Consider the following 57,671-nt stretch of genomic DNA (forward strand, 5'->3'; position numbering starts at 1 on the left):
CCTTGCTGCAATTCGAAGAGGCTGCTTTGGGGGCGCTGGTGAACATATGCAGCCACCTGATGATCGATGAGGCTCACCATGTCGTGGCAGCCAGTTGGAACCGAATCAAAACCGCCTTCAGGGGCAAACCTTGTATTCAGTTCACAGCGACGCCATTCCGGGAGGATGGTCTGGCTCTGGCCGGCAAGATCATCTACAACTATCCGCTCCGAGATGCGCAGCTTGATGGCTATTTCAAAGGCATCGAGTTCCATCCGGTACGAGAATACAACCTCAAGCTTTCTGATCAGGCCATCGCGGACAAGGCTGTTGAGCTGCTCAGGGCTGACCTCAAGGCTGGGTACAACCACTTGATGATGGTGCGGGCCAAGTCGCACAAGCGGGCGATAGACCTGTTTGAGATTTACAAGCAGCACCCCGACCTCACGCCAGTCCTGATTCACAGTAAGGTGCCGAACCAAGCCGGGGTGATGTCTGAAATCGTCAAAAAGAAACACCGGATCATCGTCTGCGTCGACATGCTTGGCGAAGGCTTCGATCTGCCCGAGCTCAAAATCGCCGCTATTCATGATCAACACCAAAGCCCTGCAGTGACGCTCCAATTCATTGGCCGGTTGACGAGGGTTGATGCCGCTCTTGGTGATGCCAAGTTCGTGGCGAACATCGCCAACCAGAAGACCGACCACCAGATGGCCGACCTCTATAAGGAGAGTGCTGACTGGGGTGCAGTCATTCGCAACGTGAGCGAGCAAAAGATCGACCGGGAGATTGAGAAAGCGGACTTCAACGAGCAGTTTGCTGACGGTGACGATGCCCGGGTGATTTTTGGGCTGAACCCGAACCCCAAAATCAGTGCCGTGGCGTACCACGTCTCTCCCAAAGACTGGACACCGCAGCGAGCGCAGGGTCTGGATGGGCGCAGAGAGACACTTCAGTACATCTCGATCAATGATCAGGCGGATACCATTATTGTCGTGACTCGGCGAGAGACGCTGGTTGGTTGGGCTCAGACCGAAGAAATCGTCGATACCAACTGGAATCTATACATCGCTTTCTATAATAAGGCGCAGAAAACCCTGTTCATTCACACCTCTGGTGACGACACTCAGGCAGCTCGCTTTCTTAATCTGGTAACCAAAGACTCTCGTCGCATCAATGGTGAGCCGACCTTCCGTACGCTCCACGACATTAAGCTGATGAAGCTGCAGAACGTTGGCCTGTCCCGCGCCCGGAAAGACCTTCGGTTTACGATGCACGTGGGGCGCGATATCAACCAGGTAATTAGCGACATTGAGAAGGGCAATGCGACAAAATCCAACATCTTCGCCACCGGTTTTGAGGATGGCGAACGAACTACGGTTGGGTGTTCGCACAAAGGCAAGATCTGGGAGATGAACTCCTCTCCGATTAACTACTGGGTCGAGTGGTGCAAGCGTATGTCTGTCAAACTCAACGACAACACCATCGACCCTGGTGCCGTACTCAAAAATGTCATGCGCGCTGACCAAATCAAGGACAGATGGCCAGAAGGCCTGTTCTACGCCGACTGGCCTGTGTCGATCGCGATCGAAAACGAGCAAAGGATATCGCTGTATTTTCAGGGAGAGACTTTCAACCTTCTCGACGTTGAGCTTGGTAAGCCTGAGTACCGTAGTGCGCGGACGCTGGAGATCCCGGTTTTGGTCGAGGGTAACGATGGCGAGGAGCGTCGCCTCACTACCATAGCAATCAAGTTGTTGGAGGACGGATACAAGACCTCCTGTCCAGGTGTGAAGATACTTTACCCCCACGAGATGCCACTGGACTCGTACCTGGATGCAGAGCCGCTTGTATTGCTCAAGGTCGACGGCTCCATGGTGCAAGGTAACTACCGTCAGTACTCGCTCAACAGCATGGATGTAAAACTGCCTACCGGTTTGCTCGAAACCTGGGATTGGGGAACAACGAAAATCCATCAAGAGTCCATGCGTGCAGAGCGACGTAATGACTCAGTACAAGGCTTTACCTTTGACAGGATCGCTGATGACTACTCCATTGTCTTCAACGATGATGGCAAAGGCGAAATCGCTGATCTGGTGGCAATTAGGGAAAACAAGGGCGCCATCTACGTCGACCTTTACCATTGCAAATTCTGCCCTATGACGAATGGCGTGGCCGCGCCCGGGGCGCGCGTCGCCGACGTCTATGAGGTATGCGGTCAGGCGTCGAGATCAGTGAAATGGCTGTACACGGGCGATAAGTTCTTCAACCGACTGATGGATCGTTACCAGCAATCACTGCTGAAGGACTTTGATAGAATCCTGAAAGGCACGCCTCAACAGTTGGAAATATTGCGCAACAAATGCCACGACCATGAGCTGATCTTCAAATTTGTGATCGTCCAACCCGCGATATCGGCGAAGAGGGTGTCGAAGGAGCAGTTGACCGTCTTGGGAACGAGCTACTCATATATCAAGAGCATCTCGGGCTCGGACGTCAAGGTTATTGTCAGCCCTTGATTGACTTGCACCTGCGGAATTGCAGCTGACATCCGCTGATGTCATGCTGTGATCCGCACCTCCGATACTGACTTCGTGTTTGCCATCACAAGCTTGTGGCAGCCTAAGCGTCCTGAATTCCCAAGGTGCTCAAAACCGGACTGGAAATCGCGTTTCTACGCGAAATCCACATCTGCAGACGTGCCGATAAATTTCAGATTTCACGTAGACGCGGACACTTCAATTTTGGCGAAGCGTTTTTACACACTCTGGGCCGGTTACCGACGGCCTGACTTCAACCGTCGCTATGCATGGTCTGAATCGCCCCTGGTTCCGTAGTTAGTTGTGACCTTAGACTCTTGGCTATTTATTGGCAGCTTTTGGCTGGAAGCAGGCCTGGCCCGAACGCCCTCTTCTGGCCGGTAGCTACCTGTCTTCATAGGCAGGATGCGACGCTTAACCGATACCCATCCTTGGGCATTGGGCTATGTCGGAAGTATCAGCTTCTACCTAGTAACAGACATTACCTCACAAAGTATCAGCCACACTAGGCTTCCAAACCCTTGATCGCTCGGGCTATGGCCCGCAGGGTGATGTGGATGCGTTCTCGTGGGACATTTAGTTTGAGGTCTTCCTTTTGCACGTCAAACTTGAAGGTCTCGGACAGCAGTTTTTCTAGAGCAGGTATGGGCTTGAGTTGTTTTCTAAGCGCTTGAATCGTGAAGTGCCCAGAGTCTGAATAGATCCAGAAGTACAGGTCGCAGCTCCGAAATGTGAGGGCAAGACACACAGTAGGCTCGAATTCTGAGCCACTGACAGGCTGGTAACTAATTTTCCGCAGCGGCAAGAGCCCTTTTTTGAATGGCTCTGCATCAAGCTCCACTGACAGGTGAAAGCTAAACAGCTCCGCATGCATCCCGCTCATGCGGCTTTTCTTGAGCAGGTAGATGCAGCCGTCCTCCCAGCGCAATGCATGCTCACCGCAATAGTGGAATACAGCTGGTGTATTCACCATTATCTGGCGCCACTGCTCAAGGCCTTCGGCATTGGCAATCAGCTCATCTAGTTGATCCTCAAGAGGTCCGTCAGGATTGATCCGCTCTAATAGCAACTGCAAAAGGGCGCGCGCCTCCTGTACATTTCCTCCAGCCCCGCCGCGTAACAGCCGCTTCCAACTAGCCTGCTCCGACGTGGGGTTGACCAGGAACGAGTAGTTATAGCCGCTGCGCAGTAGGTAATCGCCCAATGAAAGCAAGGCACGTTCCCAGCGGAAGTCCGGCAGACTGTTCAGGCCACGCGCACTGAACATCTTTTCCGCTTTGTTCAGGTAGCTCGAAAAGCTTTGTTGAAGCGCAAGATGTTCGCTTGGCTTCCACTGCGCCCGCTCGGTGTTACGTCGCTTGGCCATCGCGCCACTGAACTCCAGTAGAAATTCGATCTGGCCTTTAAAGTAACCGTGTTTTTCCGCTCGTTCGATCTCCTTGCGCCAGCCAATATGGGCTAGCAACAGTTCGGCCTTGAACTGCTCTTCGCTGATTTGTTGTAGGGAGAAACCGGTTGTTGGTTTTTCGGTGCTCGCAAAGTAGCCGAGGATATTGTCAGCATGGGGCAGCAGGGCCCGGACAGCCAGAAGGCTGCGTTGCATGTCTGCGGGGCGGTCATAGCTTGTGTTGGTCGACAGGTTGAAAATTACCCGCATCCACTCCAGCAGCGCCTGAGGTTCGAGCTTGTCACCTGCCGCTCTAATGAAGGCGACGTAGGCGAACAACTGAACAAGGTCGGTATAGGCTAAGACTGCGGGGTCACTAACCAGATGTTGGAACAGGACCTCCTCATTGAAATATGGGTTTTCTGGCAATAGTGGCGTGAACTGATTCTCCTGAGCGCTCCATGTCTCGAGAAGCAACATAAGGGTGGTAGAGAAGTCGCGCTCCAGCCATCCAGCCTTGTGATACAGGGGGTAAGCCGACTTCAGTGGCTTGCTTCTGAAGGTACTAATTTCCTCCAGATAGCTCGAAGATTCCGGGTCGCGGCAGATAAACGCTACGGCATGAAAGAAGTTCATGATTGCATCGTCGTAAAGGTGGGTTTCCTGGTCGCGATACGCCCAAAAGAAATCGGCCCAGCGGGTATCCATACGTCGTGCAAAGTAATCAGCGACGGTGAATACATGGTCGCCGATGTACTTGGTCTCGTCGGCGAATTGGCTCTTGAGTTCGTGCTCGTATCGGGCTTTGAATGTCTCGAAAGCCGTCAGCGGTTTGCCCCGGGCGTTCATCTTGATGTACAGATCATCGGATAGCCCGAAATGGTCTAGATCAAGCAACTGAAAGGTGATCACCGGTTGCTTTACGTCCATCAACCGTGTGTAGGCTCCTTTGATGTTGGCAAAGTGCTGGTGGATAGCGTCGAGCATAGTCAGGCAAGACTGGATCGTCGGGTCCAGGCGCCAATATCGGAAAAACCAGGCCTGATTGGTGATCAGACTGGACAATGAATGCCCGACAGCGGCCTCGTGCGCAGGCCAGAACTTCACTAAAGCATCGAAAAACTCGGCGCTGCTCGGGCGTACTTTGTAGGAGAAACGTGAGTCTTCGCCTTCGCAAAATGCTTGGTGAAACTCGTCCTGACTGCCATCTCGCCAAGCCAAATACCAGTGCAATAGAAACAGTGTGGTCAGCCGCTGTTGGCCATCAAGTGGTAAAAAGCGGTTCGACTCTCCGTCTCTCTCTACGCTCCCATAGATGAAGTCTAGGTTCAGCGGAAGGGCAGGGTCATTCGGCACTAGCGCAAATGCCTGTTTCAGCGTACCTAGAAACTCTTCACGTATTTCTTCGGCTGCCGGGCGGCCCTGAGCATAGTCGCGTTGGATCATCGGGATCTGAATGCGCTGATGGCGGCTCAGCAGCTGTTTCAGGGTAATCTGACTGCTGGAGTCGCTCATTGTGTAATCTCCTTGGGTGCACTAAAGAAGCGTACGAGTGCTTGGGTGATTTCGGCCTGGTAGGCTTCTCGGTCTTCCTTGCTCCAAAACATCACGTTGTCAGCTTGCGGGCTGTAGCATTTGAGGAACACATTGCGGGTGCACAGCGGTACAAAGATCCCTGATTGGTCTAGGGCCAGCAGCGCTTTGCGCTTGACGGCGAACACAGCGTTCTTGTAGCCACGGTTCGTGCCTTTATCCAGCAGGGCCAAGTTGGAAATACCATGGTCGGTCGGCGCTTCGTCGTTTTCCTGGAAGAAGGCCAACAGCTTTTTGTACAAAACTTCGAATGCTTCGTCCGAGTGGGCTTTCTTCGATTGTTTAATAAACGCATGAATGCTGTTCAGCAGTTGCTTCACCTGCGCCACTTGGTCATCGATATTTTGGGCTTCCAAGTAGCCCGCACACAGATTTAGCCAGTTCACCTGGTCATGCGGACGTATAGGGCGGCTAGAGGCAATCGAGCGTACGTGCTCGATGTCCCACTCGCCGTTTTTGAAACTGTCGAACTGGAAGCGCAAGTTGGAGCGTGGGCTGTCCAGGAGGGTCGCCACGTTGAATAACAATAGTAGCGAGCGAATACTCGACGAATGACGGCCGTACTCCAGCTCTTCGAGACGTTCGCTGATACACGTGTTCAGCGATCCGGGCGTCAGGATGTCTAGGTCTTCGTCACCGATGGTGCGAGCAAACACGGCTTTGCGCAGCTTACGTTCGAATGCGCTTTTTGTGGTCTGTAGTGACAGTTCGCAGATGCGCGTGACATCCATACCCTGATGAATCAGAAACCCGACAATGTGGTATAGCGTGCGGTCTTCAAACCATTCCTCCAGCATCATGAAAGTCTGCTTGATGCGCAGCCATTCTTTCGACGTAGCACCGGATATCTTTAGCTTCTTGCTGTAGGCATGAAAGATGCTGTGCTCGTCATGGTCCGTACCATTGCCAAAGCCATCAGACTTGGCTACTAACTCGAAGAGTAGGCCGATGCGATTGTGAGATCGGCTCTGCTGGTTACTAAGGAAGTACCAGAAATCATCGGCCTGTAAGGCTTTTTCCAACTGATCCCATTCGTGAGCGATCCTCATTTGCCGGCCAGCGGCATCTGGATCGTTATCATCACCACGCTTGAGGAAAAGGGCGCGGATCAGTTCGTCGTCGGTCAGGGCAATCTTGCCCACGTTCAAGCGAGTGAAGGCATCTACAGCATTGTCCTGAGCCGCTAGTTCAAACCAGATTACCCGGGTTTTGTTAAGCAGCGCAGACTTGATCTCGTCTACTTCGTGGGCTCGAGTGCTGAACCACGCCTCAATGGTGCTGATGGCATTGAACAGGTAGAAGTAATCGACGTTTGTGTTTGCGTCGGTCTCATTGGGCTCATCAAGGAACGCCAACAGGTGAGGTCGTGTTTCGTAGTTGAGGGTGAATAGCTTCTGTCGGTACTTTTCCGTCTGTCTTTCATTGAAGTGACGCAGAATTAATAGAAGCGTGGTCAGCCGCTGCTGACCATCGACTACCTCGAATGGGCCTTGCTCAGTGGATTTGATAACCAGTGGCTGCAGGCAATAAAAATCTTCTGGCTGGGGGTTACGGCGCTGGCTGAACTCGCGGATATCTTCCAGTAACTGGGTAACCTGCAGAGGCTTCCATCGGTAACCTCGCTGGTAGGCAGGAATCCAGAATTGTGTCGACTTGCCATCTTCGTCGGCGAGTAGTTCATGTATCGGTTTGAGGCGCAAATCGGAATGGTTCATTCGAATCCTTTCGGGGCGGCACAACGCGGTGCGGCAAAACTATAAAGGCGGTATGCCATCATTATGCATGCCCTATGCTGGCGAAGCAGCAGAAGGGTCGATATTCATAACGCTGCATTGCATGGGTAGGCGGCATCTCGATGCGCGTACCATTCCTCTGTGATGCCACCAGTGGAAGCCTCCAGACTTCGGCTCAATCCAGGCTTTTGTCTTATCGTCGGCCTGAATTACTCCGGCCGGTGTGCTGCTGCTTGGACTACATGCGGTACAAGGGCAGCACCCGCAATGGCGAGCGTGATGGGCCGAAATTGTACATTTCATTAGTCTTTTTATATGAATGGCCTACACAGGATAAAGTCAGGCCCTAGCCGATAGCTGCCGTTCGCGACCGGCGGCTTTCGGCCAGAAGCCGCTGCTGGAGCTTAATTCGAGTTCAAAGGGGCGCGAGACACCAGGTTGACCAGGCCGGGCTCAATCATGCCTTGCCTATCAGCGATACGAACCCTGTAAAGCTATCTGCAATCCTTTCCACGGACTCTTCTGGAGCGATCCCATCGAAACAAACGATAGGCCAAGGTGGAGAGTTTCCTCTGAGATCGAAAGCTACAAGCTCACCGGCACCGTTACTACCGAACACAAACAAATCTGGAGCTATTTGCTCATAGAACAAAACCTGCTTGGGGTCGGCCGTAACCTCCGCAGAATCGAGAACGAAGTTAAATGGACCAACAGGTAACGGCCCCTCGCCACCATTGCTGAAGGTCAGCAACTGGTAGTACTCATCAGGGAGCACATGCGGTACAACCGCTCGCAACGCGGCCAACGCATCATAAGAAGCCCCTGGTGATCTATGCCACCCTCCATCAATTTTCAATTCTTCAGCTCTCAGTTGATTTATCGCCAGTCGTGACGCAGGCAGCCGAAGGCTGCCTAAAACTCATATCTTTACACTATTACCGTTGCTGCTCATAAGCGGATGGCTTTACTTCCGACAAGCATACGCATGTCGAAGTAACGTCCAAGGCACCTTGGGGTGAAATTCAGGATCACTGGCCACAATCTCGATGATCGCATTGGGTCGATGTTTGCCAGTCACGACTGGCAAACATCGACCCAAACAGGCCTGTCGTGCGACCGGCAGAAAACGGCCAGAGCCAGTCATTCGGTCTCTACGAAGTTAGGAGCGATTTAAAGTGCGTGGGGGGAAAAGCGATTCACTACATATTCCAGCGGAATTTTATTAAAGATTATGTAGTTACAGATTTCAAGGCTATTCATTTTTCCTTCCTACGCTTCCTAGATTGCCGTTCTGGCGCTTAGTAGGATGGCCAATATGGCCATTTAATGCTACGTATGCTTCTGTCGGATTCGAACACTCGGCACCCAGATTGCTCTGGGCGCTCGCACCCTAACGCATGACAGGAGTTGCTAGGCATGAGGGATACCCTTCCAGTAGAACACGGTCTGTCCACATCTGTGGTTGATGGATTGGTCTACCGATCCGAGGGGGCGATTTCCCTCACTGATGTTCAGTACGTCGCGCTGGAGTCTGGGGTGGCGCATGGACAAAGCATGCTGGTGGTTTCCCCTACCTCTACAGGAAAAACTCAAATTGGGCTTTGGGCTATTGCTGAAGGACTGCTCGCTGGGAATAACGCAGTTTATTTGGTAACACATCGCGCATTGGCCAAGCAGAAATTTGAAGACTTCAAAACGTTGTTGCTGGACAGGTATTTGGAGGGTGATGGTGCCTCTATAGTTATTGCCACAGGAGACTACGTGGAGGATGCCACGGGGCAGTATTCTGCGGCACCTCTAAGTGCTCCTCTGGTGATTGCTACATATGAAAAATATTTAGCACTACTGTCGGCATCTGGCGTTCCGAAAAGCATGCAAAATACAGTTGTCGTGTGCGATGAAATTCAGCTCATGGGAGATGAAAATCGCGGGCAGAATGTTGAAGTGCTTTTAACGCTCATGAGGAACGCGGGTTGGAGGCAGTTTGTAGGGTTGTCAGCAGTTTTGAAAAATAAAGATGCTCAGGACTTGGCGAACTGGCTGAGGGTGAATCTTATTTTCGAGCAAAAACGCGAGAAACATTTACGATATGAGTGCTGGATTGGTGATCAAATCTATTCAGTAAGCAGCGCTAAGCCCGATGTTATGGAGTCAGACAAGCGAATTCCTGCGGGAGTTAAAGCGGAAACAATTTCAGCTTTGACGTATCTGCTTAAGCAAGATAATCCCCCGCTTCCAATAATAGTTTTTTGCATGAAAAAACAAGATACTTATGATCTTGCTGAAGCTTTTGTAGCTTCTTACCATAAGGGTAGGCAAGGACAGTTGTCATTAGAGTTTGATACCCTGCCTGAAACTTCAGCTAACACAATGCTGGCGAAGATATTGGATCTTCGAGTCGCTAGCCATAACGCGGATCTGACTGACGAAGAACGAGGAGTGGTGGAACGTTACCTGTCAGAAAATAAGTTGGATGTTGTATTCGCCACAAGTACTTTAGCGGCAGGTGTGAATTTCCCTTTGGGGGCAGCAGTATTTGCTGAGTGGGTACGTTGGGACAGCGAACAAAGGCAACGTGTCGCAATAGATAGCGCAGTGTTCCATAACATGTCCGGGCGGGTCGGGCGTATGGGATTCGATCATGAAGAAGGGCGTGTCATATATTTTGGTACAGGACAGCAACGCGCACTAGCTACAAGCTACCTATCTATAGACCAGTTACCCGAAATCAAAGCACGAATCGCACCTGCTAGGTTTGGTCAACTTTCACTGCAGCTGATATCGTCGGGATTATGCAATAGTAGAGCCGAGCTTGAAGAGCTTGTTTGCACTACGTTCAGTGCTTTAAGAGAAGAAGATAATAACTTAACTGCTTTCAAGATGTGGCCGACTAAAGTGGGTGCTGCTCTGAACGGCTTGATTGAAGCTGGCTTCGTCGTTGAAACATCTGGTGGTGAGCTTAGCCCCACCCCGGTAGGGCGTGCTGTAGGGTTCAGTGGGTTGCTGCCTGAGACTGGGGTGTTTTTAATAAACTTCCTGTCTAAGAAGTCACTTTATTTGGCAGAGCTCATTGGGCAGCTTGAACTGCCGGTTTTAAAGTCACGGCTAGAAATGCTTATTTTTTCTGGATGTTTGTCCAGTCCTGAGTTTCGCCCGAGAAATGGAGTTAAACCTACTAGGCTCCTGCCTTACCAGTTGAAGGATCCAATTTATGATGCGCAGCACCTTGCTGACGATTTAATGGAGTCAATTTGGCAAGTTGATCCAGTACCCACTAATGCGGCATGGTTGTGTCAGAGGTGGACTAGTGGAGTTGAAATTAGCGCTATTGAGCGCGAAGTTAAAACTCTGAGTGCCGGCGCTGTCACAGAAATGAATAGGAATCTTTCTTGGGTGCTGCAGGGCTTAGCTGGCATAGCTATGTCTGCCGCCGATAACCGCGTCCCGCTAGTTCTCCGTCCGCCACAATTAAGGGTGGATGATACTTTGTTGCGTGCAATATCTAAGTTGACGCGTTACATTCGAAGATTAGCATACAGAGTCCAAGAAGGGTTGCCAGACGACATTCTCTGGATGACAGGTGTATCTGCTGCGGGTAGCGCTTTAAAACTTTATAGACATGAAATATTGCTCTTGAAGAAGCATGGGGTAACAACGCCGCAATTACTTATGCTTGGTAATTCTGAGGCGAATGCGCTAAGAGTTTTAGCTTTCGTAAAGTCTAAGCCTAATGCGCAAGCTAAAGCAAACTGGGTGCGAGACGCTTGTCGTGATTGGAAGGTAGACCAGCGAAAGCGAATGGCTGTAAGGCATTTGAAGCGAGCTGAAAGGTGTGATAGTAAGATTCTAATTGAAAACTATTATGAAGCGAAAGGTGATGCTTTTGAAGTGGCATTCGAACAGGTGCTTGTTCAGCTAGGTGTAGTGTTTGAAAAGCTAGATGACAAGACAAAAACTGGAGCGCCCGACTATCTAGTTACGTTCTTTGATTCGACTTCGATTGTAGTCGAATTGAAATCCAAGGAAGGGGATAAACTAGTCGATTACAATAAAGCTGTAGAGGTTTTAGCGGCCTCCGAAATCCATGGCTTTAGAGATTGTTTTTGCGTGACTCTTTGTCATCCCGGAGTAGATCCGAGCGTGCCGCAGCAAATTGCATCCTGTGGCCGGTTAAGCGTAGTTGAAAGCGGGGATTTAGGTGAGGCACTATTGCGATTATGCGAGGGAAGCCTAACACAACAACAAGTGTGGCAGTGGCTCTGCACTCCTGGGCAAGCCGTCGCAGAAGACCTGCCATTTCGATTGTATAATTGATTAACTACTGGGAGAGTTTGTGAGACCTATAGCCCTGCTATTTCTAGAATGGCTGATTGGTCTATCAATTGCTTGGTCGATCTTGGTGACGTTCAAAGTTATCGTGATCGCCCATGGTTTTTTGGATATCTGCGACTGACTGCTCATGGTCGATCACTGCCAATTGTCCCTTGCTGCACTGGGTCGTTTTCAGGCTTTCGCGAAAGGTAGCAATCGACCATCACCGTGATGTAATTCTATTTGCTGCTTTTTTTTCGGCTTGTTCGAATTTCACTCGGATTTATCTCTTTTGGCTGCCGAGGTTTAAAATTCAATACAACTTCATCGCCGAGTGAATTTAATTTATCTACCACTGCGATTTCTGCGGCGCGTTTTTTTTCCACCACTAGCCAAATCATCTTATCAATCAGCGTCAGCAATGCAAATCCATTGCCATTATTTAATATTACGCGACTTGATCCCGGTAGTAATCCGTATATTTTTTCGAGCGAGCCATCGTTGATATGGAGGTCGACATTTGCGTAGCAGTCTTCATAATGATTGACTGAGTGAGCAAGATGTTTATCGCGAAAGTCTTTCAGAAAGTTATGAGCTTCGGCGATCTCGGCTCCGAGTTTTTCCAAATCTTCCGATTTGAGAGAGCTGCGCACCCCAGATGAAAAACAACGCATGTATCGGATTAACGCAGCGCTCAACAGTCCGTCGACAGCGATTCCCTGATTGGCATCATCATTGCCTAAATCTCTGGCTATTAGACACAATTCCCGAGCCATTTCCAAATCTCTAGAAACTCCATGAAGGTCCTCAAACTCACTAGCGATATTAGACGGTACCTGTACTTTTTTTACTATAATAGACATGAAATACTTTCCTGCGGTTGCGTTATCGTTCGGCGAGGTGGCACATTGACACAACGTAAAAAACGTAGGCAACAGTAATTTTTATCTTCGCTGAGGGCCGGTCGCGAAGCGTCTCAGCGGAGTAGCCATTTCTTTCTACCAAACGCAGGCGGCCGGAGATGAAATAGGCATTCACAATCGGCCACTATTGGACGGTAGCTGTCGGATAGGGATGTCTACTTCTGGCCGATAGCTGCCTTAGGTTAAGCGTATCGAAACGACTTTTTAATCTCGTTGTTCTCTGATAGCTGACACAGAAAGGTTGCCGGTAGCAGCTTCCTGAATGTGGTCGCTCCACCAGGCCATCATCGGACGTCTACGCTCGATGTAGTCCGCTCGGTTATAGGCGCTACGTACCTCGTCTTTATCGACATGGGCAAGTGCGACTTCTATCAATTCAGGATCCCAGCCCTGCTCGTTGAGGATGGTGCTCGCCATTGAGCGCATTCCATGACTTACGAGGCGCCCCTCGAAGCCCATCCGCTTCAGCGCCATATTAGCCGTCTGACTGTTGCAGTGAGTGCGTGGGTCTCTGTCAGCAGGGAATACAAACTCTCGATGGCTGCTATAGGGTTTGATCGTCTCAAGCAGAGCAACTGCGTGCTCAGTCAGCGGTATAGCGTGTGGGCGTCGCTTTTTCATGCGTTCGGCAGGGATCGTCCAGATCTTCCTTTCGAGGTCGATGTCAGCCCAGGAAGTTGTAGCGGCTTCCGCGGGGCGCGTCATGGTGTGAAGCTGCCACTCGATCAAGCAGCGTGTTGTTCTTTTGATGCTGGCATTGGCGATTGCAATCATTAGTTCTGGCAGTTCTTCTGGTCGAAGAGCCGCCATGTTCTGCTTTTTCGGTTTCTTGAAAACGCCCCGGATGCCGCTGAGAGGATTAGCGAAGATCATCCCCGAGTTCACGCCATAGATCATGATTTCATTGAGCCTTTGAGTCAGTCGCTTCACTGTCTCCAAGCTGCCTTTCGCTTCCAAGGGGCGGAGCAATTCGATGACCATCGGCGCAGTGATTTGCGAGAGGGGCGTAGTTCCGAGCTTTGGAAATACGTGCAGGATGAGAGAGCGCCATATGTCTTCGGCATAGGCCGGTGTAACGACATCCTGCTTTAGCTCAAACCAAGTAGCAGCTACGTTCTCGAACGTGTGCTCAGTTGCTGCTTTTTTTGTTTGCGTCAACGCATTGCGTTGCTCTTTGGGGTCGATGGCCTGTGCAAGCAGCTCTCTGGCTTCGACCGTTTTCTTTCTTGCTTGCGCGAGAGAGAGCTCTGGGTAGGTGCCGAGTCCCATGTTGATACGATTCTTCGTTACCGGATGACGGTAGTTGAAGTTCCATAGCGTAGAACCATTGATTCTCACTCGCAATTGAAGACCGTCGCCATCGCTGAGGACGTAATCTTTATCTTTCGGCTTGATAGCTTTGAGCTGACGATCAGAGAGGCGAGTGGCTTGGGCGCACATGAGGTATTCCACGACATCGTTCGGTATTCCAAAAATTACCACTGAAGGGCTTGGAATACCATGTGGAATACCAATGGTTGTAGATTATATCGGACGTCTTTGGACGCTGATGGCCATGAACCCCCCGTATTTACTGGATTTCAGGCACAAAAAAAGACGTCCGTGGACGTCTTTAGATGATGAAGTGGTGGAGCCGGGGGGATTTGAACCCCCGTCCGCCAGTACTCCGCTGTCGGTACTACATGCGTAGCCGTGTCTATTAAGTTAACCCTCAGCGACCCGACGGGCAGGGTGCTTTGGGCGAGTTGTGTAAGTTTTAGCCGCTTCGTCCACAACGTACTGCACGGCGATTCTGTTCTATATGACAATCATTTCGGGTTTACAGACATCCCCTGATGATTGCTGGACCCGAAGGTACCAGGAGCATTGTCAGCTGCAATTAAGCAGCGAGAGCAACACCGTATTGGTCGTCATTGGCAACTATAAGTAGTTGCAACAGTGGATTTACGACTTCTGTTACCAAGTCGGCATGCACCTAGAGTTTCGCAACCGGCGTCGAATCCTAAACGGCCCCGAACTCATTGCTCAGTACATCTGTTTGAGCAACAAGCCTGCACAGTGTACGCCAATCGGCCCGCGAGGCCAACCCGAAGGTTGGCCGGGAGGCTGATCAGTTGTTGGTGCCGGTGGATTTGCGCAGTTCGACGATGGTTTGCGAGGTTTCCGCAACGCAATCATCGATCTTGCCCTCGGCCTTCAGTGACTGAGCTCTGGTTACACTGGCGTTAGCACGCTGACTCAGTTCCGGGTTCGCTGACAGCTGGCCCTTGGCATTGTTGATGGTCTGAATATTGGCATCACACAGGTCAGCAGGCTTGTCAGCGGCGAACGAAGTGGACGCCATCATCGATGCAGTAACGAACAGACCTAACAGTACAGAACGTTTCATGTGTATCTCCTTGAACCGAGTGGGGTCCAGACTTCGCTGGCCGTCAGGACGGGCAACCGTATGGAAGAAAAACCCCGATCAGTCGGGGTTATTCTGTGGACTACAGTCGAACTCAAGGGTTCTATTTTTCTTCAGCAGGACTTCGCCCGGGTCACGCGATCCACCAGATAGACCAGCCCGTGGTAGTCGATTCCGCCATGTTGGGTCAGACCGATTTCACATGTGCGACTGGTGGAAATCCCCTCGCTGCAATGCTGCACCGCATCCTTGAGCGTGCGCAGCGAGTGGCTGTTCAGCTCCGGCGTGGTGAAGCCCTTGTCGCCGGCAAACCCACAGCAGTGAATGCCTTCCGGGATCACCACGTTATTGCTGCACTTGCGCGCCAGATCGATCAACGCCTGGCTTTCTCCCAAGTGCTGAGTGCTGCAGGTCACGTGTAGCGCGATCGGTGCATCTTGCGCGGTGAAGTCCAGTCGTTCGAGAAGATGCGTACGAATGAATCGCACCGGATCGTACAGATCCAGCCGAACATCGCCGACATCCTGCACCAGCCGTAACGTACACGGACTGGTGTCGCAATAAATCGGATCGAGCCCGCCGCGACTGGCGTGCAACAGGGCGCTGATCAACTCCTGGCGTTTGTGTTCGGCCTGTTCTGCATAGCCCTTAGAGGCGAAGGGCTGACCGCAGCAGAGGTTGTCCAGATTATCCGGGAAGACCACTTGGTAACCGGCCTTTTCCAGCAACCCACGGGTTTTGTCGTACAGCGACATCTGCTCTTTATCGCCCGCCGCCGGGCCCATGACTCGCGACACACACGCCGCCAGATAGACCACACGCGGACGCTCGTCCGACACGCTCGGGCTGAAGCGAATGGCTTTCTCCGGTTGTGGCATGGCATTCGTCCACAACGGCACTTGGCCTTTGGACAGGCGCGTAATGGTTGCCGAAAGCTTCGCCAGACGCGGTGCGCCAAGCATCATTCGCGCACCGTTGGCAACGTGCAGGGTGAAGCGTGCGCCTTGCAGGGTTGTGGCGAAATTTCCTTCGATCCAGTCAGCGGTTTTCTGATGCGTCGCGTGTCGGCCACGGAGCTTTTTCACCAGCTCGCCGGTATTGATGCCTACGGGACAGCGTTGCGCACATAGCCCGGTCGCGGCGCAGGTGTCGATGCCTTGGTACTCGTAGGCTTTTTCCAGTTCGGTGGTGTCGACGCCAGCGCGTTTTTTCGCCTGAATATCGCGCCAGATCACGATGCGCTGGCGTGGGCTCAGGGTCAGGCCTTTCGACGGGCAGACCGGTTCGCAGAAGCCGCACTCGATGCACTTATCCACAATCTCGTCAGCCGCTGGCAGCGGCTTCAGATGTTTGAGGTGGATTTGCGGATCTTCGCTGAGCACTACGTCCGGGTTGAGAATGCCGTTAGGGTCGAGCAGACGTTTGAGCTGCCACATCAGTTGATAGGCGTCGCTGCCCCATTCCAGTTCTACGAACGGCGCCATGTTGCGTCCGGTGCCGTGTTCGGCTTTCAGCGAGCCACCGAATTCCACCGCGACCAGTTGCGCGACGTCGTCCATGAACGCTTGATAGCGTGCGACTTCTTCCGGATTGTTGAAGCCTTGGGTGAAGACAAAGTGCAGATTGCCTTCCAGCGCGTGTCCGAAAAGGATCGCTTCGTCGTAAGCATGTTTGTCGAACAGCTCGATCAAGCGATTGACGCCGATGGCCAGTTGTTCGACCGGAAAGGTCACGTCTTCGATGATCACCGTGGTGCCGGTTTTGCGTACGGCGCCGACGGCGGGGAAGGTGTCCTTGCGGATCGCCCAGAGCTTGGCGTTCTCGGCAGGGTCTTCGGTGAAGTCGACCTGCTTTTCCACCGGGAAATCAGTGAGCGACGCCATGATCTGAGCCAGTTGTTCCTGCAACAAAGTGGAAGACGCGGCGCGGGATTCGATGAGCAGCGCGCAGGCATTGTTCGACAGCTGTTGTACGAAAGTCGGCATGCCCGGTTTGTTCTGCACTGAACGCAGGCTGCGTCGATCGAGCAATTCCACGGCGGACACCGGTTGGCTTTTCAACACGGTGACCGCGGTGCAGCAGGTCTCCACATCCGGGAACACGATCAGCGCCGAGGCCTTGTTCGGGTGATCGATTACCGTGTCGTAAGTCACCGCGCTGATAAAGCCGAGGGTACCTTCGGAGCCGACCAGCAAGTGGCTCAAGATATCCACAGGCTCATCGAAATCCACCAAGGCATTGAGCGACAGGCCAGTGGTATTTTTCAGACGGTATTTGTGGCGGATTCGTGCAGCGAGTTCGGCGTTGGCGCGGGTCTCGCGCCCCAGCGTCGCCAAGCGCTCCAGCAACTCGCCGTGACTGTTGCGGAACGCTGCAACACTGGCAGCGTCTTCGGTGTCGAGACGCGTGCCATCGGCCAGTACCAGACGAATGCCGGCCAGCGTGTGGTAGGTATTTTGTGCCGTGCCGCAGCACATGCCGCTGGCGTTATTGGCGACGATGCCGCCGATCTTGCAGGCGTTGATCGACGCTGGATCTGGGCCGATCTTGCGCCCGAACGGTGCGAGCCATGCGTTGGCCTGCGCGCCGATCACTCCCGGTTGCAGACGGATTTGCGTACCTTGACCACGAATCTCGCGAGCGTTCCAGTTATCCCCAAGCACGATCAAAACGGAATCGCTGATCGCCTGACCGGAGAGGCTGGTGCCCGCCGCACGGAAGGTCACCGGAACATGGTCGCGCTGAGCCAGTTTCAACAGCGCGACGACTTCATCTTCGGACTCGACGCGGATCACCAGTTGCGGGATCAATCGATAAAAACTGGCATCCGTACCGAAGGCAAGAGTGGATAGCGGATCATCAAAACGGCGCTCGGCCGGAATCAGTTGTTGCGCATCACGCAGGAAATTCACCGGAAGCGTCATTGGTCCTCCAGGATCAGCACCACCAGGTCTTTCGGGCCATGGGCGCCGTACGCCAGCACTTGCTCGATGTCAGCGGTTTTCGACGGGCCGGATACCAGCAACGCGTTGGTCGGCATGCCTTGTGCCCATTCGAACTCCTCTTGCACTTGATAGAAGTTGTCGCGGATTTCACTGGCCTTGAGCAGGGCGAAATGCACCGGTGGCACCAGGCTCATCAGCCGTGGTTCTTCACGGGTTGGCCAGAGAATCAGGCTGCCGGTCGCGGCAATTGCACCGAGGGTGCCGGTGAGGCTGGCCGGGGTGTCGTTGAACAACTCGGCTTTCCACTCTTCCATCGGGCGGTCGTAGGATTTCAGGGTTGGCAGACCAGGATTGTTCACCCAGTGCTGTGTGATTTTCCGCCCGTGCGCTGTCGTCGGCGCGATTAACAGACTCGGCAACTGGCGGTCGCGCAGTAACTGTGCGAGCAACGCCGGCCATTCTTCGCCCGTGGTCAGGTGGATTTCGGTGTGCACCGCTTCCATCAATTTGCGCAGTTGCGGGATGCGTTGTTCGGCGCTGTAGGTGTAAGGCTGCGTCACCAGATCGACATCGAACTCGTCGGCAATCGGCGTTGTGCCGGTCAGACTTTTCCGCAGCTTGCCTAGGATATTTTGCTTGGCGCTCATCAGCGGTCTCCCTGTTTGGCCAAATGCTCGCGGGCCATATCGTGCAGCGAGCGGGCGGCGGGTTTCGGCGCGCTGTGGTTTTGCGTCCACGGGCCAACGTTGCTCGGGGTCAGCGCACGCAGACGCGTGGCGAAGAAACCGAACAAGCGATACAAGGTCGGCGAGCTGTTGAGTTTCGCCCAGGCATTCCAGATAAAGCGTTCCTTGCGCGAATACTTGCTGCCCTGACCGCGCATCACTTGATGTGGCGAGTCCGGGGCTTTGACGTTCTCTTCGCGTAGACGCCGCAAAATGGCCGGGATAGGAATTTTCACCGGGCAAACTTCACCGCAGGCACCGCACAGCGACGAAGCACTCGGATGATCCGGAACCTTGGCCAGACCGACCATGTGCGGGGTGATGATTTTGCCGATCGGCCCCGGATACACCTCGCCATAGGTGTGACCGCCGACGCGGGTATAGACCGGGCAATGATTCATGCAGGCGCCGCAACGAATGCAATTCAAGGTCTGACGTAGTTCACTGTCGGCGAAGGCCTGGCTGCGACCGTTGTCGAGCAATACCAGGTGCACTTCCTGCGGGCCGTCGAGTTCGTGTGCCTTGCGCGGGCCGGAGATCATGTTGACGTAAGTGGTGATCGGAATGCCCAGCGCCGAGCGCGTCAGCAGTGACAGCAACGGCACCACGTCACGCAGGTTTTCCACGACTTTTTCGATGCCGGTAACGGCGATATGCACCGGTGGCACGGTGGTGGTCATGCGCCCGTTGCCTTCGTTTTCCACCAGCAGCAGGGTGCCGGTTTCGGCCACGGCGAAGTTGACACCGGAGACGCCGATGTCCGCTTCGAAGAATTTCTGCCGAAGGACTCTGCGACCGATCTGAATGAGTTGGTCAACGTCCTTGGTGTATTCCACGCCAAGTTTGTCGTGGAACAAGGACGCGACCTGACCGGCATTCTTGTGGATCGCCGGCATAATGATGTGTGAAGGCTTCTCGTGGTCGAGCTGGACGATGTATTCCCCCATGTCGGACTCCAGACATTCAATGTCTTGAGCCTCGAGGAAATGGTTCATCTCCATCTCTTCGCTGACCATCGATTTGCCCTTGATCACTTGCCGCGCCTCGTGAGCGCGGATGATCGATAAGACGATGCCATTGGCCTCGTCCACCGTTTCCGCCCAGTGCACTGTCACACCGTTGCGGGTCAGGTTCTGTTCCAGTTGCTCGAGCAGGTCGGGCAACTTGGAGAGCGCGCGGGCTTTGATCGAATTGCCCAGTGCGCGCAAGTGTTCTCTTTCGTGGGCATCGCTGAAAGCGGCTGCCCGCTTGACCATCAGTGAGTCCATGGCAGTGCGGAAGTTGTTCCGCAGCTGCTGATCACCCAAGGCGTTGTGTGCCCGGGTGCGGAAATCTTCTTCTACGGCGACCGTAGGAATAATCGCGGAAGTGCTCATTGCGCACCTCCGGTTCGTTGCCAAAGAAAGCTGGCGAGATGTTGCCCGCGTAGCGCTTCTTTTTGTTTCTCCAATGCGCCGTTGATGTTCATCAAACAGCCACAGTCGGCGCTCAACACCTTGTGCGCGCCGGAATCCTTCAACGCTTTGGTCTTGTCAGCCACCATCGCGCCGGAAATGTCTGGCATACGGACGCTGAATGTTCCGCCGAAGCCACAGCATTCGCTTTCGTGGTCATGGTTGACCCGTTCCACGTTGCTCAACTGCGCCAACAACTCACGGCCGTGCAGGTGGGTGTTCATTTCGCGGCGTGCTGAACACGACGTGTGCAGCGCGACTTTGACCGGCTCACCGCTGTCCTTGAGCTGCACCTTGCAGACGAACAGCAGAAACTCGGCCAGTTCATAGGTGCGGGCCGCGAGGGCCTGCACCTGTTTCAGCGTTTCCGGCTCGTCCTTGAACAAGTCGGCGTAATGCTCGCGCAGCATGCCGGCGCAGGAACCCGACGGCACCACCACCGGATAATCCTCGGCAAACAACGCCAGTTGCGAGCGCGCTACCGTCCGCGCCTGCTCGGTGTAACCCGAGGTGTAGGCCGGTTGGCCGCAGCAACTCTGCCCTTGCGGATACTCGACACGGATCCCTTCGCGCTCCAGCAAGTGGATCGCGTCCATCCCGGCTTCGGGGTAGAACAGGTCGACCACGCACGTGCCGAACAGGTAGACCCGCGACGGTTTTTCGCTGGGGTATTGCCGAGGTTCGGGCAGTGGCGGTGCCACACGGGTCGCGTTCGGCACAGCGTTGTAAAAAAGCTCGCTCATCAGGCGTGTCTCCGGGTGGTCCCGGTTATCCGTCCGCTGAGGCTGCTGAATATAGAGCGCATTGCTTTCAGCAGCCTTACAGACCGGGTTGTGAATTGCTGACGCCGAAATCACGGATCGGCGTCGGTTATTTCCATTTCGCTTGTAGGTTTAGTGCACCAGCATGCCGGTGAACCAGTAGGCCTGAGCCAGTGTGATCAGGCCGACAATCGTTGCAAAGAATAGGCTGTGCTTGAGGGTGAAGCGGAACAGATCCGATTCCTTGCCCACCAGCCCGGTCGCGGCGCAGGCCACGGCGATCGATTGTGGCGAGATCATTTTGCCGGTCACGCCGCCACTGGTGTTGGCCGCCACGAGCAGGGTGTCGTTGACGCCGATCTGGTGCGCGGTGGTCGCTTGCAGCGAGCTGAACAGGGCGTTGGATGAAGTATCCGAACCGGTGAGGAACACGCCCAGCCAGCCAAGGAATGGCGAGAAGAACGGAAATGCCGCGCCCGTACCGGCCAGCACCAGCGCCATGGTCGAAGACATGCCGGAATAGTTGGTGACGAAAGCGAACGCCAGCACCATACCGATCGACAGGATTGGCCAGCGCAGTTCGTAGAAGGTTTCTATCAAAGTGGTCAGACCAATTCTGAAATTGATCTTCAAGACCAGCATAGAGATCAGCGCGGAGAAGAAAATCGCCGTACCGGTCGCGGAAATCGGGTCAAGTTTGAACACCGCTGGAATAGCCGTGGGGTTGGCCACAATCGGCGCAGTTTTGATCACCAGTTGATCAAGGTGCGGAATCGCGAAGTTGAACACCCAGCTGTACATCGAGCCGCCAGCGGCAAACATCGCTTTGAAAGGCTTCAGCGTCCAGATGGTCACCAGCACGGTGAGAATCAGGAACGGCGACCAGGCTTTGAAAATTTCCCCGAGGCTGTAAGGCGAAGCCACGGTGCTGCGCTTCTGGCCGAAACCGCCGACGCTGGCAGTCACCACCGAAGCGGAGACGGCGCCGACGATGTGTTGGCCGGCGGCGCGTTTTGGCTGCCAGACTTTCAGGAACAGGGTCAGGGAAATCAGGCTGGCCAGGGCCGAGGTGATGTCCGGCAGTTCCGGGCCGATGAAGTTCGAGGTGAAGTATTGAGTGACAGCAAAGCTCAGACCCGCCACTAATGCAGCCGGCCAGGTTTCACGCACGCCACGCAGGCCGTCCATCATGAACACCAGCCAGAACGGCACGAACAGCGACAGCAGCGGCAGTTGTCGGCCAGTCATGGCGCCGATCTTGAACGCGTCGATGCCGGTGACCTGGCCGGCAACAATGATCGGAATCCCCAGGGCGCCGAACGCCACCGGCGCAGTGTTGGCGATCAGGCACAAGCCGGCGGCGTACAGCGGGTTGAAACCCAGCCCGACCAGCAACGCGGCAGTAATCGCCACGGGCGCGCCGAAACCGGCGGCACCTTCCAGAAACGCACCGAAGCAGAAACCGATCAGCAGCACTTGCAGGCGCTGGTCGTCAGTAATCGATAGAACCGAACTGCGAATAACCTCGAACTGACCACTTTTGACCGTCAGTTTGTAGAGGAATACCGCTGCGACAATGATCCAGGCAATCGGCCACAGACCATAAGCGAAGCCATACCCGGCTGCGGCGAAGGCCATGTCGACCGGCATCTGGAACGCGAAGATCGCCACGGCAATCGACAAGGCGAGGGTGATGCTCCCGGCCACGTGGCCCTTGAGGCGGAACACCGCCAGCGCGAGAAAAAAGAACACGATGGGGATGACGGCCGCGAGTGCGGACACGCCGAGACTGCCGAGCGGGCTATAGAGCTGTTGCCAGGTTTGCATATGGGGTGGCCCCTAATTGTTGTTGGTCAGGCACTGTCAGCGTTCTTGGATAATTGGTAAGACCAATTTACAATCGCTGTTGGCTAGGGTAAAAGCCTTGATGGCGGTGTGTCAATTTGCCGCCCTACAACTTTTGTCGAACAAGCGGTGCAGATCGCATCTGATCCGGTTTCGGCAACTGGCGTCTGGTAGGTGTCGGCAAGGCGCCGATAGGCCAGAATAGAGAGCCCGGCGAGCGGTCGGGATCGTGGAGAAATGAGTTATGGGGTTTGATCAGATACGTCAGCGCCGTTTGTCTGACGATATTGTCGAGCGACTCGAGGGGATGATCCTCGAGGGCACGCTGAAGTCCGGTGAACGGCTGCCGGCGGAGCGCACGCTGGCCGAACAATTTGGCGTATCACGCCCGTCATTGCGCGAGGCGATTCAGAAACTCGCGGCCAAAGGGCTGCTAGTCAGTCGGCAGGGCGGCGGCAACTATGTGGTGGAAAGCCTGGGATCGACATTCAGTGACCCGCTGCTGCAACTGCTCGAAAGCAATCCCGAGGCACAGCGCGATCTACTGGAATTTCGGCACACTCTGGAGGCATCGTGCGCCTATTACGCCGCATTGCGCGCCACCGATGTGGATCGGGAGCGGCTGACTGCGGCATTCGAAGACCTGCAGGACTGCTATTCGCGCCATGATGAAGTCAGTCGGGTGGAAGAGGGCGCGGCGGATGCAAAATTCCACCTGGCGATTGCCGAGGCCAGCCACAACGCTGTGTTGCTGCACACCATTCGTGGGCTGTTCGATCTGCTCAAGCGCAACGTGGTCACCAACATTGGCGGCATGTACAAGCAGCGCACGGAAACCCGCGACATGCTGATCACCCAGCATCGGGAATTGTATCTGGCGATTATCGAAGGTCGTGCGGAGCAGGCGCGGGAAGTCTCCAGCCGACATATTTTGTATGTGCAGGAAGTGCTGGAAGAGGTGCGGCAGGAAGTTCAGCGCATGGCTCGGGCGGAGCGGCGCAAGGGGATGTGATCAGTTGTTTCTGTGTTGATTCGGCAATGGTTTTCGCGAGCAAGCTCGCTCCCACATTGAAATGCATTCCAATTGTGGGGACGAACAGGCTCGCGAATACGCGCTAAAGGCAGAAGAAATCAGTCTTCCTTGCCCTTGTTGCGCACCGCACGCTGCAGTTCACGACCGGCATCGCGTTCACGCTCGGTGTCACGCTTGTCGTATTCCTTCTTGCCCTTGCCCAGAGCAATCTCGCACTTGACCATGTGCTTGCTCCAGTACCAGGACAGGCAGACGCAGGCGTAGCCCTTTTGCTGCACGGCGGCGGCGAGCTTGTCCAGCTCGCGGCGGTTGAGCAGCAATTTGCGGGTGCGCACCGGGTCAGCGATGACGTGGGTACTTGCGGTCATCAGAGGCGTGATATGGCTGCCGAGCAACCATGCTTCGCCATCCTTGAGCAGGACATAGCTGTCGACCAGCTGTAGCTTGCTTGCCCGCAGACTTTTTACTTCCCAGCCGGCCAGGACCAGACCAGCCTCGAACTTGTGCTCGATGAAGTAATCGTGTCGCGCCTTTTTGTTCTGCGCGATGGTCCCTGTTGGGTGTTTCTTCTGTTTAGCCATAGGGGCGGCATTATATGGAGATAAACCGCCGTCGGCTACGGTGTTGCTGCGTGCTTGAGCAGGTTGAGTGAATCCCGGACAATGCGGCCTCTTTTTCTAACGCTTGGGCGTGATAAACGATGTCGACAGACAAGGTTTCTGTCCACGGCAGTTGGGCTAGCCGCTGGGTATTCATACTCGCCGCGACCGGTTCGGCCGTTGGCTTGGGTAGTATCTGGAAGTTCCCCTACATGGTCGGGGTCTACGGCGGCGGTGCGTTTGTACTGATGTTTCTGGCGTGCATCGCGCTGATCGGCATCCCGGTCATGCTCGCGGAAACCCTGATCGGCCGGCGCGCCCGGCAAAGTCCGGCCAATGCGTTGAAGGTGCTGGCACTGGAAGCCGGGCACTCGGGCAAGTGGTCATGGGGCGCGTTTGCCGGGATGATCACGGCCTTGCTGATCCTGTCTTTCTACAGTGTGGTCGGCGGCTGGTCGCTGGATTACATCGTCGACATGGGTCGTGGGGATTTCCAGGGCGCCACGGCTGATCAGGTCGGCGCTTATTTCGGCAACGTCATCTCCGATCCCTGGCGTCTGACACTTTGGCATACGATTTTCATGCTGCTGTCGGCCGTCGTCATCGCCAAAGGCGTGGTCGCCGGGCTTGAGCGCAGCCTGCGCATCATGATGCCGCTGCTGTTCGTGATGATTCTGGTGCTGCTGGGTTACAGCATGACCACCGGGCATTTCATGGAGGGCGTGCACTTCATGTTCGACTTCCATCCGGAAAAGGTGCTCGACGGCTTGTTGCCAGCGATGGGGCACGCATTTTTCTCGCTGAGCGTCGGTGTCGGTTCGATCATGATCTACGGCGCTTACATGCCGAAGACTTCGTCGTTGTCCGGTACGGTTGTCGGTGTGGCGCTGCTCGACACGTTTGTGTCTCTGGTTGCCGGTCTTGCCCTGTTCCCGATTGTGTTCGCCGGAGGCCTGAATCCAAGCGAAGGGCCGGGCCTGATGTTCGTCAGCCTGCCGTTTGCGTTTGGTAACGTGGCGTTCGGGCAACTGATGGGCGTAGTGTTCTTTGTGTTGGTGGCGATTGCTGCCTGGAGTTCGGCGATTTCTCTGCTGGAGCCGATGGTGGCCTATCTGGTTGAACGCACGAAAGTCAGCCGTGCGTGGGTGACTTTCTGGCTGGCGTTCATCTGCTGGTTCGTCGGTCTGGGCACGGTGTTCTCCTTCAATATCTGGAAGGAAGCCAAATTTTTCGTGAACGAAGGCGGGCTGTTCCATCTCTACCAATGGGGTGCGCAGGGCGGTCTGGACTTCTTTGGCGTGATCGATTTCTTCACCTCGCGGATCATGTTGCCGCTCGGTGGTCTGTGTTTTGTGCTGTTCGCCGGATGGGTGATGGGGCGTGAAGCGGTACGCGACGAGTTGTCGATCCGCAATCCGCTACTGTTCGCCCTGTCTTTGTTTTTGATGCGCTACGTGGCGCCCATCGGCATTCTTGTAGTGTTTGCCGCTCAGCTCTGGAAGTAACGCTCACATGACGACACATATTCAACGATCGGCGTTGCTGCCGTACCCCGCGCAATTTCTCTATGACCTGGTTAACGACGTCGCGCGTTACCCGGAATTTTTGCCGTGGTGTTCTTCGGCCGAGGTGCTGGAAAGCACGCCGGAACATATGCGCGCCAGTGTCGGCGTGGCCAAGGGCGGGCTCAGTCAGCATTTCGTGACGCGCAATACGCTGGTGCCGGGGCAGTCGATCGAGATGAATCTGGAAGAAGGTCCGTTCAATCAACTGCACGGCGTCTGGGTGTTCAAGGCGCTGAACGAGAAGGCCTGCAAGATCAGTCTGGATCTGTCCTTCGATTACGCCGGGCCGCTGGTGCGCGCGACGTTAGGGCCGCTGTTCAATCAGGCCGCGAATACGTTGGTGGATGCGTTCTGCCAGCGCGCCAAGCAGATGCATGGTTAAGTCGGTGATCGAGATAGAGGTGGTGTACGCGGCCGTGGATCGTCAGGTATTGCGCTCATTCAGCGTCAATGAGGGCGCGACGGTGCGGGCTGCAGTGCTTGCGTCGGGTATCGGTAGCGAGTTTCCCGAGTTGAATCTGGCGGAGTGCCCGCTTGGCATCTTTGGCAGAGTGGTTGCTGACCCGGATTCGCGGGTAATTCAGGCGGGGGAGCGTATCGAGGTTTATCGTCCGTTACTGGCCGATCCGAAAGAGGTACGACGCTTGCGCGCGGCCAAGGCTGCCGAAGCCAAGGCTCGAAACGCGTAAAACACCAGATCGCAGGCAATAAAAAACCCGGAATCTCCGGGTTTTTTATTGCCTCGCCAATTACTGCGGCGAGGTGTCCAGCGGCTCTGGTGTCGGAACCGGAACGGTTTCTACACCATCGACGTCCTTCTGGATCTGATCCAGCAAGGAGCCAGGCTTGGCCGGTTTTTCCGGTGTTGGCTTCTCGGCGTTTTCCGCAGGAGCGGTCACTGTCGTGCCACTGTCCTTGCCGAGAATGGCTTCGTCACGGCTTACGCCCGGCATAAAGTCACCGGACAGGCTGACAAGCTGGTCGTTTGAGTTGAAAATAACGCTGATGCGTTCCTGTTGGCGTTCACCGCCACCCGGTTGCAGGCTGTACAGATAATCCCAGCGATCGGCATGGAACGTGTCGACAAGCAGAGGGTTGCCCATGATAAACCGTACTTGCGGCCGGGTCATTCCCGGGCGTAACTGGTCTATCATGTCCTGCGTGACGACATTGCCCTGCTGGATGTCGATTTTGTAAACCCCGGGGAATGAACAACCGGCGAGTGCGAGCAGTCCCACAAAGGTGAAACTGGTTAGCAAGAGCTTGGTGTTTTGCATCGGTGGGCGACTTCCACTATCTTGGCTGGGACAACGTAAACGCCGATCATACCCGCATTAAGAGAAGCTGCGAAGCAGCATCGCGAGAAAGCTGACCATGGTTGAAAATAGCGAACTACGCAAAGCCGGCCTTAAAGTGACCCTGCCACGGGTCAAGATCCTGCAAATGCTCGACTCCACCGAGCAGCGTCACATGAGTGCCGAGGACGTCTACAAGGCGTTGATGGAAGCTGGCGAGGACGTCGGTCTGGCCACGGTTTACCGTGTTCTGACCCAGTTCGAAGCGGCTGGCCTCGTGGTCCGTCACAACTTCGACGGTGGCCATGCGGTATTCGAATTGGCCGACGGTGGCCACCACGACCATATGGTCAACGTGGAAACCGGTGAAGTCGTCGAATTCGTCAGCCCGGAAATCGAAAAGCTCCAGAAGGCAATCGCCGAGGAGCACGGTGTGGATCTGGTCGATCACAATCTGGTGCTGTACGTGCGCAAGAAAAAGTAAGCATGTCGCGCGAATTTCACATTCGCGAAACGAACGAAGGCGACCCAAGGGTCGCCTTCGTGCTTTCTGTTATTCCTAAACCTTGGCGGTAACCACCATTTTTTTCGCGTGGGCCAGGGATTCCTTGGTCAGGTCAATACCGCCGAGCATCCGCGCCACTTCTTCTATACGGTCGTTCTTGCTCAGTTTGGAAACGGCGGTGTGTGTTGCCTCTTCACCACGCACTTTGTGCACGAACAGATGCTGATGGCCTTGCGCGGCCACTTGCGGCAAGTGCGTGACGGTCAGTACCTGGCCGCGATCCCCGAGACGACGCAACAGTTGGCCGACAATCTCCGCGGTCGGGCCGCCGATGCCAACGTCCACTTCGTCGAATACCAGCGTCGGAACACGAGATGTCTGGGCGGTGATCACCTGAATGGCCAGGCTGATTCGTGACAGCTCACCACCCGAAGCGACTTTTGCCAATGCCTTCAGCGGCTGGCCCGGGTTGGCGCTGACCAGCAATTCGACCTGTTCCAGCCCGTTGGGCAATAACTCGTCGCTGCTGTTGGCCTTCAATTCGATGGTGAAGCGCCCCCCTGGCATGCCCAGTCGCTGAATCTCCTGCTCAACCGCACTGGCGAGACTGCCAGCGGCCTGATGACGCAAATCGCTCAGTTCCCGCGCCTTCTCTTGATAATGGCGGGCGTAGGAGGCCAGCTCTTCACCCAGGCGCTCGATGGATTCGTCGTTGGCATTGAGGGTTTCGATCTCATCCAGCAGCTTCTGCTGCATTTCGCCGACTTCGGTGGGTTGAATCCGGTGCTTGCGCGCCAAGGTATAGATGGCGTCGAGGCGCTCTTCCAGATATTGCAGGCGCGCCGGATCGGCATCGAAGTTGTCGAGGAAGCGATTGAGTTCGCCAACGGCCTCTTCGACCTGGATCTGCGCACTGGTCAGCAAGCTGCTGGCTTCGCCCAGTGCGCCAACGGAATTGTTCACGCTCGACAGGCGATTGAGGCTGGCGGTCAGTGCATTCAATACATTGCCGGAATCGCTTTCGCTGCATTGCTCGACCACTTGCCGACAAATGCCCAGCAAGGTTTCGGCATTGGTCAGGTTTTTGTGTTCCTGCTCCAGTTGCTCCAGCTCGTTTTCACCGAGGCCGAGGTTTTCCAGCTCTTCAAGCTGATAGCTCAGCAATTGATGACGGGCGCGTTGTTCGTCGCCGGAATTGGAGAGACGCTCCAGCTCCTGACGAGTCTGGCGCCAGCGCTGGGCGGCGAGCTGAACCTGGCGGGCCAGGTCGGTAGCGCCGGCGTACTCATCCAGCAGGCGGCGATGGGTATCGGTTTTCAGCAGGGATTGGTGTTCATGCTGGCTGTGGATATCGATCAGCAACTCGCCCAATGACTTGAGGTCGCCGAGCGGGCAGGGCGTGCCGTTGATGTAGCCGCGCGAACGACCTTCAGAGGTGATCACCCGGCGCAGAATGCACGGGCCATCGGTCTCCAGGTCACGCTCGGCCAGCCACGCGCTGGCTTCGGGAATATCAGCCAGATCGAAAGTCGCGAGGATGTCGGCCTTGTCGGCGCCGGGACGCACCACGCCGCTGTCGGCACGATCACCGAGGGTCAGGCCCAGCGCGTCGAGCATGATCGATTTGCCGGCGCCGGTTTCACCCGTGATCACGCTCATCCCGCGATCAAGTTCGAGATCGAGATGTTCAACGATGGCGTAGTTATGTACGGACAGGTGCACCAGCATAAAAGCCGCTCCCAAGCTTGAGGTCTGGTTATTTATACAGTGTTTTGTTTCGGGCTGACAATGCCTTGCCTTAGCTCGATTCGCTTGAATCAAAAATCTTCTTAGCGCATTGAGGAATGAGAAAGCGGCACTTTTTTGTAGGGTTAATTTTTGCAGGCCCTTGAAGCCTGATTTTGCGGCCCCATATATCGGCACAGAAGCGCGAGTCAGGCTCGCGGACGAAATTGAAAGGAGAATTCTATGGCTGACGAACAGACAGTAGATACGCAAAACCCAGATGCCCCTCAGGCGCCGGAAGGTTCGAGTGATGACCTGGCGACCCGTGTGCAAGTGCTCGAAGAGCAATTGGCCGCAGCGCAAGATCAATCTCTGCGCGTAGCTGCCGATCTGCAGAACGTCCGCCGTCGTGCCGAACAGGACGTTGAAAAGGCGCACAAGTTTGCCCTGGAAAAATTCGCCGGCGACTTGCTGCCGATCGTCGATAGTCTGGAGCGCGGCCTTGAGCTGTCGAACCCGGACGACGAAAGCATCCGTCCGATGCGCGAAGGCATCGAGCTGACGCTGAAAATGTTCCACGACACCCTCAAGCGTTATCAGCTTGAAGCGATCGATCCACATGGCGAACCGTTCAACGCTGTTCACCATCAGGCGATGGCGATGCAGGAAAGCGCCGACGTAGAACCGAACAGTGTTCTGAAGGTGTTTCAGAAGGGCTACCAACTCAACGGTCGCCTTTTGCGTCCGGCCATGGTTGTGGTCAGCAAGGCGCCTGCGCCAATTTCGCCTTCGATTGACGAGAAGGCTTGAAATTAGTCGCAAGGCCCCCATTTAGAAGTCAAGCGTTTAAGTATTACCGCAGTTAGCCACCACTGCTGCGGCAAAAAAATCCAAAGTTTCGGGAGAGTGAACATGGGCAAAATTATCGGTATCGACCTGGGGACTACCAACTCCTGCGTCTCCGTGCTGGAAAACGGCAAAGCAAAAGTTATTGAAAACGCTGAAGGCGCGCGTACCACGCCGTCGATCATCGCTTACGCCAACGATGGCGAAATCCTGGTAGGTCAGTCGGCCAAGCGTCAGGCCGTGACCAACCCGCACAACACCCTGTACGCAGTAAAGCGTCTGATCGGTCGTCGTTTCGACGAAGAAGTTGTGCAGAAAGACATCCAGATGGTCCCTTACAAGATCGTCAAGGCTGACAACAATGACGCCTGGGTTGAAGTGAACGGCCAGAAAATGGCGCCGCCACAAATCTCGGCTGAAATCCTGAAGAAGATGAAGAAGACCGCCGAAGACTACCTCGGCGAGACCGTGACCGAAGCGGTGATCACCGTTCCGGCCTACTTCAACGACAGCCAGCGTCAGGCGACCAAAGACGCCGGCCGCATCGCGGGTCTGGACGTAAAACGTATCATCAACGAACCAACCGCAGCTGCACTGGCTTACGGTATGGACAAGGCCAAGGGCGATCACACCGTGATCGTTTATGACCTGGGTGGCGGTACTTTCGACGTTTCCGTGATCGAGATCGCTGAAGTTGATGGCGAGCACCAGTTCGAAGTACTGGCCACCAACGGTGACACGTTCCTCGGCGGTGAAGACTTCGACATTCGTCTGATCGACTACCTCGTTGACGAATTCAAGAAAGAAAGCGGCATGAACCTCAAGGGTGATCCGCTGGCCATGCAGCGCCTGAAAGAAGCCGCTGAGAAAGCCAAGATCGAGCTGTCGTCCGCTCAGTCGACCGACGTCAACCTGCCGTACATCACTGCCGACGCGACCGGTCCTAAGCACCTGAACGTGAAGATTTCGCGTGCCAAGCTCGAAGCACTGGTGGAAGACCTGGTTCAGCGCACCATCGAACCTTGCCGCATCGCCATGAAAGACGCGGGTATTGACGTTGGCGCGATCAACGACGTGATCCTGGTCGGTGGTCAGACCCGTATGCCGCTGGTACAGAAGCTGGTTACTGATTTCTTCGGTAAAGAAGCTCGCAAGGATGTTAACCCGGACGAAGCTGTGGCCATGGGTGCTGCGATTCAGGGTGCCGTTCTGGCCGGCGACGTGAAAGACGTTCTGCTGCTCGACGTCAGCCCGCTGACCCTGGGTATCGAAACCATGGGTGGCGTGATGACTGCGCTGATCGAGAAAAACACCACGATTCCTACCAAGAAATCGCAAGTGTTCTCGACTGCCGACGACAACCAGGGCGCTGTGACCATTCACGTTCTGCAGGGTGAGCGCAAGCAAGCCGCACAGAACAAGTCCCTGGGCAAGTTCGACCTGGCCGACATTCCACCAGCTCCACGTGGCGTACCGCAGATCGAAGTGACCTTCGACATCGACGCTAACGGCATCCTGCACGTTGGTGCGAAAGACAAGGCGACCGGCAAGACCCAGTCGATCGTGATCAAGGCCAACTCCGGTCTGTCCGACGAAGAAATCGAGCGCATGGTGCGTGACGCCGAAGCCAACGCTGAGGAAGACCGCAAGTTCGAAGAGCTGGCCGCTGCCCGTAACCAGGGTGACGCACTGGTTCACTCGACTCGCAAGATGGTCGCTGACGCGGGCGACAAGGTCACCGCCGAAGAGAAGACCGCAATCGAAGCTGCTGTGGTTGCTCTGGAAGCCGCTGTCAAAGGCGACGACAAGGCTGCTATCGAAGCCAAGGTTGAAGAGCTGTCGAAAGTCTCCGCTCCGGTTGCTCAGAAGATGTATGCCGAACAGGCTCAGCCAGCTGATGGCGCAGCCCCGCAAGGCGAATCGGCCGAGAAGGCTGACGACGTTGTCGATGCAGAGTTCGAAGAAGTCAAAGACCACAAGTAAGTTGTTGGTCGCCCGGTTGACTGCCTTGCGGCGGTGACTGGTAGGATGTCGCCGCGCGGGAGCTTGCTCCCGCGTTGGCGTATCTGGAATACGTGAATTTTTACAGCATGCGACAAGCTTCGCGTGTTGCTGGTATGGCCGGGAATGCTCCTGCTTTCCGTGCCGCAAGTACCGCAAGAAACAAAGACCAGGATCGTTGAATTGACGTGAGTTGGGTCCGGGCCTGTATTGGGGCTCAACGAGTTTGGCGATCCTCAGGAGGGGTTTGCCGGACGTCCTCAAGAGTGCAAAGAACTTATGGCAAAGCGTGACTATTACGAAGTATTGGGTGTTGAGCGCGGCTCAAGCGAAGCGGACCTGAAAAAGGCCTACCGTCGCCTGGCGATGAAGCACCACCCGGACCGTAATCCCGGTGACAAAGCGTCGGAAGACATGTTCAAAGAGGCCAATGAGGCCTACGAAGTGCTGTCCGATTCCAGCAAGCGCGCAGCGTACGACCAGTACGGCCACGCCGGTGTCGACCCGAGCATGGGCGGCGGCGGTGCCGGTTTCGGTGGGCAGAACTTCTCGGACATCTTTGGCGATGTCTTCAGTGATTTCTTCGGTGGCGGTCGCGGTGGTTCCCGTGGCGGCGCTCAGCGTGGCAGCGACTTGCGCTACACCCTGGAGCTGAATCTGGAAGAAGCGGTGCGCGGCACGACCGTGAATATCCGCGTTCCGACACTGGTCAACTGCAAGCCGTGCGATGGTTCCGGCGCGAAGAAAGGCTCGTCGCCATCGACGTGCCCGACTTGCGGCGGCATCGGTCAGGTGCGCATGCAGCAGGGCTTCTTCTCGGTGCAGCAAACCTGCCCGCGTTGCCATGGCCAGGGCAAGATCATTTCCGATCCGTGCGATTCCTGCCACGGTGACGGCCGTGTTGAAGAATACAAAACCCTGTCGGTCAAAGTGCCGGCCGGCGTCGATACCGGCGACCGCATTCGGCTCTCCGGCGAAGGCGAAGCGGGTACGCAGGGCGGCCCGACGGGCGACCTATATGTCGTCATCAACGTGCGCGAGCACGACATCTTTCAGCGCGATGGCAAGCATCTGTTCTGCGAAGTGCCGATCAGCTTCGTTGATGCAGCCTTGGGCGGCGAGCTGGAAATTCCGACCCTCGACGGTCGCGTCAAACTGAAAATCCCTGAAGGCACCCAGACTGGCAAGCAGTTCCGTGTACGCGGCAAAGGCGTGGCGCCGGTGCGTGGCGGTGGCGCGGGCGATTTGATGTGCCGCGTTGCGGTGGAAACGCCGGTGAATCTGAACCGTCGTCAGCGCGAACTGCTGGAAGAATTCCGCAGCTCGCTGGCCGACGACAACAGCCATTCGCCGAAAACCACCGGTTGGTTTGACGGTGTGAAGCGCTTCTTCGGCGATCTGTAAGGAGTCGGCATGCGACGTATAGCTGTGATGGGCGCTGCTGGGCGCATGGGTAAGATTCTGGTCGAGGCCGTGCAGCAGCGCGCGCCGCTGACCGGTTTGACCGCCGCGGTGGTTCGTCCTGGCAGCACGCTGATCGGCGTCGATGCCGGTGAGCTGGCCTCGCTGGGTCGTATCGGCGTGCCGCTGTCCGGGCATATCGAGGCGGTCGCTGAAGAATTCGATGTGCTGATCGACTTCACCCTGCCGGAGGTGATGCTGAAAAACCTCGCGTTCTGCCGCAAGGCAGGCAAGGCCATGGTTATCGGCACCACCGGGCTGGACGCTGCGCAGAAGCAATTGCTGGTTGAGGCGGGCAAGGACATTCCTATCGTGTTCGCGGCCAACTTCAGTGTCGGCGTCAATCTGTCGCTGAAGCTGCTGGACATGGCGGCGCGCGTGCTGGGTGATGAGGCGGATATCGAAATCATCGAAGCGCATCACCGGCACAAGATCGATGCGCCGTCGGGTACCGCGTTGCGCATGGGCGAAGTGATTGCCAGTGCGCTGGATCGTGATCTGCAGAAAGTGGCGGTCTACGGTCGTGAAGGTCATACCGGCGCCCGCGAGCGTGAAACCATCGGTTTTGCAACCGTGCGCGGCGGTGATGTCGTGGGTGATCACACCGTGCTGTTTGCCTGCGAAGGTGAGCGTCTGGAGATTACGCACAAGGCGTCGAGTCGCATGACGTTCGCCAAGGGCGCGGTGCGTGCGGCGTTGTGGCTGGACGGTCGCGAGCCGGGTCTGTACGACATGCAAGACGTGCTCGACCTGCGTTGATTCATTGCTGAACCCGGCGCAAACCCCCTGTTTGCGCTGGTTTTTCTCCGCTCGGCGACGACCTGTCGCATTCTCCGGCCTTTTAGGCTCTTTAGCGGTGGACCAAAAAAGCCTTTTTCTGTAAGCTACAGCTTTAGTGTGTCCACTAAAAGCGCGCAGAATAATTCAGTGAAGAAGCGGGGTGACGTGTCCATACGTCACTCCGCTTTTTTACAACCTGCGATCGCCCTTTCATGCGTTATTTACGGGAGGTCTTCTTGACTAAGCCAGCCATACTTGCCCTTGCTGATGGCAGCATTTTTCGCGGCGAAGCCATTGGAGCCGACGGTCAAACCGTTGGTGAGGTGGTGTTCAACACCGCAATGACCGGCTATCAGGAAATCCTTACCGATCCTTCCTACGCCCAACAGATCGTTACCCTGACTTACCCGCACATCGGCAACACCGGCACCACGCCGGAAGACGCCGAGTCCGACCGCGTCTGGTCCGCTGGTCTGGTCATCCGTGATCTGCCGCTGGTAGCGAGCAACTGGCGTAACACGATGTCCCTGTCCGATTACCTGAAAGCCAACAACGTCGTGGCCATCGCCGGTATCGACACCCGTCGCCTGACCCGCATTCTGCGTGAAAAAGGCGCACAGAACGGCTGCATCATGGCCGGCGACAACATCTCCGAAGAAGCGGCAATCGCCGCTGCGCAAGGCTTCCCGGGCCTGAAGGGCATGGATCTGGCGAAAGTCGTCAGCACCAAGACTCAATATGAATGGCGCTCGACTGTCTGGGATCTGAAGACCGACAGCCACGCGACCATCGACGCTTCCGAGCTGCCGTACCACGTAGTTGCCTACGACTACGGCGTCAAGGTCAACATCCTGCGCATGCTGGTCGAGCGCGGCTGCCGCGTCACCGTGGTACCTGCCCAGACGCCTGCCGCTGATGTACTGGCGCTGAAGCCGGACGGCGTGTTCCTGTCCAACGGCCCTGGTGATCCGGAGCCATGCGACTACGCAATCACGGCGATCAAGGAAGTCTTGGAAACCGACATTCCGGTATTCGGCATCTGCCTCGGTCACCAGTTGCTGGCGTTGGCCTCCGGCGCCAAGACCCTGAAAATGGGCCACGGCCACCACGGTGCCAACCACCCGGTGCAGGATCTGGACACTGGCGTGGTGATGATCACCAGCCAGAACCACGGCTTCGCGGTAGACGAAGAAACCCTGCCAGCCAACGTGCGTGCGATCCACAAATCGCTGTTCGACGGCACCCTGCAAGGCATCGAGCGCACCGACAAGAGCGCGTTCAGCTTCCAGGGTCACCCTGAAGCGAGTCCGGGCCCGAACGATGTCGCGCCACTGTTCGACCGCTTCATCAACGAGATGGCCAAGCGACGCTAAGCGTTCGCCTTGAGACTGTAGAGAGAAGCCCTCGAGGGCGGCCCCGATACCGGCGGCCCCTTCGAGACTTCAGAAATCGATCAAGACGGCTTGCCGACTGACCTGCGGATTTGAGTGACAAACCCATGCCAAAACGTACAGACATTAAAAGCATCCTGATTCTCGGCGCTGGCCCGATCGTGATCGGCCAGGCCTGCGAATTCGACTACTCCGGCGCCCAGGCCTGTAAAGCCCTGCGCGAAGAGGGTTACCGCGTCATCCTGGTGAACTCCAACCCGGCCACCATCATGACCGACCCGGACATGGCCGACGCTACCTACATCGAGCCGATCAAGTGGCAGACCGTTGCCAAGATCATCGAAAAAGAGCGTCCGGATGCCGTGTTGCCAACCATGGGCGGCCAGACCGCTCTGAACTGCGCCCTGGACCTGGAGCGCGAAGGCGTTCTGGAGAAGTTCGGCGTAGAAATGATCGGCGCCAACGCCGACACCATCGACAAGGCTGAAGACCGTTCGCGTTTCGACAAGGCGATGAAATCCATCGGCCTGGCGTGCCCGCGCTCCGGTATCGCCCACAGCATGGAAGAAGCCAACGCGGTTCTCGAAACCCTCGGTTTCCCGTGCATCATTCGTCCGTCCTTCACCATGGGCGGCACCGGTGGCGGTATCGCGTACAACCGTGAAGAGTTCGAAGAAATCTGCGCCCGTGGTCTGGACCTGTCGCCGACCAAAGAGCTGCTGATCGACGAATCGCTGATCGGCTGGAAAGAGTATGAAATGGAAGTTGTCCGCGACAAAAAGGACAACTGCATCATCGTCTGCTCGATCGAAAACTTCGACCCGATGGGCGTGCACACCGGTGACTCGATCACCGTGGCTCCTGCGCAAACCCTGACTGACAAGGAATACCAGATCCTGCGTAACGCCTCGCTGGCGGTATTGCGCGAGATCGGCGTCGAGACGGGCGGTTCCAACGTGCAATTCGGTATCTGCCCGAACACTGGCCGCATGGTCGTGATCGAAATGAACCCGCGTGTATCGCGTTCCTCGGCGCTGGCTTCGAAAGCCACCGGTTTCCCGATCGCCAAAGTCGCCGCCAAGCTGGCTGTGGGTTACACCCTCGACGAACTGTCGAACGACATCACCGGCGGCAAAACCCCGGCGTCCTTCGAGCCGTCGATCGACTACGTTGTGACCAAGCTGCCACGCTTCGCCTTCGAGAAGTTCGCCAAGGCCGACGCACGCCTGACCACGCAAATGAAGTCGGTCGGTGAAGTCATGGCCATCGGCCGGACCTTCCAGGAATCCCTGCAGAAAGCCCTGCGCGGTCTGGAAGTGGGCGTTTGCGGTCTGGACGAGAAGCTCGACCTGAGCAACCCGGAAAGCATGAGCGTGCTCAAGCGCGAGCTGACGGTGCCGGGCGCCGAGCGTATCTGGTACGTGGCGGACGCTTTCCGTGCCGGCATGACCGTCGAAGAAATCTTCGAAATGAACATGATCGACCCGTGGTTCCTGGTGCAGATCGAAGATCTGATCAAGGACGAAGAGAAGGTCAAGACCCTCGGTCTGTCCGCGATCGACCGCGACCTGATGTTCAAGCTCAAGCGCAAGGGCTTCTCCGATCAGCGTCTGGCCAAGCTGCTGGGCGTGACCGAGAAAAACCTGCGTACGCACCGTCAAAAGCTGGAGGTGTTCCCGGTCTACAAGCGCGTTGACACTTGCGCCGCCGAGTTCGCCACCGACACCGCTTACCTCTACTCGACGTACGAGGAAGAGTGCGAAGCCGCGCCGTCGGGTCGCGACAAGATCATGATTCTGGGTGGCGGTCCGAACCGTATCGGCCAGGGCATCGAGTTTGACTACTGCTGCGTTCACGCTGCCCTCGCTCTGCGCGAAGACGGCTACGAAACCATCATGGTCAACTGCAACCCGGAAACCGTTTCCACCGACTACGACACTTCCGACCGTCTGTACTTCGAGCCGGTGACCCTGGAAGACGTGCTGGAAATCTGCCGCGTCGAGAAGCCGAAAGGTGTGATCGTCCAGTACGGCGGCCAGACTCCGTTGAAACTGGCTCGTGCCCTGGAAGCTGCTGGCGTGCCAATCATCGGCACCAGCCCTGATGCGATCGACCGTGCTGAAGACCGTGAGCGCTTCCAGCAAATGGTTGAGCGTCTGAACCTGCGTCAGCCGCCAAACGCCACCGTGCGCAGCGAAGACGAAGCGGTTCGTGCTGCCGCGAAAATCGGTTATCCGCTGGTGGTGCGTCCGTCCTATGTACTGGGCGGCCGCGCGATGGAAATCGTTTACAAGGAAGACGAGCTCAAGCGCTACCTGCGTGACGCAGTGCAAGTGTCCAACGACAGCCCGGTGCTGCTCGACCACTTCCTCAACTGCGCCATTGAAATGGACGTGGATGCGGTCTGCGACGGCAAAGACGTGGTGATCGGCGCGATCATGCAGCACATCGAGCAGGCGGGCGTTCACTCTGGTGACTCCGCGTGCTCGCTGCCGCCTTACTCGCTGCCAGCGCACATCCAGGACGAGATGCGCGAACAGGTCAAGAAAATGGCCCTGGAGCTGGGCGTTGTCGGCCTGATGAACGTGCAGTTGGCGCTGCAAGGCGAAGACATCTACGTCATCGAAGTCAATCCGCGCGCTTCCCGTACCGTGCCGTTCGTGTCCAAGTGTATCGGTGTCTCCCTGGCCATGATCGCTGCCCGCGTGATGGCCGGTAAGACTCTGAAAGAAATCGGCTTCACCAAAGAAATCATCCCGAACTTCTACAGTGTGAAAGAGGCGGTATTCCCGTTCGCGAAATTCCCGGGCGTAGACCCGATTCTCGGCCCAGAGATGAAGTCGACCGGTGAAGTGATGGGCGTGGGCGACACCTTCGGTGAAGCATTTGCCAAAGCCCAGATGGGTGCCAGCGAAGTGCTGCCGACCGGCGGTACCGCATTCATCAGTGTGCGCGATGACGACAAGCCACTGGTTGCAGGCGTAGCCCGTGATCTGATCAACTTGGGCTTCGAAGTGGTCGCCACTGCCGGGACTGCCAAGCTGATCGAAGCGGCAGGCCTGAAAGTGCGCCGTGTGAACAAGGTGACCGAGGGGCGTCCGCACGTGGTCGACATGATCAAGAATGACGAAGTCACCCTGATCATCAACACCACCGAAGGTCGTCAGTCGATCGCTGATTCCTACTCCATTCGTCGTAATGCCTTGCAGCACAAGATTTACTGCACCACCACCATTGCTGCTGGCGAAGCTATCTGTGAAGCGCTGAAGTTCGGTCCCGAGAAGACCGTGCGCCGCTTGCAGGATCTACACGCAGGATTGAAGGCATGATCAAATACCCAATGACCGTCCAGGGCGCCAAAGCCCTGGAAGAGGAACACGCTCACCTGACCAAGGTCGTCCGTCCTAAGCTCAGCCAGGATATCGGTACGGCCCGCGAGTTGGGCGACTTGAAAGAAAACGCTGAATACCATGCCGCCCGCGAACAGCAAGGCATGGTCGAGGCGCGGATTCGTGACATCGAAGGCCGGATTCAGAATCAGGTCATCATCGATGTCACGACCATCCCGCACACCGGCAAAGTGATTTTCGGGACCACCGTCGAAATCGCCAACGTCGAGACTGACGAAAGCGTCACTTACCACATCGTGGGTGAGGATGAGGCTGACTTCAAACTCGGCAAGATTTCGGTCGGCTCGCCTTTGGCCCGTGCCTTGATTGGCAAGGAAGAGGGCGATGTGGTCGCCGTGAAAACGCCAGGCGGCGTGATCGAGTACGAGATTGTCGAAGTCCGTCACATCTGAAAAAGGGCGCCCTCTGCATGCGGGCGCCATGCTTTGGCAACTGACCCAGATGCTTTGGGTTGGCGGTCTATGGCTGATTCATCTCGGTTTGCAGCCGGCGTTGGGCAAGATTGGCCTGGCACCGCTGCTGATCGATGAGGTGGCCAGTGCATTCGAAGTGCTGGTGGTGGGTTTCGCCGCCGCCTGCGTGATATTTCAGGCTTTGGTGCTGGTACAGGCCGAGGGCCTTGCCAGTCTATGGCGGGATTTTCGCGGGCAGGTGCTGCTGATGGCGTTGTATGCGTGTGCGATGTATGTCGCAGTGCGTGTCGGCTGGCCGGATGCGCAGCGCTGGCAGGTGTTCAGTTATCTGGTTCTGGGGTTTTCCGGGCTGGTGCTGGTGATGCAGCCCGTGCCGGGATGGAGTGGCAGGGTGCGCGAAGCACACCCTTGACCCTTGTCATCACTTGAAGCGATGAACGTTCGACAGCTGCTTGTTGACGCTGAAGTTCTTGCGATAAACCAGTGCCATCTTGCCGATGACCTGTACCAGGTCTGCTTTGCCAGCCTTGCACAGCTCTGCGATGTGCGCCAGGCGTGACTCGCGATCGAGGATGTTGAGCTTGATCTTGATCAGCTCGTGATCCGCCAGTGCGCGTTCGAGTTCGGCTAAAACACCCTCGGTCAAACCGTTGTCCGCCACCGTCAAAACGGGTTTCAGGTGGTGGCCAATGGATTTGTACTGTTTCTTCTGCTCTGGAGTGAGCGGCATAATCTGACCCTTTCGTCTGGATTCTGTAAAATGGCGGCCATTTTACCCGAGGGCTCGTGGATCCGCCCAATTAATCACGACCCTTATCATCGAGGTGCCCAATGGCGCGTTCCAAGACAAGCCTTGGTTGGCTGAAACGACATGTCAACGATCCTTATGTGAAGCAAGCGCAGAAGGATGGCTACCGCTCGCGTGCGAGCTACAAGCTTCTGGAGATCCAGGAGAAATACAAACTGATCCGTCCTGGCATGAGCGTTGTCGACCTGGGCGCCGCGCCCGGCGGCTGGTCGCAGGTCACTAGCCGCCTGATCGGTGGTCAGGGGCGTCTGATCGCTTCGGATATCCTGGAGATGGACAGCATTCCGGACGTGACTTTCATTCAGGGTGATTTCACCGAGGATGAAGTGCTCGGAAGGATTCTCGAAGCCGTGGGTAATTCACAGGTGGACCTTGTGATTTCCGATATGGCCCCCAATATGAGTGGTACGCCTGAAGTAGATATGCCAAAAGCCATGTTTCTTTGCGAGTTGGCACTTGATCTGGCGGAGCGGATACTCAAGCCGGGTGGAAATTTCGTGATCAAGATTTTTCAGGGCGAAGGGTTTGATGTTTACCTGAAGGATGCTCGTCGGAAATTCGACAAGATCCAGATGATCAAGCCAGACTCGTCCCGTGGCAGCTCCCGTGAGCAGTACATGCTGGCTTGGGGTTACCGCGGCCGTAGTGAGTAAAACGAGGTTTTTGGGTGGGGCGATAGGTTTTTCGTATTTCGCCCCGCGTGCATAAGCGAATATTGTGTAGAAAGTGTTTCACAAAGGGTTACAGACGGCGCCTGCCAGAGTCGTAGGTAATGTAGTAAGTTAGGCCGGTGAATATCATGCGAAGCGCGCGCCAGTAGCGGAGCTTGCTTCAGAGGGTAGTTAATTGAACGATATGGCAAAGAATCTGATCCTGTGGTTGATCATCGCGGCTGTCCTGGTGACGGTGATGAACAACTTCTCCAGCCCTAACGAGCCGCAGACCCTCAACTATTCCGACTTCATCCAGCAGGTCAAGGATGGCAAGGTCGAGCGCGTAGCCGTTGATGGTTATGTGATTACCGGCAAGCGCAACGATGGCGACAGCTTCAAGACCATTCGTCCGGCAATCCAGGACAATGGCCTGATCGGCGACCTGGTCGACAACCACGTTGTGGTTGAAGGCAAGCAGCCTGAGCAGCAAAGTATCTGGACCCAGTTGCTGGTAGCCAGCTTCCCGATTCTGGTGATCATCGCGGTGTTCATGTTCTTCATGCGCCAGATGCAGGGCGGCGCCGGTGGCAAGGGCGGGCCGATGAGCTTTGGCAAGAGCAAGGCGCGCCTGCTCTCCGAAGATCAGGTGAAGACCACTCTGGCTGACGTTGCCGGTTGCGACGAAGCCAAAGAAGAAGTCGGCGAACTCGTTGAGTTCCTGCGTGATCCGGGCAAGTTCCAGCGTCTGGGCGGGCGCATTCCGCGTGGCGTGTTGATGGTCGGTCCTCCGGGTACCGGTAAAACCTTGTTGGCCAAGGCGATTGCCGGCGAAGCCAAGGTGCCGTTCTTCACCATTTCCGGTTCTGACTTCGTCGAGATGTTCGTCGGTGTCGGTGCCAGCCGTGTTCGCGATATGTTCGAACAGGCCAAGAAGCACGCTCCTTGCATTATCTTCATCGACGAAATCGACGCTGTTGGTCGCCATCGTGGCGCCGGCATGGGTGGCGGTCACGATGAACGTGAGCAAACCCTCAACCAGTTGCTGGTTGAGATGGACGGCTTCGAAATGAACGATGGCATCATTGTTATCGCTGCAACCAACCGTCCAGACGTCCTTGACCCTGCGCTGCTGCGTCCGGGCCGTTTCGACCGGCAGGTTGTGGTCGGTCTGCCGGATATCCGTGGTCGCGAGCAGATCCTCAAGGTTCACATGCGCAAGGTGCCAATGGGTGACGACGTCGCTCCGGCCGTGATTGCGCGTGGTACTCCGGGCTTCTCCGGTGCTGACCTGGCCAACCTGGTCAACGAAGCGTCGCTGTTCGCTGCTCGTAGCGGCAAGCGCATCGTCGAGATGAAAGAGTTCGAACTGGCGAAAGACAAGATCATGATGGGTGCCGAGCGCAAATCCATGGTCATGTCCGAGAAAGAAAAACAGAACACTGCTTATCACGAAGCTGGCCACGCCATTGTGGGTCGCGTAGTGCCTGAGCATGATCCGGTCTACAAGGTGTCGATCATTCCGCGCGGTCGTGCACTGGGTGTGACAATGTTCCTGCCGGAAGAAGATCGCTACAGCCTGTCCAAGCGTGCACTGATCAGTCAGATCTGCTCGTTGTACGGTGGTCGTATCGCGGAAGAAATGACCTTGGGCTTCGACGGTGTAACAACCGGTGCTTCCAACGACATCATGCGTGCGAGTCAGATTGCGCGAAACATGGTCACCAAGTGGGGGCTGTCGGAAAAACTCGGTCCATTGATGTACGCCGAAGAAGAAGGTGAAGTGTTCCTCGGTCGTGGCGGTGGTGGTCAGGCTGCCAGCTTCTCCGGTGAGACAGCCAAGCTGATCGACTCCGAAGTGCGCAGCATCATCGACCAGTGCTACGGCACCGCCAAGCAAATCCTCACGGACAACCGTGACAAGCTCGATGCCATGGCTGACGCGCTTATGAAGTACGAAACGATCGACGCTGAACAAATCGACGACATCATGGCGGGTCGTACACCGCGTGAGCCTCGTGACTGGTCGGGTGGCACTGGTACGCCACCACCGCCGGTGGTTCGTGACGAGCGTCCGGAAACACCGATTGGCGGTCCGGCTGCTGACGTTTAAGGTTTGAAATGACTTCTGTACAGTCCCTGACCCGGTTGCCTTGCGGCAACCGGGTTCTTGATTTAGCCCAGACGCATGTCATGGGTATTCTCAATGTAACCCCTGATTCTTTCTCCGACGGCGGCCGATACAGCCAGCTCGACGCGGCCCTGCGCCACGCCGCAGCAATGGTTGCGGCGGGTGCGACGCTGATTGATGTTGGTGGCGAATCCACCCGTCCCGGGGCGCGAGCAGTCTCTCCACTTGAAGAGCTCGAGCGTGTGGCGCCGATTGTTGAGCTGATCAATCGCGAACTTGATGTGATCATCTCGGTGGATACCTCTACGCCAGCCGTCATGCGCGAAACTGCGCGGTTGGGTGCCGGGCTGATCAACGATGTGCGGTCACTGCAGCGCGATGGTGCGCTGGATGCGGCGGCGGCTACCGGTTTGCCGGTGTGCCTCATGCATATGCTCGGTGAGCCCGGAGACATGCAGGACAATCCGCATTATCAGGACGTTACGCGCGAAGTTGGTGATTTTCTGGCTGAGCGCATCGCGCAATGTGCAGCGGCGGGTATTCCGGCGGAACGGATCATTCTCGACCCGGGTTTCGGTTTCGCCAAAACCCTTCAGCACAATCTAAGCTTGTTCAAGCACATGGAAGCCCTGCATGCGTTGGGCAGGCCCTTGCTTGTGGGGGTTTCTCGAAAGAGCATGATCGGGCTGGCCTTGAATCGTCCTGTCGGTGAGCGGCTGCATGGTGGCTTGGCACTGGCTGCGCTGGCGTCGGTGAAAGGTGCGCGTATATTGCGCGTCCATGATGTAGCGGAAACGGTAGACGTGGTCCGTATGATTGCGGCCGTGGAATCAGCCGAATAAGAATGATGGAGCACTTATGAGCAAGAAATACTTTGGTACTGACGGCATTCGTGGTCGAGTCGGTGAATACCCGATTACTCCTGACTTCATGCTCAAGCTCGGCTGGGCTGCCGGAATGGCATTCCGCAAGATGGGCGCGTGCAAGGTGCTGGTCGGCAAGGACACGCGGATTTCCGGTTATATGTTCGAGTCGGCACTTGAGGCCGGTCTGACATCGGCGGGGGCTGATGTGATGCTGCTGGGCCCTATGCCGACGCCGGCCATCGCCTATCTGTCGCGTACGTTTCAGGCTGAGGCCGGTATCGTGATCAGTGCTTCGCACAATCCGCATGACGATAACGGCATCAAGTTCTTCTCCGGTAAAGGCACCAAGTTGCCGGACGAGTTGGAGTTGATGATCGAAGAGCTGCTCGATACCCCGATGGCTGTGGTCGAGTCGAGCAAGATCGGCAAGGTCTCGCGAATCAACGATGCATCGGGTCGCTACATCGAATTCTGCAAGAGCAGTGTGCCAACGGGCACCAGTTTTTCCGGCCTCAAGATCGTCATCGACTGTGCGCATGGTGCGACCTATAAGGTGGCTCCGAGCGTCTTCCGCGAGTTGGGGGCGGAAGTCGTTGTCCTGTCAGCACAGCCAAACGGTTTGAATATCAATGAAAACTGCGGCTCGACCCATATGGATCAGCTGCAGGCTGCGGTATTGGCTGAGCATGCCGATCTAGGTATTGCTTTCGATGGTGATGGCGATCGCGTTTTGATGGTTGATCACACGGGTGTCATCGTCGACGGTGACGAATTGTTGTTCATCATTGCCCGTGATCTGCATGAGCGGGGCAAGCTGCAGGGCGGTGTCGTTGGTACGCTGATGAGTAACCTGGGGCTGGAGTTGGCCCTGGCGGATCTTTCGATTCCGTTTATTCGTGCCAATGTAGGTGATCGCTATGTGATCGCTGAGCTGCTTGAGCGCAATTGGCAGGTTGGCGGCGAAAATTCCGGACACATCGTTTGCTTCAATCACACTACGACCGGTGATGCGATCATTGCGGCCTTGCAGGTGTTGATGGCGCTGAAGTCTCGCAATGAAGGTTTGGCGCAAACGCGTCAGGCATTGCGCAAGTGCCCTCAAGTACTGATCAATGTGCGTTTCGGCGGTGGCGAAAGTCCGCTGGAGCATCCTGCTGTCAAGGAGGCCAGCGCGCGCGTCACCCAGGCAATGGCGGGGCGTGGTCGGGTGTTGTTGCGCAAGTCCGGTACAGAGCCGTTGGTGCGTGTAATGGTCGAAGGCGAGGACGAAACCCAGGTTCGCAGCTATGCCGAAGAACTGGCAAAACTGGTAACTGAAGTTTCTGCCTGATACGGCTTGCAAGCCATGATTGTGTTGGGTAACATCTGCGCCCACTTTGACCGACGAGGTACAGCATGCGTCGCCCTATGGTAGCTGGTAACTGGAAGATGCACGGTACCCGCGCCAGCGTCGCTGAGCTGATCAACGGCCTTCGTCATCTGGCCTTGCCAAGCGGTGTTGATGTCGCGGTATTCCCGCCTTGCTTGTATATCAATCAAGTGATTGATGGCTTGAAAGGCAAGTCGATCTCGGTCGGCGCGCAGAATTCTGCGGTGGAGTCCATGCAAGGTGCATTGACCGGTGAAATTGCACCGAGTCAGTTGGTGGATGCAGGTTGTTCCCTGGTGCTTGTCGGGCACTCCGAACGCCGCCAGATAATGGGCGAGCGAGACGGGATGCTGAATCGCAAGTTCGCAGCGGCACAGGCATGTGGCTTGATTCCGGTGTTGTGTGTGGGGGAAACCCTTGAGCAGCGTGAAGCCGGGAAAACTCTTGAGGTTGTCGGGCGTCAGCTGGGCAGCATCATCGAGGAGCTGGGTGTAGGTGCCTTTGCCAAGGCAGTCATCGCTTACGAGCCTGTCTGGGCCATTGGTACCGGACTGACTGCAACGCCGCAACAGGCTCAGGATGTGCATAAAGCCATTCGCGAGCAGTTGGCGGCAGAGAATTCTGAAGTCGCACGAGGTGTGCGGCTTCTATACGGCGGCAGCGTGAAGGCGGCCAATGCGGTCGAACTGTTCGGCATGCCGGATATCGATGGGGGGCTCATTGGTGGAGCTTCCCTGAATGCAGATGAGTTCGGTGCGATTTGTCGCGCCGCGGGAAACTGAAAAAATGCTGGAAACAGTCGTAGTCGTTTTTCATCTGCTGGGTGCATTGGGCGTAGTTGCTCTGGTTTTGCTGCAGCAGGGTAAGGGTGCGGACGCTGGCGCGTCTTTCGGAGCAGGTGCTTCAAATACTGTGTTCGGAAGCCAAGGTTCCTCTACCTTTCTTAGTAAGTTTACTGCTATACTTGCCGCCGGTTTCTTCATAACCAGCTTGGGGTTAGGATACTTTGCTAAAGAGAAGGCTCATCAGCTGACTCAAGCAGGTTTGCCAGATCCAGCAGTGTTGGAAGTACCTAAGCAACAACAACCGGCTTCTGATGATGTCCCGGTGCTTCAAGAGCAAAAGTCGGCTACTCCAGCGACTGACGTACCTCCAGCTCAAGAGCAGAAGTAAGAAGGGTTTCAACGTAGTTTTGCCGAGGTGGTGGAATTGGTAGACACGCAACCTTGAGGTGGTTGTGCCCATAGGGTGTAGGGGTTCGAGTCCCCTTCTCGGTACCAATTAGTCAGGAGAGCCCGCTGTTGCGGGCTTTCTTGCAGGTGGAAGGTTACATTGACCCTATAAGGGATCGGTCGTATACTTCCGCCCCAGCTTTGTCGCGGGGTGGAGCAGTCTGGTAGCTCGTCGGGCTCATAACCCGAAGGTCGTCGGTTCAAATCCGGCCCCCGCAACCAGTTTAAGGAGCCCCTTTTAAGGGGCTTTTTATTAGCTGGATACTTTCAACGCCGCTGTTCGACGGCGTTTCAAGGATGGGCGTTTAGCCCATTTTTTTATTTTGCAAAGCATGCACATATCATGCACTAGGGGGTTCAGGTGTCGAGCAAGCTAGAAGAGTTGCAGGCCTTGCTGGCCCCGGTGGTCGTGGCCCTGGGCTATGAATGCTGGGGTATCGAGTTCTCGGCTCAGGGTCGTCACTCGATGTTGCGCGTTTATATCGATAAAGAGGGCGGCGTGCTGGTGGACGATTGCGCCATTGTCAGCCGTCAGATCAGCGGCGTACTGGATGTTGAAGATCCGATTTCCGTTGAATACACCCTCGAAGTTTCCTCGCCTGGCATGGAGCGCCCGCTGTTCACTCTTGAGCAGTTTGCAAAGTTTGCCGGTGAACAAGTGAAGATCAAGCTGCGCTCGCCTTTTGAAGGGCGACGCAACTTTCAGGGCCTTCTGCGCGGTGTAGAAGAACAGGATGTCGTGGTGCAGGTTGAAGACCATGAGTTCCTGTTGCCGATCGATATGATCGACAAGGCCAACATTATTCCCAGTTTTGACTGAGACGCGGATCCCGCGGATCCAATGGCTTGCGAAAGGCGAGGCGTACGATGAGCAAAGAAGTACTGCTGGTTGTTGAGTCGGTATCCAATGAAAAGGGCGTACCGGCAAGCGTAATTTTTGAAGCGCTGGAGCTGGCTCTGGCCACTGCTACCAAAAAGCGTTTTGAAGACGAAGTAGACCTGCGTGTGGAAATTAACCGTCACACCGGTTCTTACGAAACTTTCCGTCGCTGGACGGTCGTTGAAGAGAATGATCTCGACGATCCGGCCATCGAAACCTGGCCAAGCAAGGTTGCCGAAACGCATCCAGGTGCCAAGGTTGGCGACGTCGTCGAAGAAAAGATCGAATCCATCGAGTTCGGCCGCATCGCTGCACAGACTGCCAAGCAGGTCATTGTGCAGAAAGTCCGCGAAGCCGAGCGCGCTCAAGTGGTCGACGCCTATCGCGAGCGCCTGGGAGAAATCATCTCCGGCACCGTGAAAAAAGTCACCCGCGACAATGTGATCGTCGATCTGGGTAACAACGCTGAAGCGTTGCTGGCCCGTGAAGACATCATTTCTCGCGAAACTTTCCGTGTCGGCGTGCGTTTGCGTGCGCTGCTCAAGGAAATCCGCACCGAGAACCGCGGCCCGCAGCTGATCCTGTCGCGTACCGCGCCGGAAATGCTGATCGAGCTGTTCCGCATCGAAGTGCCGGAAATTGCCGAAGGCCTGATCGAAGTAATGGCAGCGTCCCGTGATCCGGGTTCGCGCGCCAAGATCGCCGTCCGCTCCAAGGACAAACGCATCGACCCGCAGGGCGCTTGCATCGGTATGCGCGGTTCGCGCGTCCAGGCAGTGTCGGGCGAGTTGGGCGGTGAGCGTGTTGATATCGTTCTGTGGGACGACAACCCGGCTCAGTTCGTGATCAACGCCATGTCCCCGGCTGAGGTTGCGGCAATTATCGTTGACGAAGATGCCCACGCCATGGACATCGCCGTTGGCGCAGACAATCTGGCTCAGGCCATCGGTCGCGGTGGTCAGAACGTGCGTCTGGCCAGCCAGTTGACTGGCTGGACCCTGAACGTGATGACCGAATCGGACATCCAGGCTAAGCAGCAAGCAGAAACCGGCGACATCCTGCGCAACTTCATCGACGAGCTGGAAGTCGACGAAGAGCTGGCTCAGGTGCTGGTAGATGAAGGCTTCACCAGCCTGGAAGAGATTGCCTACGTACCGTTGGAAGAAATGCTCAACATCGACGGCTTTGACGAAGACATCGTCAACGAGCTTCGCGCTCGTGCCAAGGATCGTTTGTTGACCAAAGCCATCGCTACTGAGGAAAAGCTGGCAGACGCCCATCCGGCCGAAGACCTGCTCTCGCTTGAGGGTATGGACAAGGATTTGGCGATGGAACTGGCGGTGCGCGGCGTAATTACCCGCGAAGACCTGGCCGAGCAGTCTATTGACGACCTGCTCGACATCGACGGCATTGACGATGATCGTGCCGGCAAGTTGATCATGGCCGCCCGAGCCCACTGGTTCGAGTAATTAGGCGCGGCCTGAGGAGAGAAGTGCATGACGCAAGTCACGGTGAAACAACTGGCCGATGAGGTCAAAACACCGGTAGAGCGCCTGTTGCAGCAGATGCGTGAGGCAGGTCTGCCGCACACCGCCGCCGAAGAAAATGTGACTGACAGTGAGAAGCAGTCCCTGCTGACTCACTTGAAAAGCAGCCACAAGGCGAAAGTGGAAGAACCACGCAAGATCACGCTGCAGCGTAAAACCACCAGCACCCTGCGTGTGGCTGGTAGCAAAAGCATCAGCGTAGAAGTTCGCAAAAAGAAAGTTTTCGTACAGCGTAGCCCGGAAGAAATCGAAGCCGAACGCAAGCGTGAACTGGATGAGCGCCGCGCAGTAGAAAATGCTGCTCGTCAGAAGGCTGAAGAAGAAGCCAAGCAGCGCGCCGAAGAAGAAGCGCGCCGCCAGCCTGCTGCTGCGCAGACCGCTACCAGCGACGCCGTCGCGGCGCCGGCAGCAGCTGCCGAACCTGTTCGCGAAAGCGCGCCGGTGGTTGCTGCTGCTCCAGCTCCGTCTGCTGAAGTTCGCAACAAGCAGAACGAACAGCGCCGTCCTGACAAACCACGTGCCGACGACAACAATCGTCGTAGCGGTGGTGGTGATGGTGAGCGCAAAAACGCTCCGCATCGCGCATCGGTCAAAGAAAAAGCGCCGGCTCCACGTGTGGCGCCACGCACTACCGACGAAGAAAGCGATGGCTTCCGTCGCGGTGGTCGCGGCAAGGCCAAGCTGAAGAAGCGCAACGCCCACGGTTTCCAGAGCCCTACCGGCCCTGTCGTGCGTGATGTGCAGATCGGCGAGACCATCACTGTTGGCGATCTCGCCAATCAGATGTCGGTCAAGGCTGCGGAAATCATCAAGTTCATGTTCAAACTGGGTACTCCAGCGACCATCAACCAGGTGCTTGATCAGGAAACTGCTCAGCTGGTAGCCGAAGAACTGGGCCACAAAGTGACCCTGGTCAGCGACACCGCTCTGGAAGATTCCCTGGCCGAGTCCCTGAAGTTTGAAGGTGAGTCGTTCTCCCGTGCGCCAGTCGTGACCGTAATGGGCCACGTTGACCACGGTAAGACTTCCCTGCTCGACTACATCCGTCGTGCCAAGGTAGCTGCCGGCGAAGCCGGTGGTATCACCCAGCACATCGGTGCGTACCACGTTGAAACCGAACGCGGCATGGTCACTTTCCTCGATACCCCGGGTCACGCCGCGTTTACCGCAATGCGTGCCCGTGGTGCCAAGGCGACCGATATCGTGATCCTCGTGGTTGCGGCGGACGACGGCGTGATGCCACAAACCATCGAAGCCGTTCAGCATGCTCAGGCAGCTGGCGTTCCTCTGGTGGTTGCAGTGAACAAAATCGACAAGCCGGGCGCCGATCTCGATCGCATCCGTAGCGAACTGTCGGTTCACGGCGTGACCTCCGAAGATTGGGGCGGTGATACGCCGTTCGTACCGGTGTCGGCGAAAGTCGGTACTGGCGTGGACGAGCTGCTTGAAGCCGTTCTGCTGCAAGCTGAAGTTCTCGAACTGAAAGCGACTCCATCGGCTCCTGGCCGTGGTGTTGTGGTTGAATCGCGTCTCGACAAAGGTCGTGGCCCGGTGGCAACCGTTCTGGTTCAAGACGGTACCCTGCGCCAAGGCGACATGGTCCTGGTCGGTTCGAACTATGGCCGCGTGCGTGCCATGCTCGACGAGAACGGCAAGCCAATCAAGGAAGCCGGTCCTTCCATCCCTGTCGAGATCCTCGGCCTGGACGGTACCCCGGACGCTGGCGACGAGATGAGCGTGGTGGCTGACGAGAAGAAAGCCCGTGAAGTGGCTCTGTTCCGTCAAGGCAAGTTCCGCGAAGTCAAACTGGCTCGCGCTCATGCCGGCAAGCTGGAAAACATCTTCGAAAACATGGGCCAGGCCGAGAAGAAGACGCTCAACATCGTCCTCAAATCCGACGTCCGTGGTTCGCTGGAAGCGTTGAACGGTGCCTTGAATGGCCTGGGCAACGACGAAGTACAAGTGCGTGTAGTGGGCGGCGGTGTCGGTGGTATCACCGAGTCCGACGCTAACCTGGCACTGGCTTCCAACGCTGTACTGTTCGGCTTCAACGTGCGTGCCGATGCCGGCGCTCGCAAGATCGTCGAGCAGGAAGGTCTGGACATGCGTTACTACAACGTGATCTACGACATCATCGAAGACGTCAAGAAAGCCCTGACCGGCATGCTCGGCAGCGATGTTCGCGAGAACATCCTGGGTGTGGCCGAAGTGCGTGACGTGTTCCGTTCGCCGAAGTTTGGCGCGATCGCAGGCTGCATGGTGATCGAAGGTGTTGTGCACCGTAACCGTCCGATCCGTGTACTGCGTGAAGACATCGTTATCTTCGAAGGCGAGCTGGAATCCCTGCGTCGCTTCAAGGATGACGCTTCCGAAGTACGTGCCGGCATGGAATGCGGTATCGGCGTGAAGAGCTACAACGACGTCAAAGTCGGCGACAAGATCGAAGTCTTCGAGAAAGTTCAGGTTGCTCGCAGCCTCTGACTCGCGCACTTCAAGGGCCACGCCGAGCCGCCGCATGCAGATGCGCGCCACGGCGTCAGGACTCTAAACGCAACGCCCGGTCTGGCTTTTGTCAGGCCGGGCGTTTGCCGCTTTCAGACCTTGCGGGTTTCACCGCTGGGCAGTAACAGGTAACAAATCATGGCAAAAGAATACAGCCGTACCCAACGTATCGGCGATCAGATGCAGCGTGAGCTGGCCCAACTGATCCGTCGTGAAGTCAAAGATCCACGTGTTGGCCTGGTCACCATTACCGCTGTGGAAGTGTCCCGTGACGTCGGTCACGCGAAGATCTTCATCACCGTGATGGGGCAAGACAACGCTGAAGACATCGCGCAAAGCATCAAGGTGCTCAACGCCGCCGCAGGTTTCCTGCGTATGCAGCTGGCCCGGGAAATGAAGCTGCGCAGCGTGCCGCAATTGCATTTCCACTACGACGAATCCGTCGTGCGTGGTGCGCACCTGTCGGCCCTGATCGAGCGCGCCGTGGCTGAAGACAATCAGCACCTGGACGTTGCTGCCCCTGAAGACACCAAGGAGTAATCCGGTGGCTCAGGTCAAACGTATCCGTCGTAACGTCAGCGGTATCATCCTGCTCGACAAGCCGTTGGGGTTCACCTCCAACGCCGCGTTGCAGAAGGTTCGCTGGTTGCTCAACGCCGAGAAGGCCGGTCACACCGGCAGCCTCGACCCACTGGCCACCGGTGTTTTGCCGTTGTGCTTCGGTGAAGCCACCAAGTTCTCGCAATACCTGCTCGATTCCGACAAGGGTTATGAAACCTTGGCGCAATTGGGCAAGACCACCACCACGGCTGATGCCGAGGGCGAGGTTTTGCAGGAACGCCCGGTGACCGTTGGTCGCGCCGATGTCGAAGCGGTTCTGCCGAAATTTCGTGGGCAAATCAGTCAGATACCGCCGATGTACTCGGCACTCAAGCGTGATGGCCAGCCGCTGTACAAACTGGCACGTGCAGGCGAAGTAGTGGAGCGCGAACCGCGTTCTGTTACTATTGCGCGCTTGGAATTACTGGCCTTCGAAGGCGATACTGCGCGTCTTGCGGTGGATTGCAGCAAGGGCACCTATATCCGCACCCTGGTGGAGGATATCGGTGAGCAACTCGGTTGTGGTGCGTACGTCGCTGAATTGCGTCGTACCCAGGCCGGGCCTTTCACCCTGGCGCAGACGGTTACCCTCGAAGAGCTGGAAGCGGTACATGCCGAAGGCGGCAACGAAGCGGTTGATCGCTTCCTGATGCCATCGGACAGCGGCCTGCAGGATTGGCCGTTGCTGCACTTCTCTGAGGCGAGCGCGTTCTACTGGCTCAATGGCCAGCCGGTGCGTGCACCGGATGCTCCGAAGTTCGGCATGGTACGGGTACAGGATCACAATGGTCGCTTCATCGGTATCGGTGAAGTGAGCGAAGACGGGCGCATCGCGCCACGTCGTTTGATTCGGTCAGAATGACCGGAACCGGCCTGTGTCACAGCAGGTCGGCGAGTGTGGCTGTTAACAGGCACGGTCACGACTCATTTATAGATACAGGGATTTGTCCCTGGCCTGTTGAAGCTGTTTCCCTGAAACAGTTTCCTGATAGAAGGATTGCCTCATGGCTCTCGACGTTCAAGAAAAAGCTCAAATCGTTGCTGACTACCAGCAAGCTGTTGGTGACACTGGTTCGCCAGAAGTGCAAGTTGCACTGCTGACCGCCAACATCAACAAACTGCAAGGTCACTTCAAGGCCAACGGTAAAGATCACCACTCCCGTCGTGGTCTGATCCGCATGGTAAACCAGCGTCGCAAGCTGCTGGACTACCTGAAAGGCAAGGACGTGAGCCGTTACAGCGCTCTGATCGCTCGCCTGGGTCTGCGTCGCTAATCAGCGATTGCGCTATGAGGTTGGTGGTCTGCAGGACGTCCGCGGTTTACCGCGGTCGCCTTGCAGGCTCCCAGCCTCAAGTTTTATCTGGATACACGTTTTACCCCGGACAAGGGTCGGGCCGATTCCCGACATTGCCCAAGAATTCGCAAGAAACCAGTTCCCCCAAGAGCCACAAAGAAGGTAGGACACCGTGAACCCGGTAATCAAAAAATTCCAGTTCGGTCAATCGACCGTTACCCTCGAGACTGGCCGTATCGCCCGTCAGGCCTCCGGCGCAGTATTGGTCACCGTTGACGACGACGTCAGCGTATTGGTGACTGTAGTCGGTGCAAAACAAGCCGATCCGGGCAAGGGCTTCTTCCCTCTGTCCGTTCACTACCAGGAAAAGACTTACGCTGCCGGTAAGATCCCTGGCGGTTTCTTCAAGCGCGAAGGCCGTCCTTCCGAGAAAGAAACCCTGACTTCCCGACTGATCGACCGTCCGATCCGTCCGCTGTTCCCGGAAGGCTTCATGAACGAAGTGCAGGTTGTCTGCACCGTCGTTTCCACCAGCAAGAAGACCGATCCGGACATCGCTGCGATGATCGGTACCTCGGCTGCCCTGGCTATCTCGGGCATCCCGTTCGACGGCCCGATCGGTGCCGCTCGCGTAGCTTTCCATGAAAGCACCGGCTACCTGCTGAACCCGACTTACGAACAGCAAGCGGCTTCGAGCCTGGACATGGTTGTTGCCGGTACTTCCGACGCCGTACTGATGGTTGAATCGGAAGCCAAAGAGCTGACCGAAGACCAGATGCTGGGCGCGGTACTGTTTGCTCACGACGAGTTCCAGGTGGTGATCAACGCCGTTAAAGAACTGGCTGCCGAAGCGGCCAAGCCAACCTGGACCTGGGCTCCTGCGCCAGAAGCCACCGAACTGCTGGGCGCGATCCGTGCCGAGTTCGGCGAGGCGATCTCCCAGGCTTACACCATCACCGTCAAGGCTGACCGTTATGCGCGTCTGGGCGAGCTGAAGGAGCAAGTCGTTGCCAAGCTGTCCGGTGAAGAAGGCCAGCCTTCCGCTGCCGACGTCAAAGCGGCTTTCGGCGAAATCGAATACCGCACCGTTCGCGAAAACATCGTAAACGGCAAGCCACGTATCGACGGCCGCGACACCAAAACCGTACGTCCGCTGAACATCGAAGTCGGCGTTCTGCCGAAGACTCACGGTTCGGCCCTGTTCACCCGTGGTGAAACCCAGGCTCTGGTGGTTGCTACACTGGGCACCGCCCGTGACGCACAGCTGCTGGACACCCTGGAAGGCGAGAAAAAAGACCCGTTCATGCTGCACTACAACTTCCCGCCGTTCTCGGTGGGCGAGTGTGGTCGCATGGGTGGCGCTGGTCGTCGTGAAATCGGTCACGGCCGTCTGGCCCGTCGTTCGGTTTCGGCCATGCTGCCAGCCGCTGACGTGTTCCCGTACACCATCCGTGTGGTGTCGGAAATCACCGAATCCAACGGTTCGAGCTCGATGGCTTCCGTTTGCGGCGCTTCCCTGGCCCTGATGGACGCTGGTGTGCCGATGAAGGCGCCGGTTGCCGGTATCGCCATGGGTCTGGTTAAAGAAGGCGAGAAATTCGCCGTCCTGACCGACATCCTCGGCGACGAAGACCACCTGGGCGACATGGACTTCAAAGTAGCCGGTACCGCCAAAGGTGTGACCGCGCTGCAGATGGACATCAAGATCAAAGGCATCACCGAAGAAATCATGGAGATCGCTCTGGGCCAGGCCCTGGAAGCGCGCCTGAACATCCTCGGTCAGATGAACCAGATCATCGGCCAGTCGCGTACCGAACTGTCGGCCAACGCGCCGACCATGATCGCGATGAAAATCGACACCGACAAGATCCGTGACGTTATCGGTAAAGGTGGCGCGACCATCCGTGCGATCTGCGAAGAAACCAAGGCTTCGATCGACATCGAAGACGACGGTTCGATCAAGATCTTCGGCGAAACCAAGGAAGCGGCTGAAGCAGCACGTCAACGCGTTCTGGGTATCACCGCTGAAGCCGAGATCGGCAAGATCTACGTCGGCAAGGTTGAGCGCATCGTCGACTTCGGCGCATTCGTCAACATCCTGCCGGGCAAGGACGGTCTGGTGCACATCTCGATGCTGAGCGATGCTCGCGTTGAGAAAGTGACCGACATCCTGAAAGAAGGTCAGGAAGTGGAAGTGCTGGTACTGGACGTGGACAACCGCGGCCGTATCAAGCTGTCCATCAAAGACGTGGCAGCGGCCAAGGCTTCGGGCGTTTAATCACCCCATAGCTTTAGCGCAATAAAAATGCCCCGCCGTGCAAACAGTGGGGCATTTTTTTGTCTGCGAAATATCGAGACATTCTGCGAACTTGCCGGACTTCAAGAGCGGTGCTAGGTTTAGCCCACCGCCCGTGTAGCTCAGCCGGTAGAGCAGCGCACTCGTAACGCGAAGGTCGCAGGTTCGATTCCTGTCTCGGGCACCAAATCTACTTTCGTCGGTGTTCGGCGCGCATCAATGCGATGTTCTGTCCGGACGGGTCGAGTTCACACAGCACTGCCTCACGCAGGTTGCAGGTACCGTAGAACTGGTTGTATTCATGCCAGGCCACACCATCCTTCAAGTGCAGAACCCGCTCCTGGCTCATTTTCTTCGCGATGTCGGCCGGCCCACGGAAGTGCGCTCAAAGCATAACGCCAAGGGCGGCCAGTAAGGCCAGGTCAGAAGGTTCGACCGGGTATACATTTCACATTTCGTGCGCAGCATAGGCGAGCAGACGCTTTACGGCTATGATCCCGCGCAAATAAACGGCGCGAGGATAGCCCTTTGACTTTTCTGAACATTCAAGGACTGCGTGCGATAGCGGCGCTGATGGTGGTGATAAGCCACGTGTTTTGGCCGCTGGTCACCGTGAGGACGCACTGGGCGCAACCGTATGTTGAGGCTATAGGCCCAGGCGGCGTCGATATCTTCTTCGTTATCTCCGGTTTCATCATCTATATGGTGGCGAAGCGTTCCGGGGAAAACGTCGAACAGGTCGGACGGCTCAAGGCAACGTATGAATTCGCTGTTAAACGGCTGATCCGCATCTTCCCGATCTACTGGGTGGTGTTCGCGGTGGCAAGCCTGTTGATGACACATGTAGAGCTGGCGCCAGCATGGATGGAGCAAAAGCCGCTCCTCGGCCTGCTGACACTGACAGACCAGCCGAACAACCGGATCCTCGCCGGCTGGACGCTGAACTTTGAAGTCTATTTCTACGCCGTCGCCACGGTGGCATTGTTCATCTTTCCGCGTCATGTGTTTCTTGGGCTGATGCTGTGGTTCCTGAGCATCTTTGCGGTCATCGTCGCAGCCTTCAAAACTGGCAATCCGTGGATGTTTGAACCGACTTTCGCCGCAATTCTGTTCGAGTTCATGTTTGGCATGATCGTCGCGGCGTTGATTCAGCGCGGGATAACCGGTTATGCGCTTACCTGCACACTCATCGGCGTGGCCGGCTTCCTGATTGGGGCCGAAGTAAACCGCGTGCACGGCGGGTGGGGGCCACTCCCTTCTTGGTGGCGCATGTTCTGCCTTGGCATCCCGAGCGCCTTCATCGTTTATGGGCTGGTGGCGTTCGAGGCGCGCAAGGTATGGACGTTCCCTAATTACTTGGTGAAGCTGGGCGACTCGTCATATTCGCTGTACCTGTGGCACCAAATGATTTTCGCTGTGGTTGTGGCTGGCTTCACCTGGGCTGGCGTACTCGGGAAAGTGCCAAACGTGTTTCTCGTTCTCGGCATGCTCGGGATTGCTATTGCGGTCGGTTTGATGAGTTTTCACTATCTGGAAAAGCCGATGCTTAGAGTTCTTGGAAATCTTCTCCTACACAAGAAAGTCGAAACATCGAAGATCCCCACCCAGAAGCCAGAACTTAAACACATATAAGCAGAACGCCCCGAGAGCATCACGGCCTCGGGGCTTTTTTTGCCTGAAAATCGACTGACACAGGAAGCGTATTCGCATCCAGCATATCTAGAACAGTACACGTGTTAGTACAGCGCCGACCTGTGCTTTCGGATCGCTGACTGGGTTATTGTGAATAACTTAGGTTCCTGTTTTGGGCAGCATTCCCTTATTTCACTTTGCGACTCAGTTCCTCGACGGTCCGCTTGAGCTGATCC

Annotated in this window: 46 protein-coding genes, 3 tRNA genes and 1 other RNA gene (2 of these 50 cut by a window edge); 32 read left to right on the forward strand and 18 right to left on the reverse strand. The window is 56.2% G+C overall.

Annotated elements, in window-relative coordinates; all coding sequences use genetic code 11:
• On the forward strand, nucleotides 1-2,498 hold the 3' portion of the coding sequence (locus ACM6IV_RS01220) for a DEAD/DEAH box helicase (protein ID WP_414868408.1). 442 nt of this gene lie to the left of the window's left edge; 2,498 of the gene's 2,940 nt are visible here — the last part of the coding sequence; its start codon lies beyond the left edge, outside the window; it ends in the stop codon at nucleotides 2,496-2,498.
• A 526-nt stretch (nucleotides 2,499-3,024) separates the two neighbouring features.
• Here the strand turns inward: ACM6IV_RS01220 and ACM6IV_RS01225 are convergent.
• The 3 genes from ACM6IV_RS01225 to ACM6IV_RS01235 form a co-directional block, all read right to left on the reverse strand.
• Complete coding sequence (locus ACM6IV_RS01225; RefSeq protein ID WP_414868409.1) at nucleotides 3,025-5,421, reverse strand: DUF262 domain-containing protein; 2,397 nt, start codon at nucleotides 5,419-5,421, stop codon at nucleotides 3,025-3,027.
• A complete protein-coding gene (locus ACM6IV_RS01230; RefSeq protein WP_414868410.1) occupies nucleotides 5,418-7,214 on the reverse strand; it encodes a DUF262 domain-containing protein in 1,797 nt (598 codons plus the stop codon). The genes ACM6IV_RS01225 and ACM6IV_RS01230 overlap by 4 nt, the downstream gene beginning before the upstream one ends.
• A 475-nt stretch (nucleotides 7,215-7,689) precedes the next feature.
• Complete coding sequence (locus ACM6IV_RS01235; RefSeq protein WP_414868411.1) at nucleotides 7,690-8,088, reverse strand: SMI1/KNR4 family protein; 399 nt, start codon at nucleotides 8,086-8,088, stop codon at nucleotides 7,690-7,692.
• Between the two features lie 560 nt (nucleotides 8,089-8,648).
• On the opposite strand from ACM6IV_RS01235, the gene ACM6IV_RS01240 reads away from it, so the two are divergent.
• Nucleotides 8,649-11,546, forward strand: a complete 2,898-nt coding sequence (locus ACM6IV_RS01240; RefSeq protein WP_414868412.1) for a DEAD/DEAH box helicase — start codon at nucleotides 8,649-8,651, stop codon at nucleotides 11,544-11,546.
• A 236-nt stretch (nucleotides 11,547-11,782) separates the two neighbouring features.
• On the opposite strand, the gene ACM6IV_RS01245 is transcribed toward ACM6IV_RS01240, so the two are convergent.
• The 9 genes from ACM6IV_RS01245 to ACM6IV_RS01285 form a co-directional block, all read right to left on the reverse strand.
• Nucleotides 11,783-12,406 (reverse strand): hypothetical protein, encoded by a 624-nt coding sequence (locus ACM6IV_RS01245; protein WP_414868413.1) that lies wholly within the window; start codon nucleotides 12,404-12,406, stop codon nucleotides 11,783-11,785.
• A gap of 264 nt (nucleotides 12,407-12,670) precedes the next feature.
• Nucleotides 12,671-13,906: an integrase domain-containing protein gene (locus ACM6IV_RS01250; RefSeq protein ID WP_414868414.1), complete on the reverse strand. Its 1,236-nt coding sequence runs from the start codon at nucleotides 13,904-13,906 to the stop codon at nucleotides 12,671-12,673.
• Nucleotides 13,907-14,091: 185 nt separating this feature from the next.
• Nucleotides 14,092-14,480, reverse strand: a transfer-messenger RNA (tmRNA) gene (gene ssrA, locus ACM6IV_RS01255).
• A gap of 96 nt (nucleotides 14,481-14,576) precedes the next feature.
• On the reverse strand, nucleotides 14,577-14,855 hold the full coding sequence (locus ACM6IV_RS01260; RefSeq protein ID WP_414868415.1) for a hypothetical protein: 279 nt from the start codon (nucleotides 14,853-14,855) through the stop codon (nucleotides 14,577-14,579).
• Between the two features lie 131 nt (nucleotides 14,856-14,986).
• The gene (locus ACM6IV_RS01265) at nucleotides 14,987-17,797 is read right to left on the reverse strand and encodes an FAD-binding and (Fe-S)-binding domain-containing protein (RefSeq protein WP_414868416.1); all 2,811 of its coding nucleotides are present in this window, start codon (nucleotides 17,795-17,797) and stop codon (nucleotides 14,987-14,989) included.
• A complete protein-coding gene (locus tag ACM6IV_RS01270; protein ID WP_414868417.1) occupies nucleotides 17,794-18,465 on the reverse strand; it encodes a LutC/YkgG family protein in 672 nt (223 codons plus the stop codon). Before ACM6IV_RS01270 ends, ACM6IV_RS01265 begins: the two co-directional genes overlap by 4 nt.
• Nucleotides 18,465-19,919: a LutB/LldF family L-lactate oxidation iron-sulfur protein gene (locus tag ACM6IV_RS01275; RefSeq protein ID WP_414868418.1), complete on the reverse strand. Its 1,455-nt coding sequence runs from the start codon at nucleotides 19,917-19,919 to the stop codon at nucleotides 18,465-18,467. Before ACM6IV_RS01275 ends, ACM6IV_RS01270 begins: the two co-directional genes overlap by 1 nt.
• Nucleotides 19,916-20,740: a (Fe-S)-binding protein gene (locus ACM6IV_RS01280; protein ID WP_414868419.1), complete on the reverse strand. Its 825-nt coding sequence runs from the start codon at nucleotides 20,738-20,740 to the stop codon at nucleotides 19,916-19,918. The genes ACM6IV_RS01275 and ACM6IV_RS01280 overlap by 4 nt, the downstream gene beginning before the upstream one ends.
• 150 nt (nucleotides 20,741-20,890) lie before the next feature.
• Nucleotides 20,891-22,585 (reverse strand): lactate permease LctP family transporter, encoded by a 1,695-nt coding sequence (locus tag ACM6IV_RS01285; protein WP_414868420.1) that lies wholly within the window; start codon nucleotides 22,583-22,585, stop codon nucleotides 20,891-20,893.
• A gap of 262 nt (nucleotides 22,586-22,847) precedes the next feature.
• Here ACM6IV_RS01285 and ACM6IV_RS01290 point away from each other — a divergent pair, with 262 nt between their 5' ends.
• A complete protein-coding gene (locus ACM6IV_RS01290; RefSeq protein ID WP_414868421.1) occupies nucleotides 22,848-23,615 on the forward strand; it encodes an FCD domain-containing protein in 768 nt (255 codons plus the stop codon).
• A 119-nt stretch (nucleotides 23,616-23,734) separates the two neighbouring features.
• Here ACM6IV_RS01290 and smpB read toward each other — a convergent pair whose 3' ends face one another.
• Entirely contained in the window at nucleotides 23,735-24,217 is a 483-nt protein-coding gene (gene smpB, locus ACM6IV_RS01295; RefSeq protein WP_007953781.1) for an SsrA-binding protein SmpB, read from the reverse strand.
• A gap of 119 nt (nucleotides 24,218-24,336) precedes the next feature.
• Here smpB and ACM6IV_RS01300 point away from each other — a divergent pair, with 119 nt between their 5' ends.
• The 3 genes from ACM6IV_RS01300 to ACM6IV_RS01310 are packed head-to-tail and all read left to right on the forward strand — an operon-like array spanning nucleotide 24,337 to nucleotide 26,489.
• Nucleotides 24,337-25,740: a sodium-dependent transporter gene (locus ACM6IV_RS01300; protein ID WP_414868422.1), complete on the forward strand. Its 1,404-nt coding sequence runs from the start codon at nucleotides 24,337-24,339 to the stop codon at nucleotides 25,738-25,740.
• Nucleotides 25,741-25,747: 7 nt separating this feature from the next.
• Nucleotides 25,748-26,182 carry a type II toxin-antitoxin system RatA family toxin gene (locus tag ACM6IV_RS01305; protein WP_315446812.1) on the forward strand — a complete coding sequence of 145 codons (435 nt, stop codon included), beginning with the start codon at nucleotides 25,748-25,750 and terminating at the stop codon, nucleotides 26,180-26,182.
• Complete coding sequence (locus tag ACM6IV_RS01310; RefSeq protein WP_414868423.1) at nucleotides 26,175-26,489, forward strand: RnfH family protein; 315 nt, start codon at nucleotides 26,175-26,177, stop codon at nucleotides 26,487-26,489. The genes ACM6IV_RS01305 and ACM6IV_RS01310 overlap by 8 nt, the downstream gene beginning before the upstream one ends.
• A gap of 60 nt (nucleotides 26,490-26,549) precedes the next feature.
• Here the strand turns inward: ACM6IV_RS01310 and ACM6IV_RS01315 are convergent, their stop codons facing one another.
• Nucleotides 26,550-27,077, reverse strand: coding sequence for an outer membrane protein assembly factor BamE (locus ACM6IV_RS01315; protein WP_414868424.1), 528 nt, complete (start codon nucleotides 27,075-27,077; stop codon nucleotides 26,550-26,552).
• 97 nt (nucleotides 27,078-27,174) lie between these two features.
• Here ACM6IV_RS01315 and fur point away from each other — a divergent pair, with 97 nt between their 5' ends.
• On the forward strand, nucleotides 27,175-27,579 hold the full coding sequence (fur, locus tag ACM6IV_RS01320) for a ferric iron uptake transcriptional regulator (RefSeq protein ID WP_003221515.1): 405 nt from the start codon (nucleotides 27,175-27,177) through the stop codon (nucleotides 27,577-27,579).
• Between the two features lie 75 nt (nucleotides 27,580-27,654).
• Here fur and recN read toward each other — a convergent pair whose 3' ends face one another.
• On the reverse strand, nucleotides 27,655-29,328 hold the full coding sequence (recN, locus tag ACM6IV_RS01325; protein ID WP_414868425.1) for a DNA repair protein RecN: 1,674 nt from the start codon (nucleotides 29,326-29,328) through the stop codon (nucleotides 27,655-27,657).
• Between the two features lie 240 nt (nucleotides 29,329-29,568).
• Here recN and grpE point away from each other — a divergent pair, with 240 nt between their 5' ends.
• The 8 genes from grpE to ACM6IV_RS01365 all read left to right on the forward strand — a co-directional run bounded on the left by grpE (nucleotide 29,569) and on the right by ACM6IV_RS01365 (nucleotide 40,039).
• The gene (gene grpE / locus ACM6IV_RS01330) at nucleotides 29,569-30,135 is read left to right on the forward strand and encodes a nucleotide exchange factor GrpE (protein ID WP_414868426.1); all 567 of its coding nucleotides are present in this window, start codon (nucleotides 29,569-29,571) and stop codon (nucleotides 30,133-30,135) included.
• A gap of 102 nt (nucleotides 30,136-30,237) precedes the next feature.
• On the forward strand, nucleotides 30,238-32,154 hold the full coding sequence (dnaK, locus tag ACM6IV_RS01335) for a molecular chaperone DnaK (protein ID WP_414868427.1): 1,917 nt from the start codon (nucleotides 30,238-30,240) through the stop codon (nucleotides 32,152-32,154).
• Nucleotides 32,155-32,451: 297 nt separating this feature from the next.
• Entirely contained in the window at nucleotides 32,452-33,576 is a 1,125-nt protein-coding gene (gene dnaJ, locus ACM6IV_RS01340; protein WP_311996398.1) for a molecular chaperone DnaJ, read from the forward strand.
• Nucleotides 33,577-33,585: 9 nt separating this feature from the next.
• The gene (gene dapB / locus ACM6IV_RS01345; RefSeq protein ID WP_008088318.1) at nucleotides 33,586-34,392 is read left to right on the forward strand and encodes a 4-hydroxy-tetrahydrodipicolinate reductase; all 807 of its coding nucleotides are present in this window, start codon (nucleotides 33,586-33,588) and stop codon (nucleotides 34,390-34,392) included.
• Nucleotides 34,393-34,649: 257 nt separating this feature from the next.
• Nucleotides 34,650-35,786 (forward strand): glutamine-hydrolyzing carbamoyl-phosphate synthase small subunit, encoded by a 1,137-nt coding sequence (carA, locus tag ACM6IV_RS01350; protein WP_414868428.1) that lies wholly within the window; start codon nucleotides 34,650-34,652, stop codon nucleotides 35,784-35,786.
• 125 nt (nucleotides 35,787-35,911) lie between these two features.
• Complete coding sequence (gene carB, locus ACM6IV_RS01355) at nucleotides 35,912-39,133, forward strand: carbamoyl-phosphate synthase large subunit (RefSeq protein ID WP_414868429.1); 3,222 nt, start codon at nucleotides 35,912-35,914, stop codon at nucleotides 39,131-39,133.
• Nucleotides 39,130-39,606: a transcription elongation factor GreA gene (gene greA / locus ACM6IV_RS01360; RefSeq protein WP_122843107.1), complete on the forward strand. Its 477-nt coding sequence runs from the start codon at nucleotides 39,130-39,132 to the stop codon at nucleotides 39,604-39,606. The genes carB and greA overlap by 4 nt, the downstream gene beginning before the upstream one ends.
• Nucleotides 39,607-39,634: 28 nt before the next feature.
• Nucleotides 39,635-40,039, forward strand: a complete 405-nt coding sequence (locus tag ACM6IV_RS01365) for an MFS transporter (protein ID WP_150749592.1) — start codon at nucleotides 39,635-39,637, stop codon at nucleotides 40,037-40,039.
• 9 nt (nucleotides 40,040-40,048) lie between these two features.
• Here the strand turns inward: ACM6IV_RS01365 and ACM6IV_RS01370 are convergent, their stop codons facing one another.
• Nucleotides 40,049-40,357, reverse strand: coding sequence for a YhbY family RNA-binding protein (locus tag ACM6IV_RS01370; RefSeq protein ID WP_008088326.1), 309 nt, complete (start codon nucleotides 40,355-40,357; stop codon nucleotides 40,049-40,051).
• 101 nt (nucleotides 40,358-40,458) lie between these two features.
• On the opposite strand from ACM6IV_RS01370, the gene rlmE reads away from it, so the two are divergent.
• From rlmE to ACM6IV_RS01450, 16 genes are all read left to right on the forward strand, one after another.
• The gene (gene rlmE, locus ACM6IV_RS01375; protein ID WP_277760540.1) at nucleotides 40,459-41,088 is read left to right on the forward strand and encodes a 23S rRNA (uridine(2552)-2'-O)-methyltransferase RlmE; all 630 of its coding nucleotides are present in this window, start codon (nucleotides 40,459-40,461) and stop codon (nucleotides 41,086-41,088) included.
• A 202-nt stretch (nucleotides 41,089-41,290) separates the two neighbouring features.
• Complete coding sequence (ftsH, locus tag ACM6IV_RS01380) at nucleotides 41,291-43,198, forward strand: ATP-dependent zinc metalloprotease FtsH (RefSeq protein ID WP_016986501.1); 1,908 nt, start codon at nucleotides 41,291-41,293, stop codon at nucleotides 43,196-43,198.
• 8 nt (nucleotides 43,199-43,206) lie between these two features.
• A complete protein-coding gene (gene folP, locus ACM6IV_RS01385) occupies nucleotides 43,207-44,058 on the forward strand; it encodes a dihydropteroate synthase (RefSeq protein WP_414868430.1) in 852 nt (283 codons plus the stop codon).
• A gap of 16 nt (nucleotides 44,059-44,074) precedes the next feature.
• On the forward strand, nucleotides 44,075-45,412 hold the full coding sequence (gene glmM / locus ACM6IV_RS01390; RefSeq protein ID WP_414868431.1) for a phosphoglucosamine mutase: 1,338 nt from the start codon (nucleotides 44,075-44,077) through the stop codon (nucleotides 45,410-45,412).
• A gap of 65 nt (nucleotides 45,413-45,477) precedes the next feature.
• Nucleotides 45,478-46,233, forward strand: a complete 756-nt coding sequence (gene tpiA, locus ACM6IV_RS01395) for a triose-phosphate isomerase (protein ID WP_103303202.1) — start codon at nucleotides 45,478-45,480, stop codon at nucleotides 46,231-46,233.
• Nucleotides 46,234-46,237: 4 nt separating this feature from the next.
• A complete protein-coding gene (gene secG / locus ACM6IV_RS01400; RefSeq protein WP_027610782.1) occupies nucleotides 46,238-46,624 on the forward strand; it encodes a preprotein translocase subunit SecG in 387 nt (128 codons plus the stop codon).
• A gap of 21 nt (nucleotides 46,625-46,645) precedes the next feature.
• Nucleotides 46,646-46,731 (forward strand) — tRNA-Leu (locus ACM6IV_RS01405).
• Nucleotides 46,732-46,828: 97 nt separating this feature from the next.
• A tRNA-Met gene (locus ACM6IV_RS01410) sits at nucleotides 46,829-46,905 on the forward strand.
• A 139-nt stretch (nucleotides 46,906-47,044) separates the two neighbouring features.
• Complete coding sequence (gene rimP, locus ACM6IV_RS01415; protein ID WP_007973115.1) at nucleotides 47,045-47,503, forward strand: ribosome maturation factor RimP; 459 nt, start codon at nucleotides 47,045-47,047, stop codon at nucleotides 47,501-47,503.
• A gap of 47 nt (nucleotides 47,504-47,550) precedes the next feature.
• Nucleotides 47,551-49,032, forward strand: coding sequence for a transcription termination factor NusA (gene nusA, locus ACM6IV_RS01420; protein WP_003221546.1), 1,482 nt, complete (start codon nucleotides 47,551-47,553; stop codon nucleotides 49,030-49,032).
• 27 nt (nucleotides 49,033-49,059) lie between these two features.
• Complete coding sequence (gene infB / locus ACM6IV_RS01425) at nucleotides 49,060-51,591, forward strand: translation initiation factor IF-2 (protein WP_414868432.1); 2,532 nt, start codon at nucleotides 49,060-49,062, stop codon at nucleotides 51,589-51,591.
• 159 nt (nucleotides 51,592-51,750) lie between these two features.
• Nucleotides 51,751-52,152 (forward strand): 30S ribosome-binding factor RbfA, encoded by a 402-nt coding sequence (rbfA, locus tag ACM6IV_RS01430; protein WP_095049714.1) that lies wholly within the window; start codon nucleotides 51,751-51,753, stop codon nucleotides 52,150-52,152.
• Nucleotides 52,153-52,156: 4 nt separating this feature from the next.
• On the forward strand, nucleotides 52,157-53,074 hold the full coding sequence (gene truB, locus ACM6IV_RS01435) for a tRNA pseudouridine(55) synthase TruB (protein ID WP_024011571.1): 918 nt from the start codon (nucleotides 52,157-52,159) through the stop codon (nucleotides 53,072-53,074).
• Between the two features lie 142 nt (nucleotides 53,075-53,216).
• Complete coding sequence (gene rpsO / locus ACM6IV_RS01440; protein ID WP_011332409.1) at nucleotides 53,217-53,486, forward strand: 30S ribosomal protein S15; 270 nt, start codon at nucleotides 53,217-53,219, stop codon at nucleotides 53,484-53,486.
• 193 nt (nucleotides 53,487-53,679) lie between these two features.
• Nucleotides 53,680-55,785: a polyribonucleotide nucleotidyltransferase gene (pnp, locus tag ACM6IV_RS01445; protein WP_414868433.1), complete on the forward strand. Its 2,106-nt coding sequence runs from the start codon at nucleotides 53,680-53,682 to the stop codon at nucleotides 55,783-55,785.
• A 129-nt stretch (nucleotides 55,786-55,914) separates the two neighbouring features.
• Nucleotides 55,915-55,990, forward strand: a tRNA-Thr gene (locus tag ACM6IV_RS01450).
• A gap of 3 nt (nucleotides 55,991-55,993) precedes the next feature.
• Here the strand turns inward: ACM6IV_RS01450 and ACM6IV_RS01455 are convergent.
• Nucleotides 55,994-56,152, reverse strand: a complete 159-nt coding sequence (locus tag ACM6IV_RS01455; protein ID WP_414868434.1) for a hypothetical protein — start codon at nucleotides 56,150-56,152, stop codon at nucleotides 55,994-55,996.
• A 179-nt stretch (nucleotides 56,153-56,331) separates the two neighbouring features.
• On the opposite strand from ACM6IV_RS01455, the gene ACM6IV_RS01460 reads away from it, so the two are divergent.
• A complete protein-coding gene (locus tag ACM6IV_RS01460; protein WP_414868435.1) occupies nucleotides 56,332-57,435 on the forward strand; it encodes an acyltransferase family protein in 1,104 nt (367 codons plus the stop codon).
• 187 nt (nucleotides 57,436-57,622) lie between these two features.
• Here ACM6IV_RS01460 and ACM6IV_RS01465 read toward each other — a convergent pair whose 3' ends face one another.
• Nucleotides 57,623-57,671: the end of a hypothetical protein gene (locus ACM6IV_RS01465; protein ID WP_414868436.1), read on the reverse strand. 446 nt of this gene lie beyond the right edge of the window; only the last 49 of its 495 coding nucleotides appear in the window; its start codon lies beyond the right edge, outside the window; the stop codon is at nucleotides 57,623-57,625.

The organism is Pseudomonas sp. IT-347P (assembly GCF_949768005.1).
Taxonomy (GTDB): domain Bacteria; phylum Pseudomonadota; class Gammaproteobacteria; order Pseudomonadales; family Pseudomonadaceae; genus Aquipseudomonas.

Excerpts from the sequence above, each read along its gene's own strand:
- dnaJ (WP_311996398.1), top strand. The coding sequence starts at position 32,452 with ATGGCAAAGCGTGACTATTACGAAGTATTGGGTGTTGAGCGCGGCTCA.
- dnaK (WP_414868427.1), top strand. The coding sequence starts at position 30,238 with ATGGGCAAAATTATCGGTATCGACCTGGGGACTACCAACTCCTGCGTC.
- ACM6IV_RS01290 (WP_414868421.1), top strand. The coding sequence starts at position 22,848 with ATGGGGTTTGATCAGATACGTCAGCGCCGTTTGTCTGACGATATTGTC.
- greA (WP_122843107.1), top strand. The coding sequence starts at position 39,130 with ATGATCAAATACCCAATGACCGTCCAGGGCGCCAAAGCCCTGGAAGAG.
- ftsH (WP_016986501.1), top strand. The coding sequence starts at position 41,291 with ATGGCAAAGAATCTGATCCTGTGGTTGATCATCGCGGCTGTCCTGGTG.
- ACM6IV_RS01250 (WP_414868414.1), bottom strand. The coding sequence starts at position 13,906 with ATGTGCGCCCAAGCCACTCGCCTCTCTGATCGTCAGCTCAAAGCTATC.
- ACM6IV_RS01265 (WP_414868416.1), bottom strand. The coding sequence starts at position 17,797 with ATGACGCTTCCGGTGAATTTCCTGCGTGATGCGCAACAACTGATTCCG.
- ACM6IV_RS01300 (WP_414868422.1), top strand. The coding sequence starts at position 24,337 with ATGTCGACAGACAAGGTTTCTGTCCACGGCAGTTGGGCTAGCCGCTGG.
- ACM6IV_RS01285 (WP_414868420.1), bottom strand. The coding sequence starts at position 22,585 with ATGCAAACCTGGCAACAGCTCTATAGCCCGCTCGGCAGTCTCGGCGTG.
- tpiA (WP_103303202.1), top strand. The coding sequence starts at position 45,478 with ATGCGTCGCCCTATGGTAGCTGGTAACTGGAAGATGCACGGTACCCGC.
- carB (WP_414868429.1), top strand. The coding sequence starts at position 35,912 with ATGCCAAAACGTACAGACATTAAAAGCATCCTGATTCTCGGCGCTGGC.
- ACM6IV_RS01260 (WP_414868415.1), bottom strand. The coding sequence starts at position 14,855 with ATGAAACGTTCTGTACTGTTAGGTCTGTTCGTTACTGCATCGATGATG.
- dapB (WP_008088318.1), top strand. The coding sequence starts at position 33,586 with ATGCGACGTATAGCTGTGATGGGCGCTGCTGGGCGCATGGGTAAGATT.
- ACM6IV_RS01225 (WP_414868409.1), bottom strand. The coding sequence starts at position 5,421 with ATGAGCGACTCCAGCAGTCAGATTACCCTGAAACAGCTGCTGAGCCGC.
- ACM6IV_RS01275 (WP_414868418.1), bottom strand. The coding sequence starts at position 19,919 with ATGAGCACTTCCGCGATTATTCCTACGGTCGCCGTAGAAGAAGATTTC.
- rpsO (WP_011332409.1), top strand. The coding sequence starts at position 53,217 with ATGGCTCTCGACGTTCAAGAAAAAGCTCAAATCGTTGCTGACTACCAG.
- ACM6IV_RS01230 (WP_414868410.1), bottom strand. The coding sequence starts at position 7,214 with ATGAACCATTCCGATTTGCGCCTCAAACCGATACATGAACTACTCGCC.
- ACM6IV_RS01315 (WP_414868424.1), bottom strand. The coding sequence starts at position 27,077 with ATGCAAAACACCAAGCTCTTGCTAACCAGTTTCACCTTTGTGGGACTG.
- ACM6IV_RS01245 (WP_414868413.1), bottom strand. The coding sequence starts at position 12,406 with ATGTCTATTATAGTAAAAAAAGTACAGGTACCGTCTAATATCGCTAGT.
- folP (WP_414868430.1), top strand. The coding sequence starts at position 43,207 with ATGACTTCTGTACAGTCCCTGACCCGGTTGCCTTGCGGCAACCGGGTT.
- rlmE (WP_277760540.1), top strand. The coding sequence starts at position 40,459 with ATGGCGCGTTCCAAGACAAGCCTTGGTTGGCTGAAACGACATGTCAAC.
- ACM6IV_RS01280 (WP_414868419.1), bottom strand. The coding sequence starts at position 20,740 with ATGAGCGAGCTTTTTTACAACGCTGTGCCGAACGCGACCCGTGTGGCA.
- glmM (WP_414868431.1), top strand. The coding sequence starts at position 44,075 with ATGAGCAAGAAATACTTTGGTACTGACGGCATTCGTGGTCGAGTCGGT.
- secG (WP_027610782.1), top strand. The coding sequence starts at position 46,238 with ATGCTGGAAACAGTCGTAGTCGTTTTTCATCTGCTGGGTGCATTGGGC.
- nusA (WP_003221546.1), top strand. The coding sequence starts at position 47,551 with ATGAGCAAAGAAGTACTGCTGGTTGTTGAGTCGGTATCCAATGAAAAG.
- ACM6IV_RS01305 (WP_315446812.1), top strand. The coding sequence starts at position 25,748 with ATGACGACACATATTCAACGATCGGCGTTGCTGCCGTACCCCGCGCAA.
- infB (WP_414868432.1), top strand. The coding sequence starts at position 49,060 with ATGACGCAAGTCACGGTGAAACAACTGGCCGATGAGGTCAAAACACCG.
- grpE (WP_414868426.1), top strand. The coding sequence starts at position 29,569 with ATGGCTGACGAACAGACAGTAGATACGCAAAACCCAGATGCCCCTCAG.
- ACM6IV_RS01455 (WP_414868434.1), bottom strand. The coding sequence starts at position 56,152 with ATGAGCCAGGAGCGGGTTCTGCACTTGAAGGATGGTGTGGCCTGGCAT.
- ACM6IV_RS01310 (WP_414868423.1), top strand. The coding sequence starts at position 26,175 with ATGGTTAAGTCGGTGATCGAGATAGAGGTGGTGTACGCGGCCGTGGAT.
- ACM6IV_RS01365 (WP_150749592.1), top strand. The coding sequence starts at position 39,635 with ATGCTTTGGCAACTGACCCAGATGCTTTGGGTTGGCGGTCTATGGCTG.
- smpB (WP_007953781.1), bottom strand. The coding sequence starts at position 24,217 with ATGGCTAAACAGAAGAAACACCCAACAGGGACCATCGCGCAGAACAAA.
- ACM6IV_RS01240 (WP_414868412.1), top strand. The coding sequence starts at position 8,649 with ATGAGGGATACCCTTCCAGTAGAACACGGTCTGTCCACATCTGTGGTT.
- ACM6IV_RS01270 (WP_414868417.1), bottom strand. The coding sequence starts at position 18,465 with ATGAGCGCCAAGCAAAATATCCTAGGCAAGCTGCGGAAAAGTCTGACC.
- recN (WP_414868425.1), bottom strand. The coding sequence starts at position 29,328 with ATGCTGGTGCACCTGTCCGTACATAACTACGCCATCGTTGAACATCTC.
- ACM6IV_RS01370 (WP_008088326.1), bottom strand. The coding sequence starts at position 40,357 with ATGCCGCTCACTCCAGAGCAGAAGAAACAGTACAAATCCATTGGCCAC.
- fur (WP_003221515.1), top strand. The coding sequence starts at position 27,175 with ATGGTTGAAAATAGCGAACTACGCAAAGCCGGCCTTAAAGTGACCCTG.
- rbfA (WP_095049714.1), top strand. The coding sequence starts at position 51,751 with ATGGCAAAAGAATACAGCCGTACCCAACGTATCGGCGATCAGATGCAG.